General features: G+C 67.3%; 51 protein-coding genes (2 of these 51 only partly in view). 31 read left to right on the forward strand and 20 right to left on the reverse strand.

Features of this window, described 5'->3' with window-relative positions; all coding sequences use genetic code 11:
- Positions 1-217 carry the 3' end of a recombination mediator RecR gene (recR, locus tag GVY41_RS15570; protein ID WP_161347845.1) on the forward strand. 383 nt of this gene lie to the left of the window's left edge, so 217 of the gene's 600 nt are visible here — the last part of the coding sequence; the start codon falls outside the window, past its left edge; its stop codon occupies positions 215-217.
- A 291-nt stretch (positions 218-508) separates the two neighbouring features.
- Here recR and GVY41_RS15575 read toward each other — a convergent pair whose 3' ends face one another.
- Positions 509-1,273, reverse strand: a complete 765-nt coding sequence (locus tag GVY41_RS15575) for a DUF1013 domain-containing protein (RefSeq protein ID WP_161347844.1) — start codon at positions 1,271-1,273, stop codon at positions 509-511.
- 126 nt (positions 1,274-1,399) lie between these two features.
- On the opposite strand from GVY41_RS15575, the gene GVY41_RS15580 reads away from it, so the two are divergent.
- Complete coding sequence (locus tag GVY41_RS15580) at positions 1,400-2,047, forward strand: ribonuclease T2 family protein (RefSeq protein ID WP_161347843.1); 648 nt, start codon at positions 1,400-1,402, stop codon at positions 2,045-2,047.
- A gap of 9 nt (positions 2,048-2,056) precedes the next feature.
- Here the strand turns inward: GVY41_RS15580 and GVY41_RS15585 are convergent, their stop codons facing one another.
- Together GVY41_RS15585 and GVY41_RS15590 are read right to left on the reverse strand one after the other, a co-directional pair.
- Entirely contained in the window at positions 2,057-3,052 is a 996-nt protein-coding gene (locus GVY41_RS15585; protein WP_161347842.1) for an NAD(P)H-quinone oxidoreductase, read from the reverse strand.
- The gene (locus GVY41_RS15590; RefSeq protein ID WP_161347841.1) at positions 3,049-3,756 is read right to left on the reverse strand and encodes a COQ9 family protein; all 708 of its coding nucleotides are present in this window, start codon (positions 3,754-3,756) and stop codon (positions 3,049-3,051) included. Before GVY41_RS15590 ends, GVY41_RS15585 begins: the two co-directional genes overlap by 4 nt.
- A 109-nt stretch (positions 3,757-3,865) precedes the next feature.
- Here GVY41_RS15590 and rpsU point away from each other — a divergent pair, with 109 nt between their 5' ends.
- Positions 3,866-4,072 carry a 30S ribosomal protein S21 gene (gene rpsU / locus GVY41_RS15595; protein WP_011748553.1) on the forward strand — a complete coding sequence of 69 codons (207 nt, stop codon included), beginning with the start codon at positions 3,866-3,868 and terminating at the stop codon, positions 4,070-4,072.
- Positions 4,073-4,202: 130 nt separating this feature from the next.
- On the opposite strand, the gene GVY41_RS15600 is transcribed toward rpsU, so the two are convergent.
- The 3 genes from GVY41_RS15600 to map form a co-directional block, all read right to left on the reverse strand.
- The gene (locus GVY41_RS15600; protein WP_161347840.1) at positions 4,203-4,565 is read right to left on the reverse strand and encodes a type II toxin-antitoxin system death-on-curing family toxin; all 363 of its coding nucleotides are present in this window, start codon (positions 4,563-4,565) and stop codon (positions 4,203-4,205) included.
- Positions 4,566-4,584: 19 nt separating this feature from the next.
- Positions 4,585-4,788, reverse strand: a complete 204-nt coding sequence (locus GVY41_RS15605; RefSeq protein WP_161347839.1) for a hypothetical protein — start codon at positions 4,786-4,788, stop codon at positions 4,585-4,587.
- 70 nt (positions 4,789-4,858) lie between these two features.
- Entirely contained in the window at positions 4,859-5,680 is an 822-nt protein-coding gene (gene map, locus GVY41_RS15610) for a type I methionyl aminopeptidase (protein ID WP_170301215.1), read from the reverse strand.
- 124 nt (positions 5,681-5,804) lie between these two features.
- Here map and GVY41_RS15615 point away from each other — a divergent pair, with 124 nt between their 5' ends.
- From GVY41_RS15615 to GVY41_RS15625, 3 genes are all read left to right on the forward strand, one after another.
- On the forward strand, positions 5,805-6,536 hold the full coding sequence (locus GVY41_RS15615; RefSeq protein WP_161347838.1) for a competence/damage-inducible protein A: 732 nt from the start codon (positions 5,805-5,807) through the stop codon (positions 6,534-6,536).
- Entirely contained in the window at positions 6,533-7,237 is a 705-nt protein-coding gene (locus GVY41_RS15620; RefSeq protein ID WP_161347837.1) for a GNAT family N-acetyltransferase, read from the forward strand. Before GVY41_RS15615 ends, GVY41_RS15620 begins: the two co-directional genes overlap by 4 nt.
- Before the next feature lie 158 nt (positions 7,238-7,395).
- Positions 7,396-8,367 carry an OmpA family protein gene (locus tag GVY41_RS15625; protein WP_161347836.1) on the forward strand — a complete coding sequence of 324 codons (972 nt, stop codon included), beginning with the start codon at positions 7,396-7,398 and terminating at the stop codon, positions 8,365-8,367.
- Positions 8,368-8,452: 85 nt separating this feature from the next.
- Here the strand turns inward: GVY41_RS15625 and GVY41_RS15630 are convergent, their stop codons facing one another.
- The 6 genes from GVY41_RS15630 to ilvD form a co-directional block, all read right to left on the reverse strand.
- Positions 8,453-9,358 carry a LysR family transcriptional regulator gene (locus GVY41_RS15630; protein WP_161347835.1) on the reverse strand — a complete coding sequence of 302 codons (906 nt, stop codon included), beginning with the start codon at positions 9,356-9,358 and terminating at the stop codon, positions 8,453-8,455.
- A gap of 188 nt (positions 9,359-9,546) precedes the next feature.
- The gene (locus GVY41_RS15635) at positions 9,547-11,565 is read right to left on the reverse strand and encodes an NADPH-dependent 2,4-dienoyl-CoA reductase (RefSeq protein WP_161347834.1); all 2,019 of its coding nucleotides are present in this window, start codon (positions 11,563-11,565) and stop codon (positions 9,547-9,549) included.
- A gap of 78 nt (positions 11,566-11,643) precedes the next feature.
- Complete coding sequence (locus tag GVY41_RS15640; RefSeq protein ID WP_161347833.1) at positions 11,644-12,024, reverse strand: hypothetical protein; 381 nt, start codon at positions 12,022-12,024, stop codon at positions 11,644-11,646.
- A gap of 9 nt (positions 12,025-12,033) precedes the next feature.
- On the reverse strand, positions 12,034-12,807 hold the full coding sequence (locus GVY41_RS15645; protein ID WP_161347832.1) for a DUF6478 family protein: 774 nt from the start codon (positions 12,805-12,807) through the stop codon (positions 12,034-12,036).
- 138 nt (positions 12,808-12,945) lie between these two features.
- Positions 12,946-13,602, reverse strand: coding sequence for a hypothetical protein (locus GVY41_RS15650; protein ID WP_161347831.1), 657 nt, complete (start codon positions 13,600-13,602; stop codon positions 12,946-12,948).
- A complete protein-coding gene (gene ilvD / locus GVY41_RS15655) occupies positions 13,583-15,316 on the reverse strand; it encodes a dihydroxy-acid dehydratase (protein WP_161347830.1) in 1,734 nt (577 codons plus the stop codon). The genes GVY41_RS15650 and ilvD overlap by 20 nt, the downstream gene beginning before the upstream one ends.
- 264 nt (positions 15,317-15,580) lie before the next feature.
- Between ilvD and accD the strand changes: the two genes are divergently transcribed.
- From accD to GVY41_RS15670, 3 genes are all read left to right on the forward strand, one after another.
- Positions 15,581-16,558: an acetyl-CoA carboxylase, carboxyltransferase subunit beta gene (accD, locus tag GVY41_RS15660; protein ID WP_161347829.1), complete on the forward strand. Its 978-nt coding sequence runs from the start codon at positions 15,581-15,583 to the stop codon at positions 16,556-16,558.
- The gene (locus GVY41_RS15665; protein WP_161656916.1) at positions 16,555-17,832 is read left to right on the forward strand and encodes a bifunctional folylpolyglutamate synthase/dihydrofolate synthase; all 1,278 of its coding nucleotides are present in this window, start codon (positions 16,555-16,557) and stop codon (positions 17,830-17,832) included. Before accD ends, GVY41_RS15665 begins: the two co-directional genes overlap by 4 nt.
- A gap of 104 nt (positions 17,833-17,936) precedes the next feature.
- Positions 17,937-18,965 carry an LLM class flavin-dependent oxidoreductase gene (locus GVY41_RS15670; protein ID WP_161347828.1) on the forward strand — a complete coding sequence of 343 codons (1,029 nt, stop codon included), beginning with the start codon at positions 17,937-17,939 and terminating at the stop codon, positions 18,963-18,965.
- Between the two features lie 16 nt (positions 18,966-18,981).
- On the opposite strand, the gene GVY41_RS15675 is transcribed toward GVY41_RS15670, so the two are convergent.
- Positions 18,982-19,989 (reverse strand): GlxA family transcriptional regulator, encoded by a 1,008-nt coding sequence (locus tag GVY41_RS15675; RefSeq protein ID WP_161347827.1) that lies wholly within the window; start codon positions 19,987-19,989, stop codon positions 18,982-18,984.
- Positions 19,990-20,090: 101 nt separating this feature from the next.
- On the opposite strand from GVY41_RS15675, the gene GVY41_RS15680 reads away from it, so the two are divergent.
- Positions 20,091-21,080, forward strand: coding sequence for a GlxA family transcriptional regulator (locus GVY41_RS15680; RefSeq protein ID WP_229726083.1), 990 nt, complete (start codon positions 20,091-20,093; stop codon positions 21,078-21,080).
- Here the strand turns inward: GVY41_RS15680 and zapE are convergent, their stop codons facing one another.
- Positions 21,081-22,157, reverse strand: coding sequence for a cell division protein ZapE (zapE, locus tag GVY41_RS15685; protein WP_161347825.1), 1,077 nt, complete (start codon positions 22,155-22,157; stop codon positions 21,081-21,083). It abuts the gene before it with no gap.
- A gap of 140 nt (positions 22,158-22,297) precedes the next feature.
- Here zapE and GVY41_RS15690 point away from each other — a divergent pair, with 140 nt between their 5' ends.
- Positions 22,298-23,536 (forward strand): MFS transporter, encoded by a 1,239-nt coding sequence (locus tag GVY41_RS15690; protein WP_161347824.1) that lies wholly within the window; start codon positions 22,298-22,300, stop codon positions 23,534-23,536.
- A gap of 64 nt (positions 23,537-23,600) precedes the next feature.
- Here GVY41_RS15690 and GVY41_RS15695 read toward each other — a convergent pair whose 3' ends face one another.
- The 3 genes from GVY41_RS15695 to GVY41_RS15705 form a co-directional block, all read right to left on the reverse strand.
- The gene (locus GVY41_RS15695; protein WP_161347823.1) at positions 23,601-24,263 is read right to left on the reverse strand and encodes a YggS family pyridoxal phosphate-dependent enzyme; all 663 of its coding nucleotides are present in this window, start codon (positions 24,261-24,263) and stop codon (positions 23,601-23,603) included.
- A complete protein-coding gene (locus GVY41_RS15700; protein WP_161347822.1) occupies positions 24,250-26,421 on the reverse strand; it encodes a tetratricopeptide repeat-containing sulfotransferase family protein in 2,172 nt (723 codons plus the stop codon). The genes GVY41_RS15695 and GVY41_RS15700 overlap by 14 nt, the downstream gene beginning before the upstream one ends.
- Positions 26,422-26,572: 151 nt before the next feature.
- Positions 26,573-27,658 (reverse strand): porin, encoded by a 1,086-nt coding sequence (locus GVY41_RS15705; protein WP_161347821.1) that lies wholly within the window; start codon positions 27,656-27,658, stop codon positions 26,573-26,575.
- Between the two features lie 316 nt (positions 27,659-27,974).
- Here GVY41_RS15705 and GVY41_RS15710 point away from each other — a divergent pair, with 316 nt between their 5' ends.
- The 6 genes from GVY41_RS15710 (at position 27,975) to GVY41_RS15735 (ending at position 34,430) form a co-directional block, all read left to right on the forward strand.
- Positions 27,975-28,487, forward strand: a complete 513-nt coding sequence (locus GVY41_RS15710) for a DUF3576 domain-containing protein (RefSeq protein WP_161347820.1) — start codon at positions 27,975-27,977, stop codon at positions 28,485-28,487.
- A 110-nt stretch (positions 28,488-28,597) separates the two neighbouring features.
- Entirely contained in the window at positions 28,598-31,249 is a 2,652-nt protein-coding gene (leuS, locus tag GVY41_RS15715; protein ID WP_161347943.1) for a leucine--tRNA ligase, read from the forward strand.
- A complete protein-coding gene (gene lptE / locus GVY41_RS15720; protein ID WP_161347819.1) occupies positions 31,236-31,745 on the forward strand; it encodes an LPS assembly lipoprotein LptE in 510 nt (169 codons plus the stop codon). The genes leuS and lptE overlap by 14 nt, the downstream gene beginning before the upstream one ends.
- On the forward strand, positions 31,742-32,764 hold the full coding sequence (holA, locus tag GVY41_RS15725; protein ID WP_161347818.1) for a DNA polymerase III subunit delta: 1,023 nt from the start codon (positions 31,742-31,744) through the stop codon (positions 32,762-32,764). The genes lptE and holA overlap by 4 nt, the downstream gene beginning before the upstream one ends.
- 126 nt (positions 32,765-32,890) lie before the next feature.
- The gene (locus GVY41_RS15730) at positions 32,891-33,364 is read left to right on the forward strand and encodes a lytic transglycosylase domain-containing protein (RefSeq protein WP_161347817.1); all 474 of its coding nucleotides are present in this window, start codon (positions 32,891-32,893) and stop codon (positions 33,362-33,364) included.
- A 52-nt stretch (positions 33,365-33,416) separates the two neighbouring features.
- Entirely contained in the window at positions 33,417-34,430 is a 1,014-nt protein-coding gene (locus GVY41_RS15735; RefSeq protein ID WP_161347816.1) for an LLM class flavin-dependent oxidoreductase, read from the forward strand.
- Positions 34,431-34,502: 72 nt separating this feature from the next.
- Here GVY41_RS15735 and GVY41_RS15740 read toward each other — a convergent pair whose 3' ends face one another.
- A complete protein-coding gene (locus GVY41_RS15740) occupies positions 34,503-35,669 on the reverse strand; it encodes a TIGR03862 family flavoprotein (protein ID WP_161347815.1) in 1,167 nt (388 codons plus the stop codon).
- A 93-nt stretch (positions 35,670-35,762) separates the two neighbouring features.
- Between GVY41_RS15740 and GVY41_RS15745 the strand changes: the two genes are divergently transcribed.
- The gene (locus GVY41_RS15745; RefSeq protein ID WP_161347814.1) at positions 35,763-36,113 is read left to right on the forward strand and encodes an HNH endonuclease; all 351 of its coding nucleotides are present in this window, start codon (positions 35,763-35,765) and stop codon (positions 36,111-36,113) included.
- Here GVY41_RS15745 and GVY41_RS15750 read toward each other — a convergent pair.
- Entirely contained in the window at positions 36,110-36,724 is a 615-nt protein-coding gene (locus tag GVY41_RS15750; RefSeq protein WP_161347813.1) for an enoyl-CoA hydratase/isomerase family protein, read from the reverse strand. The two genes, GVY41_RS15745 and GVY41_RS15750, sit on opposite strands and share 4 nt — an antisense overlap.
- Positions 36,725-36,855: 131 nt before the next feature.
- Between GVY41_RS15750 and GVY41_RS15755 the strand changes: the two genes are divergently transcribed.
- From GVY41_RS15755 to GVY41_RS15765, 3 genes are all read left to right on the forward strand, one after another.
- The gene (locus GVY41_RS15755; RefSeq protein ID WP_161347812.1) at positions 36,856-38,355 is read left to right on the forward strand and encodes a DUF2125 domain-containing protein; all 1,500 of its coding nucleotides are present in this window, start codon (positions 36,856-36,858) and stop codon (positions 38,353-38,355) included.
- Between the two features lie 308 nt (positions 38,356-38,663).
- A complete protein-coding gene (locus tag GVY41_RS15760; protein ID WP_161347811.1) occupies positions 38,664-39,362 on the forward strand; it encodes a DUF3800 domain-containing protein in 699 nt (232 codons plus the stop codon).
- A complete protein-coding gene (locus tag GVY41_RS15765; RefSeq protein ID WP_161347810.1) occupies positions 39,362-39,826 on the forward strand; it encodes a hypothetical protein in 465 nt (154 codons plus the stop codon). The genes GVY41_RS15760 and GVY41_RS15765 overlap by 1 nt, the downstream gene beginning before the upstream one ends.
- A 182-nt stretch (positions 39,827-40,008) precedes the next feature.
- Here the strand turns inward: GVY41_RS15765 and GVY41_RS15770 are convergent, their stop codons facing one another.
- Positions 40,009-41,595, reverse strand: a complete 1,587-nt coding sequence (locus tag GVY41_RS15770; RefSeq protein WP_161347809.1) for an alpha-glucosidase — start codon at positions 41,593-41,595, stop codon at positions 40,009-40,011.
- Positions 41,596-41,855: 260 nt separating this feature from the next.
- Here GVY41_RS15770 and GVY41_RS15775 point away from each other — a divergent pair, with 260 nt between their 5' ends.
- The 10 genes from GVY41_RS15775 to GVY41_RS15820 form a co-directional block, all read left to right on the forward strand.
- A complete protein-coding gene (locus GVY41_RS15775; RefSeq protein ID WP_161347808.1) occupies positions 41,856-44,273 on the forward strand; it encodes a glycogen/starch/alpha-glucan phosphorylase in 2,418 nt (805 codons plus the stop codon).
- 40 nt (positions 44,274-44,313) lie between these two features.
- Entirely contained in the window at positions 44,314-46,485 is a 2,172-nt protein-coding gene (gene glgB, locus GVY41_RS15780) for a 1,4-alpha-glucan branching protein GlgB (protein ID WP_161347807.1), read from the forward strand.
- Between the two features lie 24 nt (positions 46,486-46,509).
- Positions 46,510-47,784, forward strand: a complete 1,275-nt coding sequence (gene glgC / locus GVY41_RS15785) for a glucose-1-phosphate adenylyltransferase (RefSeq protein WP_161347806.1) — start codon at positions 46,510-46,512, stop codon at positions 47,782-47,784.
- Between the two features lie 76 nt (positions 47,785-47,860).
- Positions 47,861-49,306, forward strand: a complete 1,446-nt coding sequence (glgA, locus tag GVY41_RS15790) for a glycogen synthase GlgA (RefSeq protein WP_161347805.1) — start codon at positions 47,861-47,863, stop codon at positions 49,304-49,306.
- Between the two features lie 2 nt (positions 49,307-49,308).
- On the forward strand, positions 49,309-51,447 hold the full coding sequence (gene glgX / locus GVY41_RS15795) for a glycogen debranching protein GlgX (RefSeq protein WP_268234522.1): 2,139 nt from the start codon (positions 49,309-49,311) through the stop codon (positions 51,445-51,447).
- 33 nt (positions 51,448-51,480) lie between these two features.
- Entirely contained in the window at positions 51,481-53,112 is a 1,632-nt protein-coding gene (locus GVY41_RS15800; RefSeq protein ID WP_161347804.1) for an alpha-D-glucose phosphate-specific phosphoglucomutase, read from the forward strand.
- A gap of 124 nt (positions 53,113-53,236) precedes the next feature.
- Positions 53,237-54,583, forward strand: coding sequence for a TldD/PmbA family protein (locus GVY41_RS15805; RefSeq protein ID WP_161347803.1), 1,347 nt, complete (start codon positions 53,237-53,239; stop codon positions 54,581-54,583).
- Positions 54,570-55,361: a 3'(2'),5'-bisphosphate nucleotidase CysQ gene (locus tag GVY41_RS15810; protein WP_161347802.1), complete on the forward strand. Its 792-nt coding sequence runs from the start codon at positions 54,570-54,572 to the stop codon at positions 55,359-55,361. Before GVY41_RS15805 ends, GVY41_RS15810 begins: the two co-directional genes overlap by 14 nt.
- A 170-nt stretch (positions 55,362-55,531) precedes the next feature.
- Positions 55,532-55,777, forward strand: a complete 246-nt coding sequence (locus tag GVY41_RS15815) for a DUF4170 domain-containing protein (RefSeq protein WP_066817557.1) — start codon at positions 55,532-55,534, stop codon at positions 55,775-55,777.
- An 8-nt stretch (positions 55,778-55,785) separates the two neighbouring features.
- Positions 55,786-56,297, forward strand: partial view of a 3-deoxy-D-manno-octulosonic acid transferase gene (locus GVY41_RS15820; RefSeq protein ID WP_161347801.1) — the 5' end (the start) only. Its footprint extends 730 nt past the window's final position; only the first 512 of its 1,242 coding nucleotides appear in the window; the start codon lies at positions 55,786-55,788; the stop codon falls past the right edge of the window.

The raw sequence follows: 56,297 nt of genomic DNA on the forward strand, positions 1-56,297 counted from the left end.
GCTGGACCGGATTGCGGATGAGGGCGTGACGGAAGTGATCCTGGCGCTGAACGCCACCGTCGACGGCCAGACCACCGCCCATTACATCGCCGAGGCGCTGGAAGCCTCCGGCGTGCAGGTCACCAGCCTCGCCCAGGGCGTGCCGATCGGCGGCGAGCTGGACTATCTGGACGACGGCACGATTCAGGCGGCGTTGCGGGCGCGCAAGCGGTTCTGAGGGGCGCGCTCCCCGCCTCACAACGACGCCCTCTCTCTCTGACCCCATGCCCGGAATCAAGGCGCCTTGGCGCCGCCGGGCAGCGCCCGTCCGCCCCCTCGGGCGGGCGCTCCTCAACGTTGGTGCATAGAACCACGGTGGAGGGGGCCGCACCATAAAGGGCCTAGAACTACCGTTCCTCGCCCACCCGGCGGACAGGCGCCGCCCTCCGACCTGACCTGAACAGCTCCACCTCAATGAAAAAGGCCCCGGTCTTCCGACCGGAGCCCTCTCATCCGCCTCGCGCCGCGATCAGCGCTTGTGGTCGTCTTCGTCCTCGTCGTCTTCGTCATCCGCGTCGGGCAGGTTGAAGAAGCTCTCGGCATCCGAGAAATCCTTGGCCGGCCGCTCATCCGCATCGCTCTGCGACAGCGAGAAGTTCTCGAGGCCCGCAATCGAGGACGGCATCCGCGGCTCGGTGCCCATGCCCAGCGACTGCTCGGTCGAGACCAGCTTGCGCCGCTCGTCATCGGTCATCAGCCCGCCTTCGGCCGATTTCTTCTTGGCGGCCTTCTGCACGGCCGCGTCCAGTTCGGTCTGCCGGCACAGGCCAAGCGCCACCGGGTCGATGGGCTGGATGTTCTGGATGTTCCAATGCGTGCGCTCGCGGATCGTGGCGATGGTCGGCTTGGTGGTGCCGACCAGCTTGGCGATCTGCGCATCGGCCAGTTCCGGGTGGAAGCGCACCAGCCACAGGATCGCGGCGGGCCGGTCCTGGCGCTTGGACAGCGGGGTATAGCGCGGGCCGCGGCGTTTTTCCTCGCCAGTGGCGGCGGCGTTGAACTTCAGCTTCAGCTTGTAGCCCGGATCCTTCTGGCCCTTCTCGATCTCGCCCTGATCAAGCTGGCTAGACGCGACCGGGTCGAAGCCCTTCACGCCGGTGGCCACATCGCCATCCGCGATCCCCTGCACCTCAAGCTCGTGCATCCCGCAGAAATCGGCGATCTGCTTGAAGCTGAGCGTGGTGTTGTCGACGAGCCAGACGGCGGTTGCCTTGGCCATCAGAGGTTTCGTCATCGGATCACTCCTTTACAAATCTCTCCCGCGCCGGGAAAACGGCTGCGGCCCGGAGGTCCGCCTTTCCACGTTTTCGGGGAAGTCATCGGCCGATATAGTGCCGATACCGGCCGGAGGAAAGAGAAAATGCGCCAATTGTCCCTATCTGCCGCGCTGCTGGCGCTGGTTCTTGCCGCCGCCCCCGCCGCTGCCGAGGGCGAGCGCGCGGGCGCGTTCGACTATTACGTCCTCGCGCTCAGCTGGTCGCCCAGCTTCTGCACGCTGGAAGGGGATGCGCGCGGCGAGGATCAGTGCGATCCGCGCCACGACCATTCCTTCACCCTGCACGGGCTCTGGCCGCAGAATGAACGCGGCTGGCCAAGCTATTGCCCCAGCACCGCCCGCGATCCCTCGCGCCGCGAGACGGCGGCGATGGCCGATATCATGGGCTCGGGCGGGCTGGCCTGGCATCAGTGGAAGAAGCATGGCCGCTGTTCGGGCCTGCCTGCGGCGGAGTATCTCGAGGCCTCGCGCGACGCCTACGGGGCCGTGACGATCCCGCCGGTGCTCGCCGACCTGAACCGCGACGTGACCCTGCCGGCCAAGGTGGTGGAGGATGCGTTCCTTGACGCGAATCCGGGCCTGACGGCGCAGGGCATCACCATCACCTGTCAGGCCGGCATGATCCGCGAGGCGCGGATCTGCCTGACCAGGGATCTGGAGTTCCGCGCCTGCGGGGCAGACGTGTCCCGCGACTGCACCCTGCCGAATGCGCTTATGGAAGCGGTGCGCTGAAGAAAGGCGCTAGCCCGCCACCCGCAGCACGATCTTGCCGACATGGGTGGAGCCTTCCATCCGCGCATGGGCAGCGGCAGCCTCCTCCAGCGCGAACTCGCTATCCATCACCGGCGCCACCGTGCCCGCCGTCAGCAGCGGCCACACCTTCTCGCGCAGCTCGCCCGCAATGCGCGCCTTCGCCAGATCGGACTGGGGCCGCAGCGTCGAGCCCGTCACCACCAGCCGCCGCGCCATGATCTGGGCAAAGTTCAGCTCAGCCTTCGGGCCCTCCAGAAAGGCGATCATCACCAGCCGGCCGTCATCGGCCAGCGCACGGATGTTGCGCGGGATATAGCTGCCGCCGACCATGTCGAGAATCAGGTTCGCCCCGCCCTCCGCCGCCAGCACCTTGACGAAATCCGCCTCGCGGTAGTTGATCGCGGTGGCCCCCAGCCCTTCGCAGGCCGCGCATTTCTCCGCCGACCCGGCGGTGGCAAACACCCGCGCCCCGAACGCCCGGGCCAGCTGAATCGCCGTGGTGCCGATCCCCGACGATCCGCCCTGCACCAAGAACCGCTCCCCAGCCTTCAGCCCGCCGCGCATGAAGACATTGGACCAGACGGTGAAGAACGTCTCGGGCAGGCAGGCCGCCTCGCGCAGCGCCATGCCGTCGGGCACCGGCAGCGCATGGGCGGCAGGGGTGACCACGTATTCGGCATAGCCCCCGCCCGGCAGCAGCGCGCAGACCGCATCGCCGACCCGCCAGCCGGTCACGCCCGGCCCGACAGCGGCGATGTGCCCCGAAGCCTCCAGCCCCGGCAAAGGCGAGGCGCCCGGCGGCGGCGCATAGCTTCCGGCGCGTTGCAGCGCATCGGGGCGGTTCACCCCGGCATAGGCCACGCGGATCAGGATCTGGCCGTGCCCGGGAACCGGCACCGGCCGCTCGCAGGGCAGCAGCACCTCGGGCCCGCCCGGCGCCGAAATCTCGACCGCGCGCATCATCGCGGGGACAGCTACGCTCATGCCGCCGGCTCTTCGGCCTTGGTCTGCCCCGGCAGATCCTCGGCCCGCGCCCCCGGCGCCTTGACCTTGCCCGCCAGCCACATCGGCCCGGCAAACACCGTCCGCAGCACCTTGTTCTCGCGCACCTGCGCCTTCAGCTTCTCGACCTGCATCACATTGTCGATGCGCCGGTCCAGGAACTCCCAGGTCGCGGCATCGCCCTCGCTGGTATCCCCAAGCCAGTAGAGTACCGTCGCGGAATAGACCGCCGCCAGTGTCGTGCGCTTGGAATACCAGTTGAGGTCATCGGAGGTATCGCCAAGCGCATTCCAGATCGCATCCGCCGTGCCCCAGATCAGCTTCGACCCCGTGCCGGCGTTCTGCGGCAGCGCCGACAGCGCCGCCCCGCGCCGCACCAGCTCGCGGTCCGCCACCTCCAGCCGCAGCCGCACCGCCAGCGCCACGCGGTCGCGAAAGCGCAGCGCCGACAGATCCTGCTGCGCCAGCCGCAACCGCATCTCGGCATCGCCGCGCCGGTGATAGGCCGCCGCCAGATCGACCGCCCCGCGCGGGCAGATCACCCGCGCCAGCGGCAGGTCCACCCCCGCGTCCTGCGCCGCTGCCTGAAAGGTCGCCTCCGACCAGCCATCGAACGGCACATGCGCCAAAGCCGCCTCCAGCAACGATTCTTGTACTGCCGCCGGGTTCAAGCCGTTGTTTTCCATCGCGCTCTCAGCCTCCGTTCCGAATGGTGGACAAGAAGTCCCGCCCCTGATATAGGACCGGCTCCTGCAAATACTTGCAACTCTAACTTAGGAAGGTGGTGACAACCACATGCAGGTCAGCGTTCGCGACAACAATGTCGAACAGGCGCTTCGTGCTCTGAAGAAAAAACTTCAGCGCGAGGGTGTGTTTCGTGAAATGAAGCTCAAGCAACATTTCGAGAAGCCGTCCGTGAAGAAAGCCCGCGAGAAAGCCGAAGCCGTCCGGCGTGCCCGTAAACTGGCGCGCAAGAAGGCCCAACGCGAAGGCGCGCTCTAAGCGCCCGACGCGAAGGCGCTCTCTGAGCAGCTTCAAGGTCTTTCGGGCCCTGTTTCGCTGGCGGGGAAACCCGCGTCACGATCAACCCCCAGGGCGCAAGTCCGGGGGTTTTTCGTTGCTTTGGTGAGGGTTAGGGCCGCTCCACCCTGCGTAGCCTGTCCTTGAACCAAGACTGCAGCGCATCGTAGCCGATCTGGCCACTTGCCGCGTCAACGACAAGATCGTCGATGGGCTCGTCATCGGGGATCGCCAGCCGATAGCCACTGCGCTCGATCAGGATTTCGACACAGATCCAGGCCGTCCGCTTGTTGCCGTCGATGAACCCATGATTGCCAACCAGGCTCTGCAGCAGGGCCGCACATTTGCTCGAGAGCGGACGGTGATAGCCGGAAGACGGCCGTGCAAGCGCCGATTGGATCAGGTGAAGGCTGGAGATACCTGGGCGCCCGCCTAATTCCATCGCAGCATCGTGGGCGAGGATGGCGTCCGCCAAAGTCAGTCTGTAATGCGCCCTACCGATTGACGAGCCTCTTCAATGCAGCGCTGCGTTTGCTGGAGGTCGCGGCAACGGACGATGCCGACTGTTTGCTTGCCCTGATGCGTGACTTGGCGGTCATCACTTCTACCAGCCGACCGGACTCCGCCTCGCGCGTGATAGTGCCTCCCTTGACTTGGGAAGAAACCCGGTCTTCGGGAGATGAAATCTTGCGCGCCATCGCTGCTCCTGAACTCACACCCGCAATGTGGATCCGACGATCGTATTTGGCAAGACAGGGTGGAACAACCTCACCAGGTCGGATGAAACCGCCCCGCCGGGCTCAGCGTGAAGATCTCGCAGCCATCGGCCGTCACCCCCACCGAATGCTCGAACTGCGCCGACAGCGACTTGTCGCGGGTCACGGCGGTCCAGTCATCGGCCAGCACCTTCGTCTCGGGCCGCCCCAGATTCACCATCGGCTCGATGGTGAAGAACATGCCCTCCTCCAGCACCGCGCCCTTCCCCTGCCGCCCGTAATGCAGCACGTTCGGCGGCGCATGGAACACCCGGCCAAGCCCGTGGCCGCAGAAATCGCGCACCACGCTCATCCGCTGCGCCTCGACATAGCTTTGAATCGCAAAGCCGATATCGCCGAAGGTATTGCCCGGCCGCACCGCCTCGATCCCCAGCATCAGCGCGTCATGCGTCACCTGGATCAGCCGCTCGGCCTTGCGGCCCAGATTGCCGGCCACGTACATGCGGCTGCTGTCGCCGAACCAGCCATCCAGGATCACCGTCACGTCGATGTTCAGGATGTCGCCGTCCTTCAGCGTCTTCGGTCCCGGAATCCCGTGGCACACCACATGGTTGACGCTGATGCAGCTGGCATGGCGATAGCCGCGATAGCCGATGGTGGCCGACACGGTGCCAAGTTCCGTCACCCGCCGGGTGATGAAATCGTCCAGCGCCTCGGTCGTGACCCCGGGTTCGACCAGCGCCGCCACCTCGTCCAGGATCCGTGCCGCGACCTGCCCGGCCGCCTGCATTCCGGCGAAATCGCCCGGCTCGTGAATCCGGATGCCGTCCTTGGTCAGCCTGCCGCGCGGATCGTCCACACCGCTACCTCTCATGCCGTGCCACCTCATTCGTGAATGCCCCTTAGATAGTAACAAATTCCCGCCTTGGCCAGACCTGCGGCCTTTCCGGCCCCCGGGCGCGGGCCTATACCTGTTGCAACCCGTGAAGGAGCCCGCAATGCCCAACCCCACCGCCGCAATTCTGGTCATCGGAGACGAGATCCTGTCGGGCCGCACCCGCGAGGGGAATGCCCATTATCTGGCGGGTGAGCTGACCCGCGCCGGCATCGACCTGCGTGAGATCCGGGTGGTGCCGGACGATCACGAAGGCATCGCCGACGCGGTGAATGCCCTGCGCGCCGCCCATGACCACCTCTTCACCTCGGGCGGCATCGGCCCCACCCATGACGACATCACCGCCGATGCCGTCGCCGCCGCCTTTGGCGTGGCCATCGACGTGCGCGAGGATGCCCGCGCCCTGATGGCCGCGCATTACGAGGCACGGGGAGTGGAATTCAACGCCGCTCGGATGCGGATGGCGCGGATCCCGGATGGCGCCACGCTGATCGAGAACCCGGTGTCGATTGCCCCGGGTTTCACCATCGGCAATGTGCATGTGATGGCCGGGGTGCCGAACGTGTTTCAGGCGATGGTCGCCTCGGTGCTGCCAAACCTGACCGGCGGGCAGCCACTGCTGTCGCAATCGCTGCGGGTGATGCGCCCCGAAGGCGCCGTGGCCGAAACGCTTGGCGCGCTGGCGGCGGCGCATCCGGGCGTCAGCATCGGCTCCTATCCGTTCTCGCAGGACGGCACCTATGGCACCAGCCTTGTCGTGCGCGGTCCGGTGGCGGCCGAGGTGGATGCCGCCATGGCCGCGATGAGCGCCGCCTTCGCGGGCGCACCGGAATGATCGACCTGCCGGGCGTGATGGACGCGACATGGCCAGCGGCCGCGCTCCACCGCGCCGGCCCCTGGCTGGTGCGCGAGGGGCAAGGCGGCGGCAAGCGCGTGTCAGCCGCCAGCGCCGAGGCGCCGTGGCAGCCCGCCGACATTGCGCTGGCCGAAGAGGCGCAAGCCGCCCTCGGCCAGCCGCCCCTGTTCCTGTTGCGCGAAGGCGAGGAGGCGCTGGATGCGGAACTGGGCGCACGGGGCTACCGCGTTGTCGACCCCGTCGTCGCCTATGCCGCGCCGGTCGCGCAGCTGACAGCGGTTCCCGTGCCGCCCATCCGGGTGTTCTCCATCTGGCCGCCGCTGGCGATCCAGACCGACATCTGGGCCGAGGGCGGCATCGGCCCCGAACGGCTGGCGGTGATGGCGCGCACCACCTCCGATCACACCGCGCTGCTCGGGCGCATCAATGACCGGGCCGCGGGCAGCGCCTTCGTCGCCCTGCACGGGGATACCGCAATGCTGCACGCCCTGCACGTCCTGCCAGAGCAGCAGCGCAGCGGCCTTGGCGCCCATATGATGCGCGCAGCGGCCTTCTGGGCGCAGGACCGCGGGGCGATTAACCTTTCCTTGGTGGTCACGCGCGAGAATGCGCCTGCCTGCGCGCTCTACGCTTCCTTGGGGATGCAAATCGTGGGACAATATCACTACCGAATGAAATGAGCCGCAAAGGCCAGAGCAGTGGACCAAACGCCAAGCCCCACCGCGCGTGACCTGCAGATGGTCGGGCCTATTCCCGATGCGACGCGGGCGTGTTGTGCCCTCTGCGGCAGGCCCGACAGCGTTTTGGCCACCAACCCCGAAGACCACGGCGCCGCCCGATGATGCGCGCCGCAGCCCTGCTCTCGCTGGCGTTGGCAGTTCCGTCGGCGGCCGGTGCTCAGGCGCTTGCCGCGCAGGGCGCGCCGCTGGCCCTGCCCGCGGCGGCAGAACGCAGCGGCGAGCGGATCGAGGCGCTTGGCAGCCATTCGCTGCCGCTTGGTCCCTATATGGACAGCGAAGTGCAAATGCTGCCCGTCGAGGGCGCAATCAGCCAGAGCGCCTGGCGCCTGCACGCGCCGGGCGCCACCACGCTGCAACTGCTGGCCCCGCTGCGCGAGCAGCTGGAGGAGGCGGGCTTCACCCTGCTGTATGACTGCGAGGATGACATCTGCGGCGGCTTCGACTTCCGCTACGCCGCCGCGCTGCTGCCCGAGCCTGACATGCATGTCGATCTGGGCGATTACCGCTTCCTCTCGGCGCAGAAAGGCGAGGGCGCAACGGCCGAGTATCTTGAGCTGTGGGTCAGCCGGTCCAGCGAGCACGGCTTCGTGCAGATCACCCATATCCGCCCCGCGGATGGCGCACCGCTGGCGGTGACCGGCTCTGCCAAGGCCCCGGCCCCCGCGAGCCCCTTCACCGATGCGGCCCCCCGCACCGGGATCGCCAGCGCGTTGCAAGCCGCGGGTGTGGTGGCGCTGGATGATCTGGACTTTGCCACCGCCTCCTCGAACCTCGGCGAAGGCAGCTACGCCTCGCTCGCCGAGCTTGCCGACTATCTGGCGGCGAACCCCGACCAACGCATCACCCTCGTCGGCCATACCGACGCCGTGGGCAGCATCGACGCGAACATCACCCTGTCGCGCAGCCGGGCGGCCTCGGTCATGGACCGGCTGGTGCGCCTGCATGGGGTGCCCCCCGCGCAGCTGGCGGCAGAAGGGGCGGGCTATCTTGCGCCCCGTGCGTCGAACCTGACGGATGAGGGCCGCGCCAGAAACAGAAGGGTCGAGGCCATGTTGACCCCGACCCAGTAACGCCCTTCTGGCGCACGGGCGCACGGCGCCCAATTTGTTGCGCGGCACGCGTGGCGCGCCGCCCTTGTTGAGTATCAGGTGAATGTTACCAGTTCTCGGGGCCCTTGTCGGCAAAGGTCCGGGTCAGGAAATCGATGAAAGCGCGCACCTTGGGCTGTGTGAAGCGCCCCGGCGGATAGACCGCGTAGATCCCCAGCGTTTCTTGCGGCAGTTCAGGGATCGCATCCTCGACCAGCCCCTTGCGCATCGCCTCGGCATAGAGGAACGACGGCAGATAGGCGATCCCCAGCCCCGACACCGCGGCGTTCAGCAGCGATTGCCCGTCATTCACCGTCAGCCAGCCGGCCGTGCGCACCTGCCGCTTCTCGCCCGAGGGGGCCGAGATGCGCCAGACGTTCGCGCTGGACTGGTTGGAGTAATGCAGCAGCTTGTGGTCGTTCAGATCGTCGATCTTCTGCGGGTGACCATATTTCTGGAAATACTCCGGCGCGCCGATCATCCGCTTGGCGGTATCGGTCAGCTTGCGGGCGCGCAGCGTGCTGTCCTCCAGCTCGCCGATGCGGATCGCCATGTCGAAGCCTTCGGAAATCAGCTCCACATAGCGGTTGTTCAGCACCATGTTGACGGTAATATCCGGATATTCCTGCAGGAAATCGCCCAGAACCGGCGAGAGCAGGTTGACCCCGAAATCGGTCGCCACCGAGATCCGCAGCAGGCCCGAGGGCGCCGATTGCATCGAGGTGACCAGCGCATCCGCCTCTCCGGCATCGTTCAGCACGCGCCTTGCACGGTCGTAATAGGCCAGCCCGATCTCTGTCGGGCTGACGCGGCGGGTGGTGCGGTTCAGCAGCCGGGCGCCAAGGCGCGCCTCCAAGGCAGACACATGCTTGGACACGGCGGATTTGGAGATCCCCATCTTCTTGGCCGCGTCGGTAAACCCCCCTTGGTCCACCACCGTGGCGAAGGCCTCCATTTCGGTCAATCGGTCCATTGTGCACCTCTGCAAGACACTCGCTTGTGTCAGCATCTATCGGTGCCAAATCGGGCAGGAATGCGGAGAGGGTCCGGCAAATGTCGGGTATTGTGACAGATCGTTAATGGGGTGGAAACGATGCGGGGTAGCGACGCAAAGTGCCGTTTGTGTTATGTTACAACAGCTTGCGGGACAAAGCTAACAAATTACATCAACGCCGCCAGCCGCGCCGCCTGATCGATCGCGCGCTTGGCATCGAGCTCTGCCGCGACGTCGGCGCCGCCGATGACATGGGCGGTGATCCCGGCGGCGGCCAGGTCGTCCAGCAGCCCACGCTCGCTGTCTTGTCCTGCGCACAGCACGACGGTGTCCGCCGCGATCAACTCCGGCCGCTCGCGGGCCGGGCCGAAGCTGATCCACAGCCCCTCGGGTGTGATGCGCTCATAGTTCACGCCGCCGAGCATGGTCACGCCCTTGGCGGCCAGTGCGGCGCGGTGGATCCAGCCGGTGGTCTTGCCCAGACGGCGGCCGGGCTTTTCCGGTTTGCGTTGCAGCAGCGTCACCTGCCGCGCGGGGGCGGAGGGCTGCGGCGGCGCAAGGCCGCCCGCGCTGCTGGCCGGGTCACCCACGCCCCATTCCTGCCGCCACTGATCGGGATGCAGGGTCAGGCTTTCGCCCTCCACCAGGTATTCCGACACGTCGAAGCCGATGCCCCCGGCGCCGACCACAGCGACCCGGGCGCCGGCAGTCGTGCGCCCGGTCAGCAGATCGACATAGGACACCACCTGCGCCGCGCCCTCGACCGGGATACCCGGATCGCGCGGGCGCACGCCTGTTGCCACGATCACCTCGTCATACCCCGCCAGCGCCGCCACATCGGCCCGCTGCCCCAGCCGCAGATCGACGCCGGAACGGTCCAGCATCACCGCGAACCAGTCGACCAGCCCGTGAAACTCTTCCTTGCCCGGCACCACGCGCGCCATGTTCAGCTGGCCGCCGATGCGGTCTGCGCCCTCATACAGCGCCACCTTGTGCCCGCGCTGTGCCGCGATGATCGCCGCCGTCATCCCCGCCGGGCCCGCGCCCACCACCGCGATGCGCTTGGGTGCCGGGGCCGGATCGTAGCGCAGCTGCGTCTCGTGCCCCGCGCGGGGGTTCACAAGGCAGCTGGAGATCTTGCCGCTGAAGGTATGGTCGAGGCAGGCCTGGTTGCAAGCGATGCAGGGCGCAATCTCGGCCGCGCGGCCGGTGGCGGCCTTCACCACGAAATCCGCATCGGCCAGGAAGGGCCGCGCCATGCTGACCATGTCGGCCGTGCCCGAAGCCAGCAGCGCCTCGGCCACTTCGGGGCGGTTGATGCGGTTGGAGGTGATGACCGGGATCCCGACCTCGGGCCGCAGCCGCCCGGTCAGGTGCGCAAAGGCCGCGCGGGGAACCGAGGTGGCGATGGTCGGCACCCGCGCCTCGTGCCAGCCGATGCCGGTGTTGAGGATGGTGGCGCCCGCCGCCTCGATGGCGCGGGCCAGCGTCACCACCTCATCCCAGGTCGATCCATCGGGGATCAGGTCGATCAGCGAGATGCGGTAGATCAGGATGAAATCGGGGCCTACCGCCTCGCGCACCCGCCGCACCGCCTCCACCGGCAGCCGCATCCGGTTGGCGTAGCTGCCGCCCCAGTCATCCTCGCGCCGGTTGGTGTGGCGCACCAGGAACTGGTTCAGGAGGTACCCCTCGCTGCCCATCACCTCCACGCCGTCATAGCCCGCCTCGCGGGCGCGCACGGCGGCGGTGACGATGTCGGCGATCTGCTTCTCGATTCCCGCCTCGTCCAGCGCGGCGGGCGGGAAGGGCGAGATCGGCGACTTGATCGCGCTGGCCGACACACACTCCTTGCCATAGGCATAGCGCCCGGCATGAAGGATCTGCATGGCGATGCGCCCGCCCGCGTCATGCACCCGGTCCGTGACGATGCGGTGATTGGCGATGTCTTCAGGGGTGTATAGGCCCGCCGCGCCCGGGAACACCCCGCCCTCGCGGTTCGGGGCCATGCCGCCGGTGACCATCAGCGCCACGCCGCCGCGGGCGCGTTCGGCGTAGAACTCGGCGACCCGGTTCCAGTCGCCGGTTTCTTCCAGCCCGGTATGCATGGAGCCCATCAGCACCCGGTTCGGCAGCACCACATGGCCAAGGTCCAGCGGTGTGAACAGGTGCGGATAATCGGTCATGGCTGGCCCTCCCAAGCGTGCCGGGGCAGCATGGCGGGACGGCACGGGCAAGTCACGCCAAACGCGGCGTCACGGGCTTTAGCCCGCGGTCTGCACCACATGGCGGCGGAAGGCCTTCTTCAGCAGGTCCAGCTCTGCCCGCAGCAGGTCGACCTCGGCGCGGATGTCATCTTCCAGCGGCACGCCGGTGACGATGGTGAAATGCCCCAGCGTGTCGCCGCTGCCCTCGTCGCGGATCACGAAGCTCTGCACCCCGTCCGACAGCAGGTCCGCCGGAATCGGTACGCTGACACGCCAGCGGCCAGGCCGGTCGGGGATCGAGGACAGTTCGACCCCCGTCAGCGCGGCGTCCAGATGCCAGACCGCCAGCCGCGGTTGCTCATCCGCCGCGGGGGCCTTGAGCACGCCCTCCCACTTGCCGCCGTGGATGCGCGTCTTGGTCAGGATCATCTCGCCCATTGCGCCCTCTTAAAGCTCGGCCCGCGGCCGGCGGCTGAAGGTGATGTCGCGTAGCACGATCTGGTTCTGCTGCGGGCCTTCGAAGATCAGGTCCACCCAGGCGCGCTCCACCCGTTTTTCGTTCAGCTTGGTATAGGCGAGGTCGAATTCCGCCAGCACCTGCGGCTCGCGCAGGTCCAACTCGCGCACCACCTGTTCGGTATTCGGGCCGTGCTTGACGTTGAGCCGCGCGAAGATTTCCACCGGCTTTTCGGTCTCGATCACCGCTTCGAGCCGCACCAGATGCCGCAGCTTCAGCCCCTGCGCCGCCTCTTCCGGCAGGTCGATCACCAGGCTGAGGAACGAGCCGTCGAAATGGAACACATCCATGCGCAGCCCGAAGGGGGCCAGGTCCGCCTCGCGCGTGTTGCGGATCTGGCGCAGGGTCAGTTCGCTTTCGCGGCAGTCATGGAAGACGGTCAGCCCGCCGCCCAGCTGGGTGCGGGTTTCGACCGCCGCATGGCCCGCGGGATTGACCGGGCCGGACCACAGGTCGGGCCGCCAGGACCAGTCGGTGCCAAGCGGGGTGCGGATGGCGTTCGACCCGATCAGCGGCAGGGTCAGCCGGCCTTCCGCCACGTGCAGAAGCCGGTCCAGCTCGCGCCGGATCTGGCGGGCGCGGCCGCGCAGGGCGCGCAGGCTGTCGAGGTCGATCTCTTCCGCCTCGGATGCGGCCCTGCCCCAGCGGCGCAGCACGCGCCGATGCATGAGACGGTCGAAGAGGGATTCGATCTGGTCACTCATTTTTCAATCCAGCCAGCGGCTTGGCGGCAGGGAATCGCACTCTGACGTGCGCAACGCTTAACATGGAAACGATTAACGCGGATGGTTTCACGTTCATCCACAAAGGAAAAGCCCCAACGCGCTGCAATGCGGCACAAGTTACGGATCTGACGGGCGGGACGGGTTGGCGGCCTGCATCCGTGCCACGAATGTGTCCAGCACCGCGCGCGCGCGGCCGGCCGGAAGCGGGCTGCCCGCCTCGGACAGGACCGAGAGCGTGACCATGCGCCCGCGCAGGGACAGGATGGCGCGCCAGTACTCGGGGTCCAGCGCCTGACCCTCGGCAGCGGCCTGATCGGCGATGCGAAGGTAGAGCACATCGCCGACCGACAGCGCCTCGATCACCTGAACGCTGCCCGCGTCCCCGGCACGGCTGAGCGCGGCGCGGCCGGGTTCCGAGGTGAAGAAGGTCGCAAGCCCGGCAAACCCTTCGGGACCAAGCCCCTCGCCCGAGGCGCCGGGCGCTATGGTGGCGATCAGCACGGCGGGTGCATCCCTTGGGGCAGCGCGGCCCCCGCCAAGCGCCACGCAGCTGCCCAGAAGCACGAAGGCACCCTCGGGCCCCTCGCGCGAGGCGCTGCGGTCCACGCAATAGCCGGGCGGGCCGGTGACGACGACGGCGCGGCCATCGACCGTCACCCGCAGGGGCGCGCCGCTTTGCGCGGCGGCAGGCGCCACGATCGCCAGCAGGGCCGCAAGCCACAGGGCCGCGCCTTTCAGCACGGCCCTGCCGCGCTCATTGGTCCATATAGACATGCGTTTCGGCTTTGGTGCCGGGATGGGTCACGGCGCCATAGCGGGCGACGCCGACCAGCTGCGCGTATTTCCACAGCGCGCCGCTGGCATAGTCGGTCTTGCGCGGGCCGGGCCAGACGGCCTTGCGCGCCGCGAGTTCCTCATCGCTGACCGCCACGGAAATCTCGCCGCGGATCGCATCGATGGTGATCATGTCACCGGTCTTCAGCAGCGCAATCGGCCCGCCATGCGCGGCCTCTGGCCCGACATGGCCGACGCAGAAGCCGCGCGTCGCGCCCGAGAAGCGGCCATCGGTGATCAGCGCCACCTTCTTGCCCATGCCCTGCCCCGACAGCGCGGCAGTGGTCGACAGCATCTCGCGCATCCCCGGCCCGCCTGCCGGGCCTTCGTTGCGGATGACGATCACGTCGCCTTCGGCATAGCCGCGGTTCTGCACAGCCTCGAACGCCTCTTCCTCGCATTCGAACACCCGCGCCGGGCCGGTGAAGACCTGCTGTTCGGGCGCCATGCCGGCGACCTTCACGATGGCGCCGTCGGGCGCGAGGTTGCCGCGCAGGCCGACGACGCCGCCGGTTGCGGTGATCGGGGCAGAGATCGGGTAGATGACCTTGCCATCCGCCTCGCGCTCGATCAGGTCCAGCTCTTCGCCAAGGGCGCGGCCCGAGGCGGTCATGCAGTCTTCATGCAGCAGGCCCGCCTTGCGCAGTTCCTTCATCACCACCGGCACGCCGCCAGCCTCGTAGAGGTCTTTCGCGACATACTCGCCGCCGGGGCGGAGCGAGACGAAATAGGGCGTGTCGCGGAAGATGTCGCAGACATCGAACAGGTCGAAGTCGATCCCCGCCTCATGCGCGATGGCGGGCAGGTGCAGGCCGGCATTGGTGGACCCGCCGGTGCAGGCCACCACGCGCGCGGCATTCTGCAGCGACTTGAGCGTGACGATATCGCGGGCGCGGATGTTCTTCTCGATCAGGTGCATGATCGCCTGACCCGAGGCATCGCCATACTGGTCGCGGGATTCGTAAGGTGCGGGCGCGCCCGAGGAATTCAGCAGCGCAAGGCCGATGGCCTCGGACACGCAGGCCATGGTGTTGGCAGTGTATTGCCCACCGCAGGCCCCGGCCGAGGGGCAGGCCACCCGTTCCAGGATCGCGAGTTCCGCATCGGTCATGTTGCCGGCGGCGTGCTGGCCGACCGCCTCGAACACGTCCTGCACCACGACATCCTTGCCGTTCAGCCGGCCCGGCAGGATCGACCCGCCATAGATGAAGACGGAGGGCGTGTTCAGCCGCACCATCGCCATCATCATCCCGGGCAGCGACTTGTCGCAGCCCGCCAGCCCGACGATGGCGTCATAGCAATGGCCGCGCATGGTCAGCTCGACCGTGTCCGCAATCGCATCGCGGCTGGCGAGGGACGAGCGCATCCCCTCATGCCCCATGGCGATGCCGTCGGTGACGGTGATGGTGGTGAACTCGCGCGGGGTGCCGCCGCCCTTCTTTACGCCCATCTTCACCGACTGTGCCTGACGGTTCAGCGCGATGTTGCACGGCGCCGCTTCGTTCCAGCAGGTGGCGACGCCGACCCAGGGCTGGTGAATCTCTTCTTCCGTGATGCCCATCGCATAGAAGTAGCTGCGGTGCGGCGCGCGCTCCGGCCCTTCGGTGACGTGGCGGCTGGGAAGCCGGGACTTGTCGAAACGGGTGTTCTTCATGGGGCTGTCCTCCCGGAATTGGCTGGGCAAGGGAATAGTGTCCCGGACGGGCCGGGGCAAGGCAGGATTCTGCCGCTGCGGGCGCCCAAGCTTTGCGGAAATGTCGCGCGGCCCTGCTTTGGTGCGGACAAGTCGCGGGCAGCGGCGCCATTTGGCCGGCTGCCGCCCATGCCTGCGATTGCATTTCCTGCCCTTGCCGCTTATTTCGGGGCGCAGCAAGGCAGACAGGTGGCCGGCAGACACACGGCCGAGCGGGAGCGCGCGATGAACTGGATCTCGAACTACGTCCGACCCAAGATCAACTCGCTGTTCTCGCGCCGCGAGGTGCCCGAGAACCTGTGGACCAAATGCCCCGAATGCGGGACCATGCTGTTCCACCGAGAGCTGGCCGACAACCTGAACGTCTGCACCAGCTGCGACCATCACATGGGCATCACGCCGCGCGCCCGCTTTCACGCGCTGTTCGATGGCGGGATCTTCACCGAGGTGAAGGTGCCCGAACCGGTGATCGACCCGCTGCAATTCCGCGACCAGAAGAAGTACCCCGACCGGATGCGCGGCGCGCAGAAGGCCACGGGCGAGAAAGAGGCGATGCTGGTGGCCGAGGGCGAGATTGCCCGCACCCCGGTGGTTGTCGCCGCGCAGGATTTCAGCTTCATGGCCGGGTCGATGGGCATGTATGTCGGCAACGCCATCATCGCCGCGGCGCAGCGCGCCGTGGCGCTGAAACGGCCGCTGGTGCTGTTCTCGGCCGCAGGCGGCGCGCGGATGCAGGAAGGGATCCTGAGCCTGATGCAGATGCCGCGCACGACCGTTGCCGTGCAGATGCTGAAGGAAGCGGGCCTGCCCTACATCGTGGTGCTGACCCATCCGACCACCGGCGGCGTGACGGCCAGCTATGCGATGCTGGGCGATGTGCATATTGCCGAGCCGAACGCGCTGATCTGCTTTGCCGGTCCGCGGGTGATCGAACAGACGATCCGCGAGAAGCTGCCCGAGGGCTTCCAGCGCGCCGAATACCTGCTGGACCACGGGATGCTGGACCGGGTGACCCACCGCAAGAAGCTGCGCGAGGAACTGGTGACGGTGCTGCGGATGCTGACCGGGCAGCCGCCTGCGGTGAAGGGCGACCTGCCCGCGCCGAAGCCCGAGGTTGCGGCGATGCCGGCGCCCGAGGCGGCCCCGGCCGTGGTGCCCGAGCCTGCCAAGGCTGTCGAACCCAAGCCCGCCGCCAAGCCGTGACGCGGCCCGCCGGATCCGACGCCATCCTCGCGCGGATGATGGCGCTGCATCCCAAGATCATCGACTTGACGCTGGACCGGGTCTGGCGCCTGCTGGCGGCGCTCGGCCATCCCGAACAGCGCCTGCCGCCGGTGATCCATGTTGCCGGGACCAATGGCAAGGGCTCGACGCAGGCGATGATCAGGGCGGGCCTCGAATCGCGGGGGGATAAGGTCCACGCCTATACCTCGCCGCATCTGGCCTGGTTCCACGAGCGCATCCGCCTTGCCGGCCGGATCATTCCCGAGGCCGACCTGACCGCGCTGCTGGACGAGTGCTGGCGCGCCAATGACCGCCAGAACATCACCTTCTTCGAGATCACCACCTGCGCCGCCTTGCTGGGGTTCGCGCGCACCCCGGCGGACTGGACGCTGCTGGAGGTGGGGCTTGGCGGGCGGCTGGATGCGACGAACGTTGTGGAGGCGCCACGGCTGACCATCATCACCCCGGTGTCGATCGACCATCAGCAATATCTGGGCGAGACGCTGGCCGAGATCGCGGGCGAGAAGGCCGGGATCCTGAAACGCGGCGTGCCCTGCGTGGTCGGCCCGCAGCAGGAGGCGGCGCTGGAGGTGATCGAGCGGCGGGCGGCCCGGCTGGGCGCGCCGCTGCTGGTGCACGGGCAGCATTGGCATGTGCAGGCGGAAGGCGGGCGGCTGGTCTATCAGGATGAGACGGGGTTGCTGGACCTGCCGCTACCGAACCTGCCGGGCCCGCACCAGATCCACAATGCCGGGGCGGCGCTGGCCGCATTGCGCCATCTGGGGGCGGATGAGGCGGCCTGCGAGGCGGCGGTGAGCCGCGCCGACTGGCCAGCCCGGATGCAGCGCCTGCGCCGGGGTCCGCTGCCGATGGCGGCGCCGGAGGCAGAGCTGTGGCTCGACGGTGGCCACAACCCCGCGGCGGGCGAGGCGCTGGCGGAAACGCTGGCGGCGATGCCGCGGCGGGCGACGCATCTGGTGGTGGGGATGCTCAACACCAAGGACATTGGCGGCTATCTGCGCCCGCTGGCTGCCCATGCCGCCAGCCTGACCGCCGTGTCGATCCCGGGCGAAGCGAACACGCTGAGCGCCGAGGAAACCGAGGCCGCCGCCCATGCCGCCGGGCTGACGGCGACCACCGCGCCCTCGGTGCTGGAGGCCGTGCAGCGCATCGTGGCGGCGGATGCGGGCGCGCGGATCCTGATCTGCGGCTCGCTTTACCTTGCCGGCAGCATCCTGCGCGAGAACGGCTGACAGCAGCCCCGCACCGGGCCAGCGCGCCCGCGCACAGCCCGCGGCGTTGTGGGGGCGGCCCCGGCGCCTTACCTTGGCGGCAACGCTGAACAGGAGGCATTCCAATGACCAATCCGATCGAATTTGGCCTCGACACCTTTGGCGATGTCACCGCCAATGCCGATGGCACCCCGCAAAGCCACGCCGAAACCCTGCGCAATGTCGTTGCCGAAGCGGTCGTGGCCGACCAGACCGGCGCCGACTTCATCGGCATCGGCGAGCATCACCGTGCCGATTTTGCCGTGTCGGCCCCGGAAATCGTGATGGCGGCGATTGCCGCCAAGACCACGCGGCTGCGCATCGGCACCGCCGTGACCGTGCTGTCCTCGGATGATCCGGTGCGGCTGTTCCAGCGTTTTGCCACGCTCGATGCGCTGTCGGACGGGCGGGCAGAGCTGATCCTGGGTCGCGGCTCGTTCACCGAGAGCTTCCCGCTGTTCGGCTTTGCCATGCGCGACTACGAGGTGCTGTTCGAGGAGAAGCTGGACCTGCTGACCCGCCTCTTGCGCGATGAGAAGGTCATCTGGCACGGCCGCACCCGGGCAGAGCTGAAGGGGCAGGTTGTCTATCCGCGCCCCGAACGGCCGCTGAAGGCGTGGATCGGCGTCGGTGGCAGCCCGGAATCGGTGCTGCGCGCGGTCAGTCACGGTCTGCCGATGATGCTGGCGATCATCGGCGGCGATCCGGGGCGGTTCAAACCCTATGTCGATCTCTACCATCAGGCGTGGGAGCAGGTGGGCACGCCCTCGTTGCCCATCGGCGTGCACTCCCCCGGCCATGTCGGCCCGACCGATACGGAAGCCCGCGAACGGTTCTGGCCGGGCTACAAGGCGATGCATGACCTGATCGGCGGCTCGCGTGGCTGGGCGCCGCTGCAGATCCGGGATTTCGAGCGCGAGATCGAGCATGGCTCGCTCTATGTCGGCAGCCCCGAGACGGTGGCGAAGAAGATCGCGGCCACGGTGCGCAAGCTGGGGGTGCAGCGGTTCGACCTGAAATATTCGGCCGGCCCGCAGCAGCCGGGCGTGCTGCTGGACGGGATCGAGCTTTACGGGACCAAGGTCATCCCGATGGTCCGCGACATGCTGGCCTGACCGATTTCCCCTGCCGTCATGCGGCGGCGGGGGCACCCACCACCCGCATGTGGCGCGGGTTCACGCCAAAGGCGGCGCGATAGCGCTTGGCGAAATGCGAGGAAGACTGGAACCCGCAGGCCACCGCCACCTCGGTGATCGACAGTTCCGTCTGCATCAGCAGGCTATGCGCCTTGTCCAGCCGCAGCCGGGCGTAGAAGGCCATCGGCGTCATCTTCACATAGCGGGTGAACAGCCGTTCGGTCTGGCGGATCGACATGCCGGCGGCCTCGGCAATCTCGGCGGCGGTCAGCGGCTGCTCCAGCGTCTGCTCCATGAAGCGCAGCACCTTGACCAGCCGCGGGTTGCGCATCCCGTAGCGCGATTGCAGCGACACGGTCTGATCCGATTGCGGGCTGCGCACGCCGTTGCAGACCATGAGGTCCGCCAGCCGCGCCGGCAGCTCTGCGCCATGATCGGCGGCGATCAGGTGCAGCATCATGTCGGCCGCAACCGCGCCGCCCGGCGCCGTGGGCCTGCGGCCAAGAGTAAAGGCGGAGCGGGTAACGGTGATGCGCGGAAACTCCTCGGCAAAGGCATCGGCAAGCTCCCAATGCACTGCACAGTCCTCGCCCTCCAGCAGGCCGGCGCGGGCGAGGATGTAACTCCCCATGCACAGCGCGCCGATGCGGGTGCCGCGCACCGCCTCACGCCGCAGCTGCCCCAGCAGCCGGTCGCTGGCCTGCCGCCGCGCCCCGCGCCCGCCGACCACGATCAGCGTTTCCCCGCGGCCCATCGGCTGCATCGGGCCGTCGGCCAGAATGGTCATGCCGTTGGAGCAGGTGACCGGCCCGCCCGTCTCGCTCAGCAGCCGCCAGCCATAGGCGGGGCGGCCAAGCGCCTCATTCGCCACCCGCAGCGGCTCCAGCGCCGAGGCGAAGGCCAGATGGGTGAAGCCGTCCAGCAGCAGGAAGGCGAAGCGCGCCTCGCCGGTCGGTTGCGGCGTGATCTTGCTGGCGGCGCGGATCGGGCTGTGGCTGGTCATGGCGGCACTCCGGGCAAGAGATGAAGCAAGAATGATTGTCGAAATCCGCCGCGCCGCACTGTATGGATGCGTCACCAGACCATCATGATTGCGTCACACCTGTGAAACATCCCGCCGAACCAGCCCCCGAGCCCCGCCTGCGCGTCGGCATCCTCCTCGCGCGCCGCTTCACCCTGTGTGCGCTGGCCAATTTCGTCGATGTTCTGCGCCTTGCGGCGGATGAGGGCGACCGCTCGCGTCCGATTCTGTGCCGCTGGCGGCTGCTGTCGCAGGCGGGTGAGCCCATAGACTCCAGTTGCGGGCTGAGCGTGCAGCCCGAAGAGCGCCTCGGCGACCCGCGCCGCTTCGATTACATCGCGGTGATCGGCGGGCTGATCGATGAGAACCAGAGCCTGCATCCCGACCTGACCCGCTTCCTGCATCAGGCGGCGGCTGCGAAAGTACCGCTGATCGGCATCTGCACCGGCGCCTTCATCCTGCACCGCGCGGGGCTGATGCAGGGCTATCGCTGCTGCGTGAACTGGTTCCACCACGACGATTTCCGCGATGAATTCGAGGGGCTGACCCCGGTGTCGGACCGTATCTTCGTGGTGGACCGCGACCGCATCACCTGTTCGGGCGGTGCCAGTTCGGCGCATCTGGCGGCGTTTCTGGTGGACAGGCATATCGGCGCGGCGGCAGCGCGCAAGAGCCTGGCGATCATGATCTTCGACGAGGCGATGGCCGCCGACCGCCCGCAGCCCGGCCTGCCGCTGGAATTGACCACCGCCGACCCGCTGGTGAAGCGCGCCCTGCTGCGGATCCAGCAGGCGCTGGACACGCCCTTGCCGGTGGCGCGGCTGGCCGAGCAACTGGGCGTCAGCCGCCGCAAGCTGGAGCGCCACTTCACCGCCGCGCTGGACCTGACCCCCGCCGAGGCAGCCCGGCGGATGCGCCTGTCGCAGGCGCGGCACCTGCTGGAGCGGGGCGATGTGCCGATTACCCAGATCGCGCTGCAAACCGGGTTCTGCGATGCCTCGCACCTGATCCGGGTGTTCCGCGAGGCGGAAGGGCTTACCCCCGATGCCTGGCGCAAGGCCCGGCGCGGCTGATCAGGCGCCCCAGCCCTCGCCCTGCATCTCGCGCAGGCGGCTGGCAGAGCGCACGAATTCAAAGCTGCCCTCGCCCTCGATATAAAGGTTCTCGGGGCTGGCCGCGGCCGAGCAGATCAGCCGCACCTTTGCCTCATAGAGCGCGTCGATCAGCGTGACAAAGCGCTTGGCCTCGTTGAAGTTCGACGAGGACAGCAGCGGCACCTCCTCGACGATCAGCACCCGCACCGCGCCGGCAATCGCCAGATAGTCGGCGGGGCCAAGTGGCTTGGCGCACAGGTCCCAGAAGCTGGCCCGCGCGACGCCCGACCGCGCATCGGGCAGCACCACATCGCGGCCCTTGACCTTCAGCACCAGCGGCCCCTCGCCGCCGCCCCCGGTCAACTCCTGCCAGATCGCCTCGATGGCACGCGAGGCCCGGGCATCGGCGGGGCAGAAATAGACCGGGGTGCCGGCCAGCCGGTGCTGGCGATAGTCGGTCTCGCTCTCCAGCTCATGTACGGCCATGTTGTCTTCGATCAGCGCGATGAAGGGCAGGAACAGCGGCCGGTTCAGCCCGTCCTTGTACAGATCCTCCGGCACCCGGTTCGAGGTGGTGACGACAACCACCCCCATCTCGAACAGATACTGGAACAGCCGCCCGACGATCATCGCATCGGCAATGTCGGTGATCTGCATCTCGTCGAAGCACAGCAACCTGGCCTGCTCGGCCACGGCCACCGCGACCGGGCGGATCGCGTCCTGCACGCCGGTCTTGCGCACCTCATGCAGGCGGTTCTGGATCTCCTGCATGAAGGCGTGGAAATGCACCCGGCGCTTGGCGCTGATCGCCACATGTTCCATGAACAGGTCCATCAGCATCGACTTGCCGCGCCCGACCCCGCCCCAGAGGTAGAGGCCCTTCGGCGGCGCAGGCGGCTTGGCCAGAAAGCCGAACAGCCCACGCTTGGGCGGTTCCGCCTCCAGCGCGTCGCGCACCGCCTGCAACAGCGGCAAGGCCGCGCGCTGCGCCGGGTCGGGGCGCAGGGTGCCGTCCTTGCACAGCCGGTCATAGATCTGGGTCAGCGTCTGGGTCATGCCGACCGAAATAGCCTGCGGGCGGGGGCAAGGGAAGCCGCCGCGGGCGCAGCACGGGGCGCAATTGTGCCCGTCACAAAACGGAATTTGACGCGGGCGCCATTTCCGGCACCTTGAGGCTCCGCGACAAGGAGTCCCCCATGCAGGCGCGCGCCCCGCTGTTCACCTCCGTGCTGATTTCTGCCTGCGTGGTCATCATGCTCAGCTTCGCCGTCCGCGCCAGTTTTGGCGTGTTCCAGCTGCCCATCGCCAACGAATTCGGCTGGCCGCGGGCCGATTTCTCGCTGGCCATCGCCATCCAGAACCTCGCCTGGGGCATCGGCCAGCCGATCTTCGGCGCGCTGGCGGAGAAGTTCGGCGACCGCCGCGCCATCGTCGCGGGGGCGCTCCTCTACGCCGCCGGGCTGGTGCTGTCCTCGCTGGCGGTGACGCCGCTGCAACATCAGCTGCTGGAGATCCTGGTGGGCTTTGGCATCGCCGGCACCGGCTTCGGCGTGATCCTCGCCGTGGTCGGCCGCGCCAGCAGCGCCGAGAACCGCTCGCTGGCGCTTGGCATCGCCACCGCCGCCGGATCGGCGGGCCAGGTCTTCGGCGCCCCGGTGGCCGAGGCGCTGCTGTCGGTCTACACATGGCAAACGGTATTCGTGATCTTCGCGGGCGTGATCCTGTGCGTGATCTTCGCCCTGCCCTTCATGCGCTCCCCCGCCCCCGCGACCAAAGCAGAGCTGGAGGAGAGCCTCGGCTCGGTCCTGAACCGCGCCTTCCGCGACCCGTCCTTCATCCTGATCTTCGTGGGGTTCTTTTCCTGCGGCTACCAGTTGGGCTTCATCACCGCCCATTTCCCCGCCTTCGTGACAGAGATGTGCGGGGCCATCGACCCGTCAGGCACTCTCGCCTCGCTTGGTGTCTCCACTACCTCGGCGCTGGGGGCCATCGCTATCTCGGTGATTGGCCTCGCCAATATCGTCGGCACCATCACCGCGGGCTGGCTGGGGCGGCGGCATACCAAGAAATACCTGCTGGCCTGGATCTATGTCGGGCGCACGATCGCCTCGGCCGCCTTCATCATGATGCCGATCACGCCGACCTCGGTGCTGGTGTTCTCGGTGGTGATGGGATCGCTGTGGCTGGCCACGGTGCCGCTGACCTCGGGCCTTGTCGCGCATATCTACGGGCTGCGCTACATGGGCACGCTCTATGGCTTCGTGTTCCTCAGCCACCAGATCGGCAGCTTCATGGGCGTGTGGCTGGGCGGGCGGCTCTATGATGCCTATGGCAACTACAACGCGGTGTGGTGGATCGGTGTCGGCGTCGGCGCCTTCTCGGCCATCGTCCACTTGCCCGTCCGCGAGCGCCCCCTGGCAGCCCTGCCCGCCTGAGCGCCCCTTCCCCCTTCTTGCTGGCGAAAATATCCCACGGGGGTGCGGGGGTGTGTAACCCCCGCTACGCCGCCGGCCGCGGCGCGCGGTCCCCGAAGATCGCGCTGCCCACCCGGATATGGGTTGCGCCCTGCGCCACCGCGATCTCGAAATCGCTGCTCATCCCCATCGACAGCCCGGCCAGGCCGTTGCGCGCGCCGATCCCGCGCAGCAGCGCGAAATGCGGGGTGGGGTCTTCGTCATCGGGGGGGATGCACATCACGCCCGCCAGCGGCAGGTCCATCATCTTGCAGGCGGCGATGAAATCGTCGGCCATCTCTGGCATGATGCCGGCCTTCTGCGGCTCTGCTCCTGTATTGACCTGCACGAACATCGCCGGACTCACCCCCCGCGCCTGCGCCATCCGGGCCAGCCGCTCGGCCAGGTTGGGGCGGTCGAGGGTGTGGATGCACTCGAACAGCTCCACCGCCTGCCTGGCCTTGTTGGTCTGCAGCGGGCCGATCATGTGGACCTCGGTCCCAGGATAGGCCTCGCGCCAGGCGGGCCATTTATGCGCCGCCTCCTGCACGTAGTTCTCGCCGAACAGCCGCTGGCCCTCGCCCAGAACGCCCCGCACCCGCTCTGCCGGTTGCAGCTTCGACACCGCGATCAGCTGCACCGAGCCGGGCGCGCGCCCCGCGGCCACCTCAGCCGCAGCGATGCGGGCGCGAATGTCAGCGAGCGGCATGGGTATCCTCCGGCAGCAGGTCGCCCAGTGCCTCGAACATCTCGCCCAGATGCGACTCATAGCGCTGCCAGGCGTTGAGCGAGGCCTTGCTGATCGGCTGGCGCACCTGGAACACCGACAGGGTGTCGACCTTGCGGGTGTTCTGGTGCGAGTTGAGGCACGCGTCTTCCCAGTCCAGCCCGCAGGCCGCGATCAGCTTGCGGGTCTCGGCCTCGGGGTTCGCCACCAGCTCCTCGTACTGCACCTCGTAGAACCAGTCCGGCACCCGCGCGCGCCAGAACTCGATGACCTCATGGAAGGTGCGATAATATTCGCCAAGGTCGCGCAGGCTGTTGGAGTAGAGATGGGTGCCCTCGGTGAACTTGTTCTTGTAGATCGACAGCAGGTTGTCGCGCGGGTCGCGGCGGACCACCACGAAGCGGGCCTTCGGCATCGCCAGCTTCAGCAGGCCCAGATACATGTAGCTCTGGATTGACTTGTCGGTGACGCGCGCAGCATCCGGGTGGCGCTGGCGCACTTGGGTGAGGTAGTCCTCGCCCAGCCGGACGATGGCCCCGGGCGCAAGATCCCCAAGCGGGAGTGTCTCCCTGTCCGCAGCCAGCAGCTTTGCGCCCAGCTTGGCGGCAATGTTCATCTCGCCCGCGCCGGTCACGCTGGAATGGCTGGCGATGATCTGTTCCACCAGCGTCGTGCCGGACCGCGGCATTCCGGTCACGAAGATCGGGCCGAAACCGCTGGCGCCCGGCACCGGCTCACCCGGCCAGTCGCGGCTGTCCATGCTGCGCAGAAGCGCGGCGACACGCTCATGCCGCACCTTGACATCGTAGGGATTTACCTTGCGAGCAAGATCATTCGCCACCCGAAGATAGGGGAACACCTGGTCGTATTGCTTCAGATCCTCCAGAGCCTTTGCGATGCCAAAGCCAAAGCCGACGCGGTTTGCATCCGTCGTCTTCGGGTCGTTGAACCGGGCGATCATCTCATCGACGACCGGATCTCCGGGCTGCACCTTGTGGGAGACAAGGAAGCCGCGATAGGTCTCGCCATTCGCGGGATCGAGTTCAAGGGACCGGCGGAACCAGGGTTCGGCCTCTTCGAAGCGGCCAAGCGTCTGGAGCAGCGAGGCCTTGCCTCCGACGGCCAGCGGCAGGTCCGGTTGCAGCTGCAGCGCGCGGTCGAAGTGCGTCATCGCCTCTTGATCGACGCCAAGGCGCGCTAGGGTCTGCGCCATCAGCGCCTGCGTATCGGCGCGGTCCGGGGCGATGGCTAGCGCTTTGCGCAGCACCGCTTCCGCAGATTCAAAATCGCGGCGCAGGGTGTAGAGGTTGCCCAAGATCACCAGCGGCATCGGGTCGCTTGGGTCCAGTCGGGCCGCGCGCAGCGCGAAGGGCAGCGCCGCCACCACCTGCTCGCTGCGCCGCATCGCCAGCGCCAGATGCACAAGCGCGGGCACCATGCAGGGCGCGGCGACCACGGCACCGCGGAAGGCCTCCAGCGCCTCGGGCAGGCGGCCAGCCTCGATCAGGATCTGGCCGAGATTGTTCAGCGGCTCGGCATCTTCCGGGTCGAGGGCCGCGGCCTTGTTGTAGTTGGCCACCGCAGCATCGATCTTGCCCTGCTTTGCCTGTGCGGTGGCCAACAGGTTGACAGCGGCGGCGCAGCGCGGATTGCGCGACAGCAGCGATGCGGCCATCAACTCGGCCTCGGTAAAGCGTTTGGCCTTCATCAGCGGCATGATCTTGCGCACCTCGGCCCGCACTTCGTCGGGGACGGAGGGAACATAGGCGTGGCCGGGGGTAAAGCGGTCCTGCAGGCGCAGCTTCACCGCGGGCGGCAGCGTGGACAGCTTCAGTGCAGCAAGGAATGTGGCTTCTGCTTCAGGCTCGGCGGTCAGGGCGACGGCCGCAGCCCAAAGCCGCCAGACGGCCGGCTCGGCGGGGCGAAGCGCCGCGGCGGCCTGAAGATGCGGCAGCGCGCGCTCGGGCTTGCCGACTTCGGTGAAGATCCGCGCGACCTGAAAATGCACCTCGGGGATGCGCGGGTTGGCAGCGATCATCTTCTCGTAGTGGCTCAGCGCTTCCTTGTGCTGCTTGGCCGCCTGCAGCTTCATCGCCTGATCGTAATGCTGCTTCAGTTGCGCTTCGCTGAGTTTCGTCATGTTCTGCCGCAATCCATGTGCCCCTGATCCGGCCGGGACCATAGCGGCGGGGGCAAGGACTGTCGAGGGAGCGGCGGGCTCCGGGCCCGGCACAAAACAGAAAGAGCGGGCACAAGGCCCGCTCTTCCAAACACCGTCTAGATCCGTGGGATCAGAACGAGAGCGACATGCCGAGCGAGAACTGCTCTTGGTCGCCGTCACGGTAGGACACGTCCGAGGCGTAGCCAGCGGCCAGGATGGCGCCGCCGCCCAGGTCGTAGTTGGCGATCAGGCCGAACGAGTCGAAGCGGTCTTCCATATCGACATCAAAGCCAAGGAACTCGTTCCCGAAGTCGTACTCTTCCACGCCGTAGTTCATGTGCAGCAGCAGGGCGCCCATTTCGTAGCCGAAGCCAACACCGTAATAGGTGATGTCATAGGCGTCGTCAAAGTCGACGACCGAGTAGTTCAGGACGGCCGAGAAGCCGTTGTCCATGCCAGCCGAAACGCTCAGGCCATAGGCGTCGAAGCCTTGCTTGCCGGAGCCGAAGGTAGCTTGCAGAAACTCGTTTGCGGTGTCGGAGAGCGCATCTTCGACTTCGTCCCGGTCCAGATCGAAGGCACCTTCGATGATGGGGGTCAGCTGGTTCACCGAGCCTTCACCGGTCTGGTAGCCAAGGCCGAAGCCCAGGGTCACGCCGCTGAATTCGGTTTTGTATTTACCGCCGAGGCCGATGATCGGATCGAAGTCGTCGCCGTCGTCGGTGTTACCATCGTCATGCTCGACCGACAGGGCAACGCCGAAGTCGCCGAAGGCGTATTCGTAGCGCAGCACTTGGTCGTCGTGACGGCCGTCGCCCAGCGAGTTGCCCGAGTAGCCAACGTGGGTCGTGCCCTCGTCGGTGATCGAGGTGCCCATCGCGGTTTCCTGCATGGCCCAGTCAGCGGCGCCATCGGTGTCACCGAGGGTCAGCTTGCCGAACGCGCCCGAGATGAACACGGTGCCGTTGTCGCCAACCGGGTTCTGGTTCTCTTCCGACGAACCGTCGGCGTCCAGGCGGTAGGTGGCGCCGAACGACAGGCCGGTGTCGGTCTCGCCCGACATCTTGAAGTTCAGGTTGTAGCTGTTGTGGAACTGGGTTTCTTTCAGATCACCACCGGTGATCCCCATTTCAGCCGAGCCTTCGATCACGACTTCAGCGGCCGCGAAGCCTGCGAAGCCGATCAGAGCGGTGGAAGCAAGAAGAAGCTTTTTCATCGTTTTCCCTCGTTGTCTCAAAAGGTGTGCCCATCTCAGGGGAATCCGAGTTGGGTATGCCCTTGTTTCGCCCTTCACCTGCCACATTGCAACGGAAACGGGCCGGCGCATCGGAAAGGCGGGGGTCATGGTGCAGTCTTGCCACAGTGACGCGGGGCAGCCCTGTTGCCGGCGCATGGCTGGCCCGCTGCCGCGCCCAAGGCCGCGCCCTCGCCGCGCTTGTGACGCGGCTGCATCGGGCGCGGGGGAAAAACCTTGTCGCCTTCGGGGGCATCGGCTAGACAACGGGGAAAGATAAACGGGGGCTTTCCTGAATATGCTCGTCCAACGCAGCCTGCGCGCCGGCCTGATCACCGCCCTTCTTGCCTCTCTGGCCGCCTGCGGCCCGGGCGGGCTGCTTGGCTCGCGCGAGTCGAACACGCAGCAGCGCGCAGACCTGGCGGAGCTCGTCGACTTTGACACCGAGGACGAGATCCGCAGCAATCGCTCGTCGCTGTTCGATCTGTTCGGCAACCAGGACGACCCCAACACCACCGTCCGCGTGAACAAGTATCTGTGGCAGGCCAGCCTCGAAGTGCTGAACTTCCTGCCGATCCAGTCGGTCGATCCGTTCTCGGGCGTGATCGTCACCGGCTATGGCACGCCTCCGGGCGGCGGGCGCGCCTACCGCGCCACCGTCTATGTGCAGGACCCGGCGCTGGACGCGCGCAGCCTGAAGCTGGCGATGGAAACCTCGGGCGGGCCGGTTGCGGCCGATACCGTCCGCGCGGTCGAGGATGCGATCCTGACCCGCGCCCGCCAGCTGCGGATCCGCGACAGCAGGCTCTGAGTCCGACAGGGCAATTATCGGGGTTCGCCGCAGCATCTGGATTCCTCTGCGCCGCAGAGTATAAACGCCGGGCCGCTCCGCCCGGCGTTCGCATGGAAGGACTACTCTATATGTCGCGCTATGATCCCGCCGTCACCGAACCGAAATGGCAGGGCGCCTGGGACGAGGCCGGGGTATTCACCGCGCGGCGCGATCCGGCCAAGCCGAAGTATTACGTGCTGGAGATGTTCCCCTATCCCTCGGGGCGCATCCATATGGGCCATGTGCGCAACTACACGATGGGCGACGTGATAGCGCGCTACAAGGCCAGCTGCGGGTTCTCGGTGCTGCACCCGATGGGCTGGGATGCGTTCGGGATGCCTGCCGAGAACGCCGCCATCGAACGCGGCGGCCATCCGAAGGACTGGACCTACGGCAATATCGCCGACATGCGCGCGCAGATGAAGCCGCTGGGGCTGTCCATCGACTGGAGCCGCGAGTTCGCCACCTGCGACCCCGAGTACTACGGCCAGCAGCAGGCGATGTTCATCGACATGCTGGACAAGGGCCTCGTCTATCGCAAGTCGGCGCAGGTGAACTGGGATCCGGTCGACATGACGGTTCTGGCGAATGAACAGGTGATCGACGGGCGCGGCTGGCGGTCTGGCGCGCTGGTCGAGCGGAAAGAGCTGACGCAGTGGTTCTTCCGCATTTCCGACTTCGCGGGCGATCTGCTGGAGGCGCTGGACGGGCTGGAGAACTGGCCCGAGAAGGTGCGGCTGATGCAGGCCAACTGGATCGGCAAGTCGCGCGGGCTGCAATTCGCGTTCTCGACCGTGGAGGCCCCGGAAGGGTTCGACCGGCTGGAGGTTTACACCACCCGGCCCGACACGCTGATGGGCGCCAGCTTTGCCGCGATCAGCCCCGACCATCCGCTGGCCAAGCATCTGGAACGGCATGACCCGGCGGTGGCGGAGTTCGTGGCGGAATGCCGGCGCATCGGCACCAGCGAAGAGGCGCTGGAGAAGGCGGAAAAGCGCGGGCTGGATACCGGCATCAAGGTGCGGCACCCGTTCGATACCGCGTGGGAGCTGCCGGTCTACATCGCCAACTTCGTGCTGATGGACTACGGCACCGGCGCGATCTTCGGCTGCCCGGCGCATGATCAGCGGGACTTGGATTTTGCTCGGAAGTATAACCTGCCAGTCCCTCAGGTTTTCCGGATCCCTGAAGCAAGTCATGAACATGACTTGCCGGATAGCGAGTTTGATAAATCCAGCTGGGTAGAGATCGAAGACCGCGGGGACTGGGGTGATGAGCGGCCGACCTACAGGCTTCACCAGCGAATTGTTAACGTCGCATTCGCCCCACCCAAATCCGAGGAAGTTGAGTACATCCGCGGCTTCGCTGGCGAGGCGGTGCAGACCGGCGAGGCGGCGGTGGCCACTGCCATCGACTTCTGCGAGGCGAATGGCGTTGGCCGCGGCGTGACCAACTACCGCCTGCGCGACTGGGGCCTGTCGCGGCAGCGCTACTGGGGCTGCCCGATCCCGGTGGTGCATTGCGCCACCTGCGGCGTGGTGCCCGAGAAGAAGGAAAACCTGCCGATCACGCTCCCCGAGGATGTCAGCTTCGACAAACCCGGCAACCCGCTGGACCGGCACCCGACCTGGACCAAGGCCACCTGCCCGACCTGCGGCGGCGAGGCCCGGCGCGAGACCGACACGATGGATACCTTCGTGGATTCCAGCTGGTACTACGCCCGCTTCACCGCGCCGCGGGCGACCACGCCGACCTCTGCCGAGGATGCCGACTACTGGATGAACGTCGACCAGTATATCGGCGGCATCGAGCACGCGATCCTGCACCTGCTCTATTCCCGCTTCTTCGCGCGGGCGATGCACGCGACCGGGCACCTCCCCGCCAAGGCCATCGAGCCGTTCAATGCGCTGTTCACGCAGGGCATGGTGACGCATGAGATCTACAAGACCACCGACGCGGCGGGGCGGCCAGTCTATCACCTGCCCGAGGACGTCGAGGGCAGCACAGTCAAGGCGACCGGCGAGGCGGTAGAGATCATCCCCTCGGCCAAGATGTCCAAATCCAAGAAGAACGTCGTCGATCCGGTGAACATCATCACCGCCTTCGGCGCCGATACGGCGCGCTGGTTCGTGATGTCGGACAGCCCGCCGGAGCGGGATGTGGAATGGACGGCCTCTGGCGCCGATGCGGCCTTCCGTTTCCTCGGCCGGGTCTGGCGACTGGCGGATGACATCGCAGCCTCGACCGCGCCGGAAAACGCCGCCGAAGATGCCGCGCTGATCCGTGCCACCCACCGCGCGATTGCCGATGTGACGGCGGGGATCGAGGGCTTTGCCTTCAACACCTCTGTCGCCAAGCTCTATGCCTTTGCCAACACCCTGTCGAAATCGCAGGCCGGCGCCGCCGCCAAGCGCGAGGCGATGGGGGTGATGGCGCAGCTGCTGTCGCCGATGGTGCCGCATCTGGCCGAAGAGGTCTGGTCGATGCTGGGCGGCGAGGGGCTGGTGGCGCAGGCGCGCTGGCCCGAGGCCGACCCGGCGATGCTGGTCGAGGACTCGGTGACGCTGCCGATCCAGATCAACGGCAAGCGGCGGGCGGAAATCACCGTGCCACGCGACATGCCCGCGGCAGAGGTTGAAAAGCTGGTGCTGGAGGTGGATGATGTGGTCAGGTTTCTGGCCGGGCAGCCGGTGAAGAAGCTGATCGTCGTTCCGGGGCGCATCGTCAATGTCGTCATCTGATCCGTCATCCGGCCGCCGCGCCTTTCTGGCGCTGCTGGTCCCGGCCCTTGCGGCCGCCTGCGGCTTCACGCCGGTCTATGGCACCGGCGGGCCCGCGCGCGCGCTGCTGAACCGGGTGCGGATCGAAGACCCGACCGACAAGAACGCCTTCGACCTGGTGGAACGGCTGGAAGAGCGGCTCGGCCGCCCGCAGAACGTGGCCTTCCGCCTGAGCTATGGCATCACCACGCAAAGCCGCGGGCTGGGGATCACCCCCGACAACTCCACCACCCGCTACAATATCGACGGCGTCGCGACCTACCTGCTCAGCGATGCCGAGACCGGCACGCCGCTGGCGCAGGGCGATGTCACCACCTTCGTGTCCTATTCCGCCTCCGGCTCTACCGTGGCGACGGATGCCGCCGAGGAAGACGCCTATGAGCGGCTGATGCGGCTGCTGGCCGACCAGATCGTCAGCGAGCTGATCGCCTCTTCCGCAGGCTGGAACGTGCCGTGAAGCTGACCGGCACGGCGGCAGTGCGCTACTTCGCGCGGCCGGATGCGTCGCGGGCGGGGCTGTTGATCTTCGGTGCCGACGGGATGCGGGTGGCGTTGCGCCGGCAAGAGGTGATCGCCGCGATGATCGGCCCCGAGGGCGAGGCAGAGATGCGGCTGGCACGCATTCCGGCGGGCGATCTGCGCCGCGATCCCGCCGCGCTGCAAGATGCGGTCAAGGCGCAAGGGTTTTTCCCGGGGCCGCGGGTGGCGTTTCTGGAGGATGCCAGCGACGGGCTGGCCCCGGTGGTGCAGGCAACCATGGCCGACTGGCGCCCCGGCGACGCGGCCATCGTGGTGACGGCGGGGAACCTGACGGCCAAGTCGGCGCTGCGCAAGATCTTTGAAGATCACGCGAATGCCTATGCCATCGGCATCTATGACGACCCGCCAAGCCGCGAGGAAATCGAGGAGACCCTGCGCAAATCGGGGCTTGGCGAGATCGACCGCGAGGCGATGACCGACCTGCTGGCGCTGGCCAAGGACCTCGACCCCGGCGATTTTCGCCAGACGGTGGAGAAGATCGCGCTCTACAAGTATGGCGACGCGACGGCCCTCACCCCCGCCGATGTCGATGCCTGCGCGCCAGCCACCATCGAGGCCGAGGTCGATGACCTCTTGTCCATCGTCGCCGAAAGCCGCACCGGAGAGCTTGGCCCGATGATGCGGCGGCTGGAGGGGCAGGGGGTGAACCCGGTGACTTTGTGCATCGCCACGCTGCGCCATTTCCGGGCGCTCCACGCCGCCAGCGCCGATCCGGGCGGGCCGGCCGCCGGCATCGCCCGGATGCGCCCGCCGATCTTCGGCCCGCGGCGCGACCGGATGCTGCGGCAGGCGCAGAACTGGGGGATGGAGCGGCTGGAACAGGCGCTGTCCACCATCGTGGAGACCGACCTGACCCTGCGGTCCACCAGCCGCGCCCCGGCGATGGCGGTGATGGAACGGGCGCTGATCCGGCTGGCGATGATGAACCGGCGCTGAGCCATAGGCGCAAGGCCGCCGATGCGGCAGCTTGGCGGGAACCTGCCGCTTTTCGCGAAGCCCCCCGCTTGCTATCGTCCCGCGCGAAAGGGCCGCAAAGGCCTGACGGGACAGGGGAACGGGGACATGTCAGGACTTCACCGTGTGGCGCTTGCCGGAATGTCGGCATTGGTGATCGCGCTGGCCGGCTGCGCCACCAAGCAAGAAGAGGTCACGCGGTCCGCAACGCCGACCTACGCCGCCGCCTCGCCGGAACTGGTCGCGCTGGTCGACCGCTATGCCCGCGAATATGAGGTGCCGCCGGCGCTGGTTCACCGGGTGGTGCAGCGCGAGAGCAGCTACAATCCCGGAGCGCGGAACGGGCCCTATTACGGGCTGATGCAGATCCTGCCGCAGACCGCCTCGACCATGGGCTTTCGCGGCGAACCGACGGATCTGCTGAACCCCGAGACCAACCTGAAATACGCAGTGAAATATCTGCGCGGGGCGTGGATGGTGTCGGATGGCAGCCATGACGCGGCTGTCGGCTGGTATTCGCGCGGGTATTACTACGAGGCGAAGCGGCGCGGGATGCTGGAGGCGACCGGGCTGCGCGGCTGAGGGTTTTTTCCGCGGCGCGGCACCCTACATGGAAGGGGAAAGGATCCCCTCCATGACCCAGACCCAGATTCCCTATTCGATGCTTGACCTTGCGCCCGTGCCCGAGGGCGCGACGGTGGCCGAGGCGCTGGCCAATGTGCGCGACCTTGCGATCCATGCCGAGGCGCTTGGCTACAAGCGCTTCTGGCTGGCTGAGCACCACAACATGACCGGCATCGCCAGTGCGGCGACGGCGGTGCTGATCGGCCATGTGGCTGGCGCGACACGGGAAATCCGCGTCGGCTCGGGCGGGATCATGCTGCCGAACCACGCGCCGCTACAGGTGGCCGAGGCGTTCGGCACGCTGGCGGAGCTTTATCCCGGACGGATCGATCTGGGGCTGGGGCGGGCGCCGGGGACCGATGGCGCGACGATGCAGGCGCTACGCCGGGGCATGTCGCAAGAGGACCAGTTTCCCGCCGATGTCGTTGAATTGATTGGCTATATGGCGGGACCGAAGCCGCGGGCGCAAATCGTCGCGGTGCCAGGGATGGGCACAAGGGTGCCGGTCTGGATCCTGGGTTCCTCGCTCTATGGCGCGCAGCTGGCGGCCTATATGGGGCTGCCCTATGCCTTTGCCAGCCATTTCGCGCCCGCCGCGCTGGAGCAGGCGGCAGATGTCTACCGCCGCACGTTCCGGCCTTCGGAGCATCTGTCCAAACCGCATTTCATGATGGCAATCAATGTCTTCGCCGGGGAAGATGATGCGGAGGGCACCTATCTGCGCTCTTCCATGGTGCAGGCCTTTGCCAATCTGCGCACCGGAAAGCCGGGGCCCCTGCCGCGGCCGGTGGAGGATGTGGGGGCGGTGCTGCCCCGGCACATCGTGGCGGCGGTGCAGGAGGCGCTGTCGGTCACCGCTGTGGGCGGGCCGGAGACGGTGCGGGCGCAACTGGCGTCGCTGATCGCGCGGCATCGGCCGGATGAGGTGATCCTGACCAGCCAGATCCATGACCATGGCAAGCGGAAGCGGTCGTTCGAGATCGCGGCAGGGGCGATGGCCGAAATGGGGAAACTGGCCGCCTGAGGGGCATACAGAACCGATGCAGAAACCATGCATATGTCATGCGCATGATTTCTGCAGCCGCCTTGGCCCCATCTACCCCTTGGCGGCGGCAGCACGGCCTGCATGCAGCCCCGTCGCAAGGCAGGCCGTGAGCAGGTAGCCGCCCGTCGGGGCCTCCCAATCCAGCATCTCGCCGCAGGCGAACACGCCGGGGAGGGCTTGCAGCTCCAGCCCGTCCGTCAGTGCCGCGCGGGGGATGCCGCCGGCAGTGGAGATCGCCTCGGCGATCGGGCGGGGGCCGGTATGGCGGACCGGCAGCGCCTTGATGACCCGCGCAAGCCGGGCCGGATCGGACGGCAGCGGGCGGGCCCATTCCTGCAGCAACGCGATCTTGACCGGATCGAGCCGCACCGACTTGCGCAGCCAGTTCGCCACCGTGTCCTTGCCCCGCGGGCGGGCGAGGCGGCCCGCCACCTCGGCGAGGCTGCGGGTGGGCGCAAGGTCGAGCGTCAGGGCCGCGCCGTCGCGCATGGCGGCGGAGACGGCATAGACGCCGCCGCCCTCGATGCCGCGGGCAGAGATGACAAACTCGCCGCGCTCGCGCTGGTCGCCGGCCAGCAGCGCGACGTCCTTGACCGGGGTGCCGAAGAGCGGCGGCATCTTGTCGGACCAGTCCACGCGAAACCCCATGTTGGCAGGGCGGAACGGGGCGACGGGAACCCCCTGCCCTTCGAGCCACGGCACCCATGCGGCATCGGAGCCGAGGCGCGGCCAGCTGGCGCCGCCGAGGGCCAGGACGGTGACGGCGGGGCGTTCGAGGCGGGGGCCACCCGGCGTGTCGAAGCCCAGCGCACCATCCTGCCAGCCGGTCCAGCGCCAGCGGGTGTGCAGCACCGCGCCGCTGGCTTCCAGCCGCCGCAGCCAGGCGCGCAGCAGCGGCGAGGCCTTCATCGCCTGCGGGAAGACCCGGCCCGAGGAGCCGGTGAACACGTCCTGACCAAGACCGCGGCACCAGTCCTGCACCTCGGCCGGGCCGAAACCGGCGAGGATGGGGGCGAGCCAGGCGGCGCTGTAGTGGCTGGCGAACCCTTCGGCGGGGTCGTCATGGGTGATGTTCAGCCCGGACTTCCCGGCCATCAGCAGCTTGCGCGCGGGGGAGGGTTTCGCCTCGGCAATGACAACCCGGCGCCCGGCCGCGGCCAGCGCCTCGGCTGCCATCAGGCCGGCAGGACCGGCCCCGATCACCAGCGCATCGGTCATTGCTTTCCCCTTGCCAAGCGGCGGCTATATCCTCCCTGTGGCATCGAAGGCCGCCACGAGCAAGAGGGCCGGGCAAGCGGGGTTGGGGGCGATATGGCGCGCAAGACATGGGTCGAGGATGAGGACGAGGCGGAGCTGGCAGGGCCAGACCCCGTGTGCGCGCTGTGCCTGCGGCCGATTCCGGCGGACGTGCCGCAAAGCATGCATCACCTGATCCCCAAGCTGAAGGGCGGGCGGAACGGGCCGACGGTGCTGCTGCATGACATCTGCCACAAGGAGATCCATGCCACGTTGAAAGAGAGCGAGCTGGCGCGGAATTTCTCGACGCCAGAGGCGCTGCGCGAACATCCGCGGTTGCAGAAATTCGCGGAATGGGTGGCGAAGCGGCCGCCGGAGTTCCTGTCGAAAGTGCCGGGGCCGCCGGGGCGGCGCCGGAAGGACTAGGGCACCAGCGCCTTGATCCCCGCGACATGCTCGGGGCTGGCGCCGCGGGCATCGGCTGAAAGCGCCGCCACCGTCTCCATCAGCTCCGCCCCGGGCACCATCCGGTCGATCAGGCCCCAGGCCAGCGCCTCGGCGGTGTCGATCCTCGCGCCGGCCATCAGGATCAACTTGGCGCGGGAGGGGCCGACCAGCGCGGCAAGGCGCCGCGGGTCGGACGGCTGAGGCAGGAAGCCGAGCTTCATCACCGGGTAGAAGAACTTGGCCCCCTCGGCTGCGATGCGGATGTCGCAGGCCAGCGCCATGCCCATCGCGCCGCCGGCAAGGGTGCCGTTCAGCGCGGCGATGGTCAGGCAGGGCAGGCTGGCGATTCGGCCCGACAGACGTTCCCAGACCGGGCTGGTGGCGAGGCCGGCGCGGGCCTCATCAAGATCGGCCCCGGCAGAGAAGACCTTGCCGGCGCCGGTCAGCACCAGAACGCGGGCGCCCTGGGCTGCGGCATCGGCGGCGATCCGCTCCAGCTCTTCCAGCATCGCGGCGGTCAGCGAATTGGCCTTGTCCGGCCTGTTGATCGTTGCGGTCCACACGCCGCCATCACAATCGAGTGCAATCATCGCTCTCTCCGCCCCAAAGCCGTTCATTCGTTATGCAGTAGCAGAAAAACTCCTGCCCGGGAAATGCTTGACCTTGCAGCCCGAGGGCTGGATGCTGCCGCCCGAGCGTTTTCAAACCGCAAGGCATCATTATGGAACAGTGGAAATCATTGGGCTGCAGCACGCTGCTGGCAGGCCTGCTGTGCAGCACCGCGGCGCAGGCCGATGTGACGGCGGCCGAAGTCTGGCAGAGCTGGCAGGACTATTACAGCGACATGGGTTATACGGTGACGGCCGGGTCCGAGGAAGCCTCGGGCGGGACGTTGACCCTGCGCGACGTGACCGGGACCAGCACCACGCCGGAAGCCAGCGGCAGCGTGACCATTGGCGAAGTGGTGATGGTCGAGCAGGGCGGCGCGGTCGAGATCACCATGTCGCCCGAAGTGCCGTTCGACATGACCACGGTGGCCGAGGACGAGACGGTCGAGATGTCGATGCTGTTCACCCAGCCCGACATGGTGATGACCGTTTCGGGCACGCCGGACGAGATGACCTACGACTTCACCGCGCCCTCGCTGGGCATGTCGATCACCGAGATGGTGGTGAACGGCACGCCGGTCGAGATGACGATGGAGATGGCGGCAAGCGACGTCACCGGCACCTCGGTGATGGGGACCTCGGGGGATACCACGGTCACCCAGCAGCTTTCGGCGCCGGAGATGACCTTCACCGTTTCGGCGGCGGACCCCGAGACGGGCGGCACCTTCACGATGGATGGCAGCCTGACCGAGCTGACCGGCACCGGCACGATGGTGATGCCCGAGGGCATCGACATGGCCGACATGGCGGCGGCGCTGACCGCCGGGATGCGGGTCGATGGCAGCTTCAGCTATGGCGCTGGCAGCTACACGATGGATGTGGTGGATGCGACCGACACGATGAACATCGAGGCCGCGGGCGAAGGTGGCAGCTTCGATGTGGCGATGAACGCCGAGGCCCTGCGCTATGGCGCGTCGGGGACCGGGGCGACGATGGCGCTGACCGGCTCGCAGATCCCGTTCCCGGTGGATATCTCCTTGGCGGAATCGGCCTTCAGCCTGCTGATGCCGGTGTCGCAATCCGAGGAGCCCGCGCCCTTCGCGTTCGAGACGCGGCTGGTGGACCTTGCGGTGAATGACGAGGTCTGGGCGATGCTGGACCCGATGGCGCAGCTGCCGCGCGATCCGGCGACGCTGATCCTCGATATCAGCGGCGCGGCCCGGATGCTGGTCGACATCTTCGACCCGGCGCAGACCGCGGACCCCGAGGCGGTGCCGGGCGAGCTGCACGCGCTGGACCTCGAGGAGCTGAAACTGACCTTCGGCGGCGCGGACCTGACCGGCGACGGCGCCTTCACCTTCGACAATACCGACATGGTCAGCTATGATGGCTTCCCCAAGCCGCTGGGGTCCGTCAGCCTGAAGCTGCTGGGCGGCAATGGCCTGCTGGACAAGCTGATCGCCATGGGCATCGTGCCCGAAGAGCAGGCGATGGGCGTGCGGATGATGGCGGGCCTCTTCGCCAATGCCGGACCGGGGCCGGACGAGCTCAACTCCACCATCGAGGTCCGCGAGGATGGCGGGCTGTATGCGAACGGTCAGCGGCTGAAGTAAGTTGCTGTGAGGGATGATGGGGAGGGGCGTCCGGGAGGGCGCCCCTTGGTGTTTGGGGGGATGCAATCATCCAACAGGTCCGATCTTAATGGCGAGCACAAGTACAACTCTAGAACATGCTACCTCTTCGGAAGACGTGCCAGGGAGCACCGACCCCTTAGTTTCTTAACACAGGTCTAATGCGTCGCCCGGCGAGGAATACAGGACGTTGACGCCTCCCTCGACCTATGAGACTTACGGCATAGCCATCGCAAAATTCATAGTACACAAGCCTTGGTTCGCGCGTGACGTGTTTGGGAGTAGATAGCATGGAGTTCGAAGTCTACTGTGACGAGGCGTTCCCAGACCTTTTTACATCGAACACCCCCAAGGCCCGCCACTTAATGATCGGCAGCCTTTGGTTACCTGCTACGCTGCGAGACGAATTGAAGTCTAAGATCAAAGAGTTGCGAGCGAAGCACGACGCATGGGGTGAGATCAAGTGGAGCAAAGTCTCGCCGTCGAAGCTGGGTTTCTTCCTTGACTTGGTCGATCTATTCTTTGCACACGGCGAAAACCTTCGATTTCGTTGCATCATGGTCGAACGCGAGCATGTTGATTTCGGACGCCATAACGGCGACCAGGAACTCGGCTTCTACAAATTTTACTATCAAGTATTGCATCAGTGGATCCAAGACTTCAACGAGTACCGCATCTTCTGTGATTTGAAATCAAACCGGGATCCGGAACGCTTCCAGACGCTGCGTAGGGTCCTGAGCAATGCCAATCTTTCAGCCAAAGTACATTGCGTACAGGCTTTGCCCTCCCGTGAGGTCGTTCTAATTCAGCTTTGTGACCTCCTACTCGGCGCGATCAGTGCGAGGGTTAACAGCACCTTACGCGAAGGGTCAGCCAAGGAACGGCTGGTTCTTGAAGTCGAAGAGCGCCTCGGGAGGGGCATCGCTCCCACCTATCGGAACACCAAGAAGGTGAACATCTTCAAGATCAACTTACAGGGGGGATGGTAATGCCCCTTCCGGCACTGAGAGTGCTCGCAAACGAAATAGCGTATCGCCAGCATTTCATCGACCAATACGTGCAGGCTAAAGTCGTTACGCGAGACGGCATTCGTGTTCATTTTGCCGAGCACAATTTCGACCACGCCTTTTTCGAATCCACCATGCGCGATGGGTCAAAAGACACGTTTTCAACGATCCGGGCACAAAGGATTGATTGGATCAGCGCAACTCTTCTGGAGCCAAGTGCGGATTGGTACCAAGGGTATGTGAAGCAAAGGAAAGCCTATGACCCTGCGCGCTCCGTGACCGTTGCCTACGGGGACTTCGTCGTCGTCTTGGGATTCGGAGTCCGAAAGGACAAATCCATGAAGGCGAATTTCATCACATGCTACGAGGCGGATAACAGCATCGGCAAAATTCGCACATCGCCCGCGTGGACGCTGGCGGGATGTAGAATTGCGCTAGGGGTGTAGGGTGGTCGCTGATTTGCTACGCTGGTTCAGCGACCGAAACCTCGATTGGTTCGAAGCCGTTGGGCAGCGAACTCACGTCACCTTAGATGGTCATGATTGATGATCAGTCAACATCTTTCAGGGGTTTGCAAATAAAAGTGAACACTTTTGTGGCGGGGGATGGGCTCGTAGAGGGTGCCCCCCTACCCCACAAACCCCCACCCGTTCGCCCCGACAACCCCCGCCGTCTCCATCCCCTGCGCCGGGCCGACCGTCACGCCTCCAACCCCCTTCGGCAGTTTCACCGCCTTCGCGGACAGGTTGAACACACAGGTCACCGCCCCCTCCCCCTCGCCCCTCACAAACCCCAGCAGCGGGGCGGGCAGGTCCATGAAGCGGGTCGCGCCGTGCAGCAAAGCCGGGGTGGCTTTGCGGAAGGCGATGAGGGCGCGGTAGGTTTCCAGCACCGATCCCTCCACCCCGTCCTGGGTATCGACGGCGCGGGCGCGTTGCGGGGGTTTGACCGGCAGCCAGGGCTCGGCGGTGGAGAAGCCGGCGGCGTGCTCGTCCCGCTCCCACACCATCGGGGTGCGGCAGCCGTCGCGGCCCTTGTTGTCGGGCCAGAAGCGCATGCCGACGGGGTCGGTCAGCTCTTCCCACAGGATGTCGGTCTCGGTCTGGCCCAGCTCCTCGCCCTGATAGAGGCAGATGGCGCCTTCGAAGGACAGCAGCAGCGCGGCGGCCTGGCGGGCGAGGGCGTCGTTGCCTGCGTCGTGCCTGGCCCAGCGGGTGGCGTGGCGGTTCACGTCATGGTTGGAAAAGCTCCAGCAGGGCCAGCCATCGGGGGCGCCCTTGAAGAAACCCTCGATCACGGCGCGGAAATGGGCGGGGGTGAAGTCGGGCCCCAGCAGCTCGAACGAATAGGCCATGTGCAGGCGGTCGGTGCCTTCGGTGTATTCGCCCATGATCTCGACCGCGCGGAGGGAATCGCCGACCTCGCCCACCAGCATCCGGGCGGAATACTCATCGGTCAGGGCGCGCATCCTTTGCAGGAAGGCGATGTTTTCGGGCCGGGTCTTGGAATAGAGGTGGTTCTGCATGTCATAGGGATTGACCGGCGGCAGGGCGCCCTTGGCGGCAGGGAGGGCCGGGTTGTCGCGCAAGCGGTCGTCATGGAAGTAGTAGTTGACGGTATCGAGGCGGAAGCCGTCCACCCCCCGGTCCAGCCAGAAGCGCATGGTGTCCAGCAGCGCGGTCTGCACGGCGGGGGAATGCAGGTTCAGGTCAGGCTGGCTGGTCAGGAAGTTGTGCAGGTAGTATTGCCGCCGCCCGGCATCCCAGGCCCAGGCCGGGCCGCCGAAGACCGAAGGCCAGTTGTTGGGCGGGCTGCCATCGGGCTTGGGGTCGGCCCAGACATACCAGTCCGCCTTGGGGCCCTTGCGCGCCTTGCGGCTTTCCACGAACCAGGGGTGGCGGTCCGAGGAGTGCGAGATCACCTGGTCGATGATGACCTTGAGGCCAAGGTCATGGGCGCGGGCGATGAGGGCGTCGAAATCCTCCAGCGTGCCGAACAGCGGCTCGATCCCGGTATAGTCGGACACGTCATAGCCCATATCCTCCATCGGCGAGGGGAAGATCGGCGAGAGCCAGATCGCATCGGCGCCAAGGCGGGCGACATGATCGAGCCTGCGGGTGATGCCGGGAAGGTCGCCGATACCGTCGCCATTCTCATCCTGAAAGGACCGGGGATAGATCTGGTAGATCACCGCGCCGCGCCACCATTCGTTCATCGGAGCCTCCATTCCTGCGTTGCCCCATGGGTAACGCGCGGGGCCGTCGCCGCAACCGCCCGGGCGCGAAAAAGGCGCCAAAACTTTGCGGCCCGTGGCCACGATGCCGTGTTTTCGCGCGTTCGGGCCGCAGGGCTGGCGGTTTCGCGCGCGAATGCTGGCGGCAGCGCCACGGATCACGGGAATTCGCAGGCGGGGTTCTGGCGCCGGGCGCGGCGCTGTGGGACGTGTGGGCCAGGACAACAGGACAGGCGCGCCCCATGACCGATTTGCTGACCACCGTTCCGACCCTGTCCGGGGTCAGCGTCACGATGCTGCGGGACACCATCCTCGGGCATCTGCGCACCAGCCTTGGCAAGGATCCGGGCCATGCCTCGGTCTATGACTGGCGGATGGCGGTCAGCCACACGCTGCGCGACCTGATCATGGAGCCGTGGTTCGCCGCCACCCGCCGCACCTATGGCGAGGACAGGAAGCGCGTCTATTACCTGTCGATGGAATTCCTGATCGGCCGGATGCTGGAAGATGCCGCGATCAACCTTGGCCTGCACGGGATGATCGAGGAGGCGCTGGCCGGCGTCGGGCCGGAGTTCCGCACGCTGATCGAGGATGAGCCGGATGCGGCGCTGGGCAATGGCGGGCTGGGGCGGCTGGCGGCCTGCTTCCTCGATTCGATGTCGACGCTGGGCTGCCCCGGCTATGGCTATGGCATCCGCTACGAGCATGGGATCTTCCGCCAGCGCTTCGAGGGCGGGCGGCAGGTGGAAACCCCCGAAGACTGGCTGATCCGCCGCGATCCCTGGGTGTTCGAGCGGCCCGAGGCGGTGGCGACGGTGGGCTTCCGCGGCCATGTGGAAACGCGGGGCGCCCGCGCGGTCTGGCATCCGGGCGAGACGGTGATTGCCGAGGCGCATGACATGCCGGTGGTGGGCTGGCAGGGCCGCTGGGCCAATACTCTGCGGCTCTGGGCGGCGCGGCCGACGACGCTGTTCGACCTGGCGCGCTTCAATGCCGGCGACCATACTGCGGCGTCGGAGCCGGAGGCGCTGGCCCGCACGCTGAGCCGGGTGCTCTATCCCAACGATGGCACGCAGGCCGGCAAGGAGCTGCGGCTGAAGCAGGAATATTTCCTGACCGCCGCCTCTATCGCCGATATCCTGCGCCGCTTCCGCGGCCAGCACAGCGACCTGCGCAAGCTGCCGGCGCATGTGGCGATCCAGATGAACGACACCCACCCCGCCATTGCCGGGCCCGAGCTGATCCGGGTGATGGTGGATGAAGAGCAGATCCCGTTCGACGAGGCCTGCGAGGTTGCGGTGCAGGTGCTTGGCTACACCAACCATACCCTGCTGCCCGAGGCGCTGGAGCGATGGTCCACCTGGACGATGGGCTCGGTGCTGCCGCGGCATATGCAGATCATCGAGCGCATCGACGACTGGCACCGCCGGATGAACCCCAAGCGGCCCGCCAGCGTGTCGATCCTGGCGCATGACGAGGTGCAGATGGGCACGCTGGCCTTTGTCACCGCGCACCGGGTGAACGGGGTGTCGGCGCTGCATACCGACCTGATGCGCAAGACGGTGTTCCACGATCTGAACGCACTGCACCCGGACCGGATCGTGAACCAGACCAACGGCATCACCCCGCGGCGCTGGCTGGCGCTGGCCAACCCGCCGCTGGCGAAGCTGGTGACCGATGTGGTGGGCGATGGCTGGCAGGCCGATCTGGACAAGCTGAAGGGGCTGGAGCCGCATGTGACCGATGCCGGCTTCCTGGGCCAGTTCGCGGCGGCCAAACGCGAGAACAAGGCGCGGCTGGCAGACTGGATCGCAGCGACCGGCGGCGCCAAGGTCAACCCCGATGCGCTGTTCGATGTGCAGGTGAAGCGCATCCACGAATACAAGCGGCAGCTGCTGAACATCCTCGAAGCCATCGCGCTGTGGCACCAGATCCGCGAGGATCCCTCCAGCGCCATCGTGCCGCGGGTGAAGATCTTCGGCGGCAAGTCGGCCCCGGGCTATGCCACCGCCAAGCTGATCATCCGGCTGATCAACGATGTGGCGACCAAGGTGAATGCCGATCCCGTCACGCGCGATTGGCTGCAGATCGTCTATCCGGCCAACTACAACGTCAGCATGGCGGAACGGCTGGTGCCGGCGGCGGACCTGTCGGAACAGATCTCGACCGCGGGGACCGAGGCTTCGGGCACCGGCAACATGAAGTTCAGCCTGAATGGGGCGCTGACCATCGGCACGCTGGATGGCGCCAATGTGGAAATCCGCGAGCATGTGGGGGCCGAGAACTTCTTCCTGTTCGGGCTGACGGCAGGCGAGGTGGTCGCCCGGCGCGCGCGGCTGGGGCATGAAAAGGCCGCCATCGGCGAAAGCCAGCGGCTGCGCGATGTGCTGATGATGCTGGCCGAGGGCGTGTTCAGCCCCGGCGAAGAGGGCCGCTATCATGCGCTGACCGACATGCTGTGGCACCATGACCATTACCTGGTGACCGCCGATTTCGAGGCCTATTATCAGGCGCAGCGCGCGGTGGACCGGGCCTATACCGACCCGGCCGACTGGCACCGCATGGCTGCGCTGAATACCGCCCGGATGGGTTTCTTCTCTTCCGATCGGACGATTAAGGGCTACATGTCAGATATCTGGTCCGTTCCGCCCGCGATCTGACGGGCGGCGCGGACCCCGGTTTTGCGGAAGGGTGCTGCGCATGGAACTGATCGGGCGGGCAGAGGCCGAGGCGATTGCCGCGGGCCGGCATGGTGAGCCGTTCAAGGCGCTGGGGATCCATCCCTGGGGCAAGGGACAGGTGCTGCGTGCCTTCGTGCCGGGCGCCGAACGGGTCACCGCGCTGACGCCCGCGGGCGAAGTGGCACTGCCGCCGGTTCCGGGCGTGCCGGGCCTGTTCGCCGGGCAGCTGGCCGGGCGCGTGGCTTACCGTCTGCGCGCCGAGGGGCATGGTGCGGCCTGGGAGATGGACGACCCCTACCGCTTTGGCCCGGTTCTGGGCGAGATGGACGAACATCTCATGGCCGAGGGCCGCCACATGCGGCTGTGGCAGCGGCTTGGCGCGCATGAGATGGTGCATGAGGGCGTGGAGGGCACGCATTTCGCCGTCTGGGCGCCGAATGCGCAGCGGGTGTCGGTGGTCGGCGACTTCAACTTCTGGGACGCCCGCCGCGCGGTGATGCGCAAGCGCGGCGCGACGGGGGTGTGGGAGATTTTCCTGCCCGGGATAGGCGAGGGCACAGTCTACAAATATGACCTGCTGGGGCCGGATGGCGCGCCGGTGCCGCAAAAGGCAGACCCGGTCGGCTTTGGGTCGGAGCATCCGCCCGCCACCGGATCGGTCGTGCGCCGCCTGCGCCCGCCCTCCGATCCGCCGCTGCCGCTGAGCCGCGCCGCAGCCAACAGCATCGACGCGCCGATTTCCATCTACGAGGTGCATCTGGGATCCTGGCGCCGCAAGGTCGAGGAGGACAACCGCCGCCTGTCCTATACCGAGCTGGCGGTGGAGCTGGTGGACTATGCCAGGGACATGGGCTTTACCCATATCGAGCTGCTGCCGATCAGCGAGTTTCCCTTCGATGGCTCCTGGGGCTATCAGCCCGTCGGCATGTTCGCCCCCACCATCCGCCACGGCACGCCGGCCGAGTTCCGGGCGCTGGTGGATGCGGCGCATGATGCCGGGCTGGGGCTGATCCTCGACTGGGTGCCCGGGCACTTCCCGTCCGACGCGCATGGTCTTGGCCAGTTCGACGGCACCCCGATCTATGAACATGCCGACCCGAAGGAGGGCTTCCACCGCGACTGGAACACCCTGATCTATAATTACGGCCGGCGCGAGGTGAAGAACTACCTGATCGCCAATGCCGTCTACTGGCTGGCCGAATATGGCGCCGACGGGCTGCGCGTCGATGCCGTCGCCTCGATGCTCTACCGGGACTATTCGCGGCCGCAGGGCGAGTGGGTGCCCAACGTGCATGGCGGGCGCGAGAACCTCGAGGCCATCGAGTTCCTGCGCGAGATGAACATTGCCACCTATGGCCGCGTGCCCGGCGTGATGACCGTGGCCGAGGAAAGCACCAGCTTTCCGGGCGTGTCGCGGCCGGTGCATGAAGGCGGGCTTGGCTTCGGCTTCAAGTGGAACATGGGCTGGATGAACGACACGCTGGATTACATGCAGCGCGATCCGCTGTTCCGCAAATGGCACCACAACCAGATGACATTCGGCATGTCCTATGCGTGGTCGGAAAACTTCATCCTGCCGATCAGCCATGACGAGGTGGTGCATGGCAAGGGCTCGATGCTGGGCAAGATGCCGGGCACGGCGTGGGAGAAGTTCGCCAACCTGCGCGCCTATTACGCCTATATGTGGGCGCATCCGGGCAAGAAGCTGCTGTTCATGGGCCAGGAGTTTGCGCAGGGGCGCGAGTGGAACCATGACATCAGCCTCGATTGGCACCTGCTGGACGATCCGGCCCATGCCGGGGTGCAGCGGCTGGTGCGCGATCTGAACCGCGTCTACCGCGAGCTGCCGGCGCTGCATGTGAACGATGCCCGGCCGCAAGGGTTCGGGTGGCTGGATGCCGACAATGCGGAACAGTCGATCTTTGCGTTCAGTCGCCACGGCGCGGCGGGCGATGAGCCGGTGGTGGTGGTCGCCAATTTCACGCCGATGGAACGAACCGGCTTCCGGGTGGGTTTTCCCCAGGACGGCATCTGGTCAGAGGTGCTGAACACCGATGCCGGCGTCTATGGCGGCGGAGATCGGGGCAATCTGGGCGGGATCACGACCGAGGGGGTGGCGTGGCACGGTCAGGGGCAATCCGCGCTCTTGACGCTGCCGCCGCTGTCGGTCGTCATGTTTCGCAGGGGATGAGACGCATACTTGGAGGAGGACCGGATGAGGCACCTACAGACTGACAGGCTCAGCCGCCGCGCGATGGCCTTCGTGCTGGCAGGCGGGCGTGGCAGCCGGCTGAAAGAGCTGACAGACCTGCGCGCCAAGCCCGCGGTCTATTTCGGCGGCAAGACCCGGATCATCGACTTTGCGCTGTCGAACGCCTTCAACTCCGGTATCCGCAAGATGGCGGTGGCGACGCAATACAAGGCGCACAGCCTGATCCGCCACCTGCAGCGCGGCTGGACCTTCTTCCGCGCCGAGCGGAACGAGTATCTGGACATCCTGCCCGCCAGCCAGCGCGTCAGCGAGAACAAGTGGTACATGGGCACCGCCGATGCGGTGACGCAAAACATCGACATCGTGGACAGCTATGGCGTGGATTTCATCGTCGTGCTGGCGGGCGATCATGTCTACAAGATGGATTACGAGGTGATGCTGCGCGAGCATGTCGAAAGCGGCGCGGATGTGACCATCGGCTGTCTGACCGTGCCGCGGATGGATGCGACCGCCTTTGGCGTGATGCATATCGACGACCAGAAGCGCGTATTGGAATTTCTGGAAAAGCCGAAAGATCCGCCCGGGATGCCCGGCGACCCGGATCATGCGCTCGCCTCGATGGGGATCTATGTCTTCAGCTGGCCGTTCCTGCGCGACCTGCTGATCCGCGATGCCGAAGATCCGAACTCCAGCCACGACTTCGGCACCGACCTGATCCCCGACATCGTGAAGAACGGCCGCGCGATGGCGCATTTCTTCAATGACAGCGCCGTCTGCACCGGGGCCAGCCCCAAGCCCTATTGGCGCGATGTCGGCACCATCGACGCCTTCCATCAGGCCAATATCGACCTGACCGATTTCATCCCCGAGCTGGACATCTACGACACCAGCTGGCCGATCTGGACCTATGGCGAGATCGTGCCGCCGGCGAAATTCATCCATGACGAGGATGGCCGTCGCGGATCTGCCATATCCTCCATGGTATCGGGGGCCTGCATCATCTCGGGCACCGAGGTGCGGGAATCGCTGCTGTTCACCGGGGTGAAAACCCACAGCTATTCGGCGCTGGACCGGGTGGTGGCGCTGCCCTACGCGCAGGTGAACCGCCATGCGCGATTGACGAATGTGGTGCTGGACCGGGGCGTCGATGTGCCCGCCGGGCTGGTCGTGGGCGAAGACCCAGTGGAGGATGCCAAGTGGTTCCGCGTCAGCGAGGGCGGGGTGGTGCTGATCACCCAGCCGATGCTGGATGCCCGCGGGGCAGCCTTGGGAACTTGACCGGCACCGGACGGGTTTCGGCGACAAGGCAGGGCCGCGCGCCCGCCGGGCAACTCTGGGCGAAAGGGCGGAACAGATGACTATTTCGGCGGTGCGGCGGGTTCTGTCAGTCGCTTCTGAATGTGTGCCGCTGATCAAGACCGGCGGGCTGGCCGACGTGGCCGGCGCGCTGCCGGCGGCGCTGGCCCCGCATGGCTGGCAGATGCGGGTGCTGATGCCCGCCTATGCCGGGATCACCGCCCGGGGTACCCGCACACCCGTCTGGCAGAACGACAACGTCTTCGGCGGCCCTGCCCGCGTCGTGGCCCTGCGCCATGCCGGGCTGGACATGCTGCTGCTGGAGGCGCCGCACCTTTATGACCGGCGCGGCGGGCCGTATCTGGGCCCCGACGGTTATGACCACCCCGACAACCCCGAACGCTTCGCCGCCCTGTGCTGGGTCGCAGCCGAGATTGCACGCGATGGCCTGTCGGATGGCTGGCGGCCGGAACTTGTCCATGCCCATGACTGGCAGGGCGCGCTGGTGCCCGCCTACCTCACCTATGGCGACATCCCGGTGCCCTCGGTCCTGACCATCCACAACATCGCCTTTCAGGGCGTGACGGCCCGCGACCGCATCGGCGCGCTGCGCCTGCCCGAGGGCGCGTTCAACGATGGCACGCTGGAGTATTACGGCCAGATCTCGGCGCTGAAGGCCGGGATATTGCTGGCCGACCGGGTCACGACCGTGTCCCCCACCTATGCACGCGAGTTGCTGCGGGCCGAGTTCGGGATGGGTCTGCAAGGCGTCATCTCGGCCCGCGGCGCGGCGATGCAGGGCATCCTCAATGGCATTGATGAGACGGTGTGGAACCCCGAGACCGACCCCGGCATCCTGCCCTTCTCGGCCAAGACGCTTAAGGCCAAGGCCGCGAACCGCGAGCGGCTGAAGGGCGATTTCGGGCTGACCGACGTGCCGGGGCCGCTGGCCGTGGTGGTCAGCCGGATGAGCTGGCAAAAGGGCCTCGACCTGCTGCCCGAGGTGCTGGACGGGTTCGTGGCCCGCGGCGGCGGGCTGGCGCTGCTGGGGGCCGGCGATGCCGATATCGCTGCGGCACTGTCGGGGGTCGCGGCGCGCTATCCCGGCCGGGTGGCGCTGCGCACGGGGTATGACGAGGCCTTGCCGCACCGGATGTTCGCGGGCGGCGATGCGGTGCTGGTGCCCTCACGCTTCGAACCCTGCGGGCTGACGCAGATGTACGGGCTGCGCTATGGCGCGGTGCCGGTGGTGGCCGCGGTAGGCGGGCTCGCCGATACGGTGATCCATGCCAACAAGGCCGCGCTCGATGCCGGTTGCGCGACGGGCATCGTGTTCACGCAGGTGGATGCGCTGGGGCTTTCTCAGGCACTCGATCAACTTTGTAACCTATACGCCCAACCCGGGCTCTTTCGCGCCATGCAGCGGGCGGGTATGAAGCAGGACATGGGATGGCGGCGTTCCGCGGCCGCCTATGCCCGGCTTTATGAGGACATTGCCCGTTGAACATGCAATCCCAGGCCCGCCCTGCCGAGGCTCGGACGATCCCCGCCAAGCTGCCCCATCACGGGCTGTCGGCCGGGCGGCCCGACCCGATGGGCGCGACCTGGGATGGCGAGGGCGTGAACTTCGCCGTGTTCTCGGCCGATGCGACGCTGGTGGAGCTGTGCCTGTTTTCCGACGATGGCAGGAAAGAGCTGGCGCGGATCCCGCTGCGCGAGCGTGACGGCGATGTCTGGCACGTCTATGTCGCGGGGCTGACGCCGGGCACGCAATACGGCTTCCGCGCCCATGGCCGCTATGCCCCCGATGAGGGATTTCGCTTCAACCCCAATAAATTGCTGATCGATCCCTATGCGCGCCGCCTGTCGGGCAAGTTCCGCAATTCCGACGCGCTGCTGGGATATGCCGCGCGCTCGACCCGGGCCGACCTGTCCTTCGACACCCGCGACAGCGCCTTTGCCGTGCCAAAGAGCATCGTCACCGATCCCAGCTTCGCCTGGGGCGATGACCGCGCGCCGCGGCATCGCCGGTCTGTCTCGGTGCATTACGAGGCGCATGTGAAGGGCATGACCGCGCAGCATCCGGGGGTGGACCGCAAGCGCCGCGGCAGCTTCCTTGGCCTGTGCTCGGCGCCCATCCTCGACCATCTGAACACGCTCGGCGTGACCACCGTGCAGCTGATGCCGGTTATGGCGCATCTGGATGAGCGATTCCTGCAGGAAAAGGGCCTCTTGAACTACTGGGGCTACCAGTCGGTCGGCTTCTTCGCCCCCGATCCGCGTTTCTTGCGGCAGGGCGAGCTGTGGGAGTTTCAGACCATGGTCCGCCGCTTCCATTCGGCGGGCATCGAGGTGATCCTCGACGTGGTCTACAACCACACCGGCGAGGGCAATCAGCTGGGGCCGACCGTGTGCTTCCGCGGGCTCGACAACCGCGCCTATTACCGGCTGGCGGACAACCCGCGCTTCTATGATGACGTCACCGGCACCGGCAACACGCTGAACCTTGAACACCCCGCCGTGCTGCGGCTGGTGATGGACAGCCTGCGCTACTGGGTCGAGGCGATGCATGTCGACGGTTTCCGCTTCGATCTGGCCGCGACGCTGGGGCGCGGGCCCTCGGGCTTCGATGCCTCGCGCGGCTTCATCTCGGCGATCCGGCAGGACCCGGTGCTGAACCGTGTGAAGCTGATCGCAGAGCCCTGGGATATCGGCCCCGGCGGCTATCAGCTGGGCGCTTTCCCGCATCCGTTCATGGAGCTGAACGACCGCTACCGCGACGGCGTGCGCCGGTTCTGGAAAGGCGAGGCGCTGGCGACGGCCGATCTTGCCAGCCGCCTGCTGGGCTCGGCCGAGCTGTTCGACCATGACGGGCGCGGCGCGACCTCCTCGGTCAACTTCATCACCTCGCATGACGGGTTCACGCTGCACGATCTGGTCTCCTACAACGCCAAGCACAACTGGGCCAATGGCGAGGAAAACCGCGACGGGCATGAGCCGAACCATTCCGACAACATGGGGGTGGAGGGGCCGACCGAGGATACCAAGGTCCGCACCGCGCGCGAGCGGCGCAAGCGCAACCTGCTGGCGACGCTGTTCCTCAGCCAGGGCACACCGATGCTGCTGGCGGGGGATGAGGCCGGCAACAGCCAGGGCGGCAACAACAACGCCTATGCGCAGGACAATGCCATCGGCTGGGTCAACTGGGACCGCCCCGACAAGGCGCTGACCGCCTTCGTCGCGCGGCTGGCCCGGCTGCGGCGCGAGCATCCGGTGCTGCGCCAGCGGCTGTTCCTGCACGCCCTGCCGCGCGGCACCGATGGCATCCCCGATCTCTACTGGCGCAAGCCCTGCGGCGAGACGCCCTCGCCCGAGGATTGGCACGATCCGGCCTGGCGCACGCTCTGTGTCGAAATCCGCGCCTCGAGCTTCACGCCCGCCTATTCAATGACCGATGACGTGCTGTTTGCCGTGTTCAACGCCGATGGCCCCGCCGAGGTGCATCTGCCCGATTGCCTGCCGGACCGGCGCTGGACACAAGTGCTCGACACCGCCCATCCGGCGCAGGCCGATACCCCCGTGGCGGCGCAGTCGGTGCATGTCGCGCCGCAATCGGTTGCCGTCTTCGCCCAGGCCCCCGTCTAGGCCGCCCGCCCCTTTCCTGACCGGAGCATCCCCATGCAGACCGCCACCCACGCCACCCCCGGCTTTGCCGACCAGAAGCCCGGCACCTCGGGCCTGCGCAAGAAGACCCGGGTGTTCCTGACGCCCAAGTACCTCGAAACCTTCGTGCAGGCGATCTTCGACGCCACCGGCGGCGCCGCGGGGCGCACCTATGTCGTCGGCGGCGACGGGCGCTATTTCAACGACCGCGCCGTGCATGTGATCGTGCGGATGGCGGCGGCGAATGGCGCGGCGCGGGTGATCGTCGGGCAGGGCGGGATCCTGTCGACCCCCGCCGCCTCGCACCTGATCCGCCTGCGCGGCACCGATGGCGGCATCATCCTGTCGGCCAGCCACAACCCCGGCGGCATCGATGAGGATTTCGGCATCAAGTTCAACATGCCCAATGGCGGCCCCGCGCCCGAGGCGGTGACCGAGGCGATCTTTGCACGCGCCAAGGCAGCGGGCGACTACAAGGTGGTGGAAACCGGCGATGTCGATCTGAACGCCCTTGGGGAAACCATGCTGGGGCAGATGGTGGTCGAGGTGGTGGACCCGGTCGCGGATTATGCCACGCTGATGGAAAGCCTGTTCGACTTCGCCGCCATCCGCGCGATGTTCGCCGGCGGCTTCCGGATGCGGTTCGACGCGATGCACGCGGTGACGGGCCCCTATGCGACCGAGATCCTCGAACGCCGCCTCGGCGCCGCGCCCGGCACCGTCATCAACGAGGTGCCGCTGCCGGATTTTGGAGGCGGCCATCCCGACCCGAACCCGACCTGGGCACGCGCGCTGATGGAGGAGATGATGGGCGCGGGCGCGCCCGACTTCGGCGCCGCTTCCGATGGCGACGGTGACCGCAACATGATCGTCGGCGCGGGCTGCTATGTCTCGCCCTCCGACAGTCTGGCGGTGCTGGCGGAGCACGCGACCGTCGCGCCCGGCTATGCCGGCGGGCTGAAGGGCATCGCCCGCTCGATGCCGACCTCGGGCGCGGCGGACCGGGTGGCAGAGGCGCTTGGCATCCCGGCCTTTGAAACGCCCACCGGCTGGAAGTTCTTCGGCAACCTCCTGGATGCCGGCCGCGCCACGATCTGCGGCGAGGAGAGCTTCGGCACCGGATCGGACCATGTGCGCGAAAAGGACGGGCTCTGGGCCGTGCTGCTGTGGCTGAACATCCTCGCTTCTACCGGCAAGTCCGTCTCGCAGTTGCTCGCCGACCACTGGGCCCGCTTCGGGCGCACCTATTACAGCCGCCATGACTACGAGGCGGTGGACAAGGCCCTCGCCGACACCCTGGTCGCCGACCTGCGCGCCGCGCTGCCGGGCCTGCCGGGACAGACCTTCGCCGGCAGGGCCGTCGCCAGCGCCGATGACTTCGCCTATACCGACCCGGTCGATGGCTCCACCTCGGCGCAGCAGGGCATCCGCATCGGGTTCGAAGATGGCTCGCGGCTGGTGCTGCGCCTGTCGGGCACGGGGACGGAAGGCGCGACGCTGCGGCTCTACCTCGAACGCTACGAGCCCGACCCGGCCAAGCAGGCGGAGGAGGTGCAGGACGCCCTCGCCCCGGTCATCGAGGCCGCCGAAGCGATCATCGGCATCACCGCCCGCACCGGACGCCCCACGCCCGACGTCATCACCTGACTTTCCCTTCTTGCTGGCGGAAATATCCCGGGGGGCGCGGGGGGCCGGCCCCCCGCTTCTCCACCCCCCGCTCTTGCAACGCCGGCCCGAAGGCGTAAGTGCTGGACAAAAGAGGGAGCCCACCATGTCCGACCGTCTCGAAAGCCTGACTGCCGCCCTGCTAGATGCCGCCGGCAAGGCCGGTGCCGAGGCCGCCGATGCGATGGCGGTGGATGGCACCGCGCTGTCCATCGACGTGCGCGAGGGCAAGCTGGAGCAGGCGGAACGGTCCGAGGGCATCGAGATCGGCCTGCGCGTGCTGATCGGCGGGCGGCAGGCCTGTGTCTCGGCCTCCGACATCTCGCCCCGCACCATGGCGGAAATGGCCGAGCGCGCCGTGGCGATGGCGCGTGAGGCCCCGAATGACCCCAATGCCGGGCTGGCGGACCCCGCGCAGCTGGCCCAGGGCTGGGACATCGCGGCGCTGGAGCTGGCAGACCCCTCGGCCGAACCCTCCGCCGCCGATCTGGAGCAGGACGCGCTGCGCGCCGAGGCTGCCGCGCTGGCCGTGCCGGGCGTCAGCAAGGCGCAGGGCGCCTCCGCCGCCTATTCGCGCCGCGCCATCCATATCGCGGCCAGCAACGGCTTTTCGGGCGGCTATGCCCGCAGCTCGCGCCATATCTCGGCGGTCGCCATCTCCGGCGAGGGGCTGGGGATGGAGCGGGACTGGGCCGCCGAGAGCCGGATCTGGCAGGTGGACCTGCCCGGCGCCGAGGAGATCGGCACCCTTGCCGGGCAGCGCGCTGCAGAGCGCAGCGGCGCGCGCAAGCCGCCGACCGGGGCATTTCCGGTGCTTTATGACGAGCGCATCTCGAACTCGCTGATCGGGCATCTGCTGGCGGCGGTCAATGGCAGCTCGGTCGCCCGGGGCAGCTCATGGCTGCGCGATGCGCTTGGCACGCAGGTGCTGCCTGCGGGGCTGACGCTGCGCGAAGACCCGCACCGGGTGCGGATCGGCGGCAGCCGGCCGTTCGATGCCGAAGGCCTGCCCACGCAGGCGCGCGACATCGTGGCCAGCGGCCTTCTTACCGGCTGGACACTGGACCTCGCCACCGCCCGCAAGCTGGGGATGGAGAGCACCGGCAATGCCAGCCGCGGCACCTCCTCCCCGCCCTCGCCCGGCCATTCCAATATCGCGCTGACGCCCGGCACCGCCAGCCGCGAGGACCTGATCCGCGACATGGGCACCGGGCTGATCGTGACGCAGCTGATCGGCTCGTCGATCAACCCGACCACCGGGGACTACTCGCGCGGGGCCTCGGGCTTCTGGGTCGAGAACGGGCAGATCGCCTATCCGGTCAACGAATGCACCATCGCCGGCAACCTGCGTGACATGCTGCTGCGCATCACCCCCGCCAATGACGGGCGCGCGCATCTGAGCCATGTGATCCCATCCATGCTGGTGGAGGGGCTGACCCTTGCCGGCGAATGACCTTGCCCTGCTGACAAGCGCCGCAGAGGCCGGCGGCGCCATCGCCCTGCGCCACTGGCGGCAGGCGCCCGAGGCCTGGGAGAAGGCCGGCGGCGCGGGCCCGGTGACGGTGGCCGATATCGCGGTGGACCGTATGCTGCGCGCCGAGCTGCTGGCGGCGCGGCCGGATTTTGGCTGGCTGTCCGAGGAGACCGAGGACAACCCTGCCGCGCGTCTGGCGGCAGACACAGTGTTCATCGTCGACCCCATCGACGGCACCCGCGCCTTCATCGCCGGCGAGGACGGCTTTGCCATCGCGCTGGCCGTGGCGCACCGGGGCGAAATCACCGCCGCTGTCATCCACCTGCCCGCGCGGGGCGAGACTTATGCCGCCACCGCGGACAGCCCCGCCACGCTGAACGGCGCGCCGATCAGCGCCTCAGAAGCCGCGCATCCCGAGGGCGCCCGGCTGCTTGCCCCGCATCAGGCGCTCGACCCGCAGCACTGGCGCACGGGGGTGGCTCCAGGCTTCCGCCGGTCGTTCCGCACTGCGCTGGCCTGGCGGCTGTGCCTTGTGGCGGCAGGGCGCTACGATACCGCGCTGTCGTTCCGGCCGATCTGGGAGTGGGACCTGGCGGCGGGCGACCTGATCGCGCGGCAGGCGGGGGCGGTGGTGACCGACCGCGCCGGGCTGCGCGTGCGCTACAACAGCCCCGCCGGTCAGGCGCAGGGGCTGGTCGCGGCTGCCCCGGCGCTGCATGGGCCGGTGATGGAACGGCTGGCGGGCTGGCCGGAGTAGCCGGCTACCTTCTCTTCGCCCGGAATCAAGGCGCTTCAGCGCCGCCGGGCGGACAGGCACTGCCCTCTGACCGCGCAAACTCCCCCATGCCCCCACCCCTCACTCCCGCTTGAGACGCCCGTCCTGCTCATGTAGGTTGCCCCTATTCCGGCAGACCATAGGAGCCCGATATGGCACAGCGCCTTCACCTTGTATTCGGCGGCGAACTGGTTTCGACCGGGGCGACGACCTTCAAGGACGTCAGCAAGATCCATGTCGTCGGGATCTTCCCGGATTATGCCAGCGCCTACCGCGCCTGGAAGGCCGAGGCGCAGCGCACCGTCGATGATGCGCAGACCCGCTATTTCATCGCCCACCTCCACCGGCTGCGGGATGAGGCGGCCGCGGCCAGCGCGACCGAGGAACTGGGCGCGTAAGGCACCCCATGGCAAAATCGCTTGCGCTGTGGCTGGCCCTGTTCTCGGCGCGCGGCGGTGCCCCGGCACCGGACGGCCCCGCTGGGCCCGAAGGCCCGAGTGCGCCTGACGGGTCGGGACCGCTGGTCTGGCTGAACCCCGGGCAAGGCGCACGGGTGGCAGGGCTGGTGCAGCTGGCCCAGCAGATGCGCCGCGCCCGGCGCGAATTGCGGTTCGCGCTGACGCTGGCACCGGGCGAAGACGCGCCGCAGGGCTTCCCCCCCGGCACCGCCGTTCTGCCCGCCCCGGCCGAATCCATCCCCGCGATGCGCGCGTTTCTGGACCGGCTCAAGCCCGACGTCGCGGTGCTGACGGGCTCCGCCCTGCCCCCCGTTCTGATCCATGAGACCCATGCCCGCGGCATCCCCCTGATCCTCGCCGATGCACAGATGACGCTGGAGGGCTGGAAGGCGCGGCGCTGGCGCTCGGGGCTGGCCGCGGCGCTGCTCTCGCGCTTTGCGGCCGTGCTGGCCCAGGATGG

The organism is Frigidibacter albus (genome assembly GCF_009908165.1).
Classification (GTDB): Bacteria; Pseudomonadota; Alphaproteobacteria; order Rhodobacterales; family Rhodobacteraceae; genus Frigidibacter; species Frigidibacter albus.

What these genes read in the sequence shown, in the direction of transcription:
- GVY41_RS15710 (WP_161347820.1), top strand. Translation starts at nt 27,975, where the DNA reads ATGCTCGTCCAACGCAGCCTGCGCGCCGGCCTGATCACCGCCCTTCTT.
- GVY41_RS15700 (WP_161347822.1), bottom strand. Translation starts at nt 26,421, where the DNA reads ATGACGAAACTCAGCGAAGCGCAACTGAAGCAGCATTACGATCAGGCG.
- GVY41_RS15640 (WP_161347833.1), bottom strand. Translation starts at nt 12,024, where the DNA reads ATGGGCGAGATGATCCTGACCAAGACGCGCATCCACGGCGGCAAGTGG.
- GVY41_RS15800 (WP_161347804.1), top strand. Translation starts at nt 51,481, where the DNA reads ATGCAGACCGCCACCCACGCCACCCCCGGCTTTGCCGACCAGAAGCCC.
- ilvD (WP_161347830.1), bottom strand. Translation starts at nt 15,316, where the DNA reads ATGAAGAACACCCGTTTCGACAAGTCCCGGCTTCCCAGCCGCCACGTC.
- GVY41_RS15745 (WP_161347814.1), top strand. Translation starts at nt 35,763, where the DNA reads ATGGCGCGCAAGACATGGGTCGAGGATGAGGACGAGGCGGAGCTGGCA.
- GVY41_RS15670 (WP_161347828.1), top strand. Translation starts at nt 17,937, where the DNA reads ATGACCAATCCGATCGAATTTGGCCTCGACACCTTTGGCGATGTCACC.
- GVY41_RS15580 (WP_161347843.1), top strand. Translation starts at nt 1,400, where the DNA reads ATGCGCCAATTGTCCCTATCTGCCGCGCTGCTGGCGCTGGTTCTTGCC.
- GVY41_RS15590 (WP_161347841.1), bottom strand. Translation starts at nt 3,756, where the DNA reads ATGGAAAACAACGGCTTGAACCCGGCGGCAGTACAAGAATCGTTGCTG.
- GVY41_RS15705 (WP_161347821.1), bottom strand. Translation starts at nt 27,658, where the DNA reads ATGAAAAAGCTTCTTCTTGCTTCCACCGCTCTGATCGGCTTCGCAGGC.
- GVY41_RS15740 (WP_161347815.1), bottom strand. Translation starts at nt 35,669, where the DNA reads ATGACCGATGCGCTGGTGATCGGGGCCGGTCCTGCCGGCCTGATGGCA.
- glgB (WP_161347807.1), top strand. Translation starts at nt 44,314, where the DNA reads ATGGAACTGATCGGGCGGGCAGAGGCCGAGGCGATTGCCGCGGGCCGG.
- map (WP_170301215.1), bottom strand. Translation starts at nt 5,680, where the DNA reads ATGAGAGGTAGCGGTGTGGACGATCCGCGCGGCAGGCTGACCAAGGAC.
- GVY41_RS15645 (WP_161347832.1), bottom strand. Translation starts at nt 12,807, where the DNA reads ATGAGTGACCAGATCGAATCCCTCTTCGACCGTCTCATGCATCGGCGC.
- lptE (WP_161347819.1), top strand. Translation starts at nt 31,236, where the DNA reads ATGTCGTCATCTGATCCGTCATCCGGCCGCCGCGCCTTTCTGGCGCTG.
- GVY41_RS15750 (WP_161347813.1), bottom strand. Translation starts at nt 36,724, where the DNA reads ATGATTGCACTCGATTGTGATGGCGGCGTGTGGACCGCAACGATCAAC.
- zapE (WP_161347825.1), bottom strand. Translation starts at nt 22,157, where the DNA reads ATGACCCAGACGCTGACCCAGATCTATGACCGGCTGTGCAAGGACGGC.
- glgX (WP_268234522.1), top strand. Translation starts at nt 49,309, where the DNA reads ATGCAATCCCAGGCCCGCCCTGCCGAGGCTCGGACGATCCCCGCCAAG.
- GVY41_RS15625 (WP_161347836.1), top strand. Translation starts at nt 7,396, where the DNA reads ATGATGCGCGCCGCAGCCCTGCTCTCGCTGGCGTTGGCAGTTCCGTCG.
- GVY41_RS15630 (WP_161347835.1), bottom strand. Translation starts at nt 9,358, where the DNA reads ATGGACCGATTGACCGAAATGGAGGCCTTCGCCACGGTGGTGGACCAA.
- GVY41_RS15620 (WP_161347837.1), top strand. Translation starts at nt 6,533, where the DNA reads ATGATCGACCTGCCGGGCGTGATGGACGCGACATGGCCAGCGGCCGCG.
- GVY41_RS15575 (WP_161347844.1), bottom strand. Translation starts at nt 1,273, where the DNA reads ATGACGAAACCTCTGATGGCCAAGGCAACCGCCGTCTGGCTCGTCGAC.
- GVY41_RS15635 (WP_161347834.1), bottom strand. Translation starts at nt 11,565, where the DNA reads ATGACCGATTATCCGCACCTGTTCACACCGCTGGACCTTGGCCATGTG.
- glgA (WP_161347805.1), top strand. Translation starts at nt 47,861, where the DNA reads ATGACTATTTCGGCGGTGCGGCGGGTTCTGTCAGTCGCTTCTGAATGT.
- leuS (WP_161347943.1), top strand. Translation starts at nt 28,598, where the DNA reads ATGTCGCGCTATGATCCCGCCGTCACCGAACCGAAATGGCAGGGCGCC.
- accD (WP_161347829.1), top strand. Translation starts at nt 15,581, where the DNA reads ATGAACTGGATCTCGAACTACGTCCGACCCAAGATCAACTCGCTGTTC.
- GVY41_RS15765 (WP_161347810.1), top strand. Translation starts at nt 39,362, where the DNA reads ATGCCCCTTCCGGCACTGAGAGTGCTCGCAAACGAAATAGCGTATCGC.
- GVY41_RS15650 (WP_161347831.1), bottom strand. Translation starts at nt 13,602, where the DNA reads ATGTCTATATGGACCAATGAGCGCGGCAGGGCCGTGCTGAAAGGCGCG.
- GVY41_RS15605 (WP_161347839.1), bottom strand. Translation starts at nt 4,788, where the DNA reads ATGGCGCGCAAGATTTCATCTCCCGAAGACCGGGTTTCTTCCCAAGTC.
- GVY41_RS15805 (WP_161347803.1), top strand. Translation starts at nt 53,237, where the DNA reads ATGTCCGACCGTCTCGAAAGCCTGACTGCCGCCCTGCTAGATGCCGCC.
- GVY41_RS15695 (WP_161347823.1), bottom strand. Translation starts at nt 24,263, where the DNA reads ATGCCGCTCGCTGACATTCGCGCCCGCATCGCTGCGGCTGAGGTGGCC.
- GVY41_RS15730 (WP_161347817.1), top strand. Translation starts at nt 32,891, where the DNA reads ATGTCAGGACTTCACCGTGTGGCGCTTGCCGGAATGTCGGCATTGGTG.
- glgC (WP_161347806.1), top strand. Translation starts at nt 46,510, where the DNA reads ATGAGGCACCTACAGACTGACAGGCTCAGCCGCCGCGCGATGGCCTTC.
- GVY41_RS15770 (WP_161347809.1), bottom strand. Translation starts at nt 41,595, where the DNA reads ATGAACGAATGGTGGCGCGGCGCGGTGATCTACCAGATCTATCCCCGG.
- GVY41_RS15815 (WP_066817557.1), top strand. Translation starts at nt 55,532, where the DNA reads ATGGCACAGCGCCTTCACCTTGTATTCGGCGGCGAACTGGTTTCGACC.
- GVY41_RS15775 (WP_161347808.1), top strand. Translation starts at nt 41,856, where the DNA reads ATGACCGATTTGCTGACCACCGTTCCGACCCTGTCCGGGGTCAGCGTC.
- rpsU (WP_011748553.1), top strand. Translation starts at nt 3,866, where the DNA reads ATGCAGGTCAGCGTTCGCGACAACAATGTCGAACAGGCGCTTCGTGCT.
- GVY41_RS15735 (WP_161347816.1), top strand. Translation starts at nt 33,417, where the DNA reads ATGACCCAGACCCAGATTCCCTATTCGATGCTTGACCTTGCGCCCGTG.
- GVY41_RS15755 (WP_161347812.1), top strand. Translation starts at nt 36,856, where the DNA reads ATGGAACAGTGGAAATCATTGGGCTGCAGCACGCTGCTGGCAGGCCTG.
- GVY41_RS15760 (WP_161347811.1), top strand. Translation starts at nt 38,664, where the DNA reads ATGGAGTTCGAAGTCTACTGTGACGAGGCGTTCCCAGACCTTTTTACA.
- GVY41_RS15675 (WP_161347827.1), bottom strand. Translation starts at nt 19,989, where the DNA reads ATGACCAGCCACAGCCCGATCCGCGCCGCCAGCAAGATCACGCCGCAA.
- GVY41_RS15585 (WP_161347842.1), bottom strand. Translation starts at nt 3,052, where the DNA reads ATGAGCGTAGCTGTCCCCGCGATGATGCGCGCGGTCGAGATTTCGGCG.
- GVY41_RS15615 (WP_161347838.1), top strand. Translation starts at nt 5,805, where the DNA reads ATGCCCAACCCCACCGCCGCAATTCTGGTCATCGGAGACGAGATCCTG.
- GVY41_RS15690 (WP_161347824.1), top strand. Translation starts at nt 22,298, where the DNA reads ATGCAGGCGCGCGCCCCGCTGTTCACCTCCGTGCTGATTTCTGCCTGC.